Source organism: Streptomyces sp. TAA040 (genome assembly GCF_000424845.1).
In genome coordinates this window covers 70,986-125,327 of record NZ_KE384255.1, presented here as the reverse complement: position 1 = coordinate 125,327, position 54,342 = coordinate 70,986, and the positions used below count along the sequence as shown (strand labels likewise).

Here is a 54,342-nt window from a genome sequence, read left to right as displayed (position 1 = left end):
TGAAGACGACCGCACCGATCCAGAGCAAGCTCGCCGGGCACGGGGTGAAGCCCGCCGAGCACTACCCCGACTCCGGCCACCCCTCGGCCGACCTGATCACCACGGCCCTGGAACAGGGCATCCGTATGGTCACCCCGGTCCTCCTGGACCACTCCGCGCAGGCCAGGGCCGCCGAAGGCTTCGACAAGAACGCCTTCACCATCAACTGGAAGACCCGCCAGGTCCGCTGCCCCGCCGGGAGGACCAGCTCCCACTGGAACCCCGTCAAACAGCACGGCACCGACGCCATTGTGATCACTTTCAGCGTCCTGACCTGCCGCGACTGCCCCTTCCGGCAGCAGTGCACCACCTCGAAGAACCAGCGCCGCATACTCACCCTGCGACCGAAGGAACTCCACGAGAACCTCGCCCGGGCCCGCACCGAGCAGAAGACGGAGACCTGGAAGAACAAGTACGCCCTCCGGGCCGGTGTCGAGGGCACCATCAACCAGACCCTCGACATCACCGGCATCCGCCGGGCCCGCTACCGCGGCCTACCGAAAGTCCGCCTCCACCACGCTTTCTCCGCCACCGCACTCAACGTGATCCGGCTCGACGCCCACTGGACCACCGGCCCCCACGACCGCACACGCACCAGCAGACTCGAACGGCTCAGCTACCGACTCTCCGCCTGAACGAATTGCGCAGCAGAGTCGCTCAGCCCAGCAAAGATCGCCCGATCGAAGCGCCGCCGACGCATGCAGTGACGCAAAAGCCCAGGTCAGACACCGTCTGACCTGGACTTGTCGCTGAGCCTCCTGTCGGATTCGAACCGACGACCTACGCATTACAAGTGCGTTGCTCTGGCCAGCTGAGCTAAGGAGGCGTACCTGCCCCGCGCGAGGGCCTGACCACTGTACACAGCACGCCGCGCGCCGGGCCACGCACTCCCGGGGCCGGGCCACGCGGGCGAGGCGGTGTGCCGCGGCCGGCGTCAGCCCGAGGCGGTCCGCAGTGGTCACCCGCGTCGGTACCTCTGGGTGCCCGCCGCATGACCAGTGGTTCTTCCTCGACGTGAACTACTGACAAACCACAGGCTGGCGGGTTAGCGTCACCGCAATGCCCGCGGCCGCGGGCATCAGCAGGGCGTCACTTCCCTTTACTCGGATCGTCCGGCACGTTCCTGCCGGTGAAGGAGTCAAAAGAACATGGCTACGGTCACGTACGACAAGGCCAGCCGGGTCTACCCGGGCAGCACGACCCCCGCCGTCGACCAGCTCGACATCGACATCGAGGACGGCGAGTTCCTCGTGCTCGTCGGGCCCTCCGGCTGCGGCAAGTCCACCTCCCTGCGCATGCTCGCAGGCCTGGAGGACGTCAGCGGCGGCGCGATCCGGATCGGCGACCGGGACGTCACCCACCTCCCGCCGAAGGACCGGGACATCGCCATGGTGTTCCAGAACTACGCGCTCTACCCGCACATGTCGGTGGCCCAGAACATGGGCTTCGCCCTGAAGATCGCGGGTGTGCCGAAGGACCAGATCCGGTCGAAGGTGGAGGACGCGGCGAAGATCCTCGACCTCACCGACTACCTGGACCGCAAGCCGAAGGCGCTCTCCGGCGGTCAGCGCCAGCGTGTCGCGATGGGCCGGGCGATCGTCCGGGAGCCGCAGGTCTTCCTCATGGACGAGCCGCTGTCGAACCTCGACGCCAAGCTCCGCGTGCAGACCCGTACCCAGATCGCCTCGCTCCAGCGGCGCCTGGGCATCACCACCGTCTACGTCACCCACGACCAGGTCGAGGCCATGACGATGGGCGACCGGGTCGCGGTGCTCAAGGACGGCCTGCTCCAGCAGATCGACTCCCCGCGGCACATGTACGACCACCCGAAGAACCTCTTCGTGGCGGGCTTCATCGGCTCCCCCGCGATGAACCTGGTCGAGGTGCCGATCACCGACGGCGGTGTGAAGTTCGGCAACAGCGTCGTGCCGGTGGCACGGGAGGCGGTCGCCCAGGCCGCGGACGCGGGCGAGAAGTCGGTGACCGTGGGCATCCGCCCCGAGCACTTCGAGCTGGTCAACGGTGACGCCTCCGGCGCGCTCACGAAGGACCAGCCGGCGGGTCTGGCCGTCCAGGTGAACGTCGTGGAGGAGCTGGGCGCCGACGCCTTCGTCTACGGCACGGCCGACATCGGCGGGAACTCCAAGGAGCTCGTGGTGCGGGTCAACGGCCGCGCGGTGCCGGAGAAGGGCTCGCAGATCCACGTGCTGCCGCGCGGCGGCGAGGCGCACGTCTTCTCCACCGCGACCGGCCAGCGCCTGACCGACTGACGACGGGTCGGGCCGCCCGGGCGAACGGGCCGAAGGCACTCGGGCCGTGCATCCGCAGCAGCGGGTGCACGGCCCCTTCTGCGTGCTGCCCGTCTTCCACGTGCTCCCTGTCAATGCACTGATAGCCAAACCTGCCGATTAATCCCTCATCAGAGTGACTTGAGGTCGTTGGTCGGCTACTCCTCGCTACCATCGCGGGTGACCCCTTTGCGGGCCCCATCCGCCTCGGCTCTGTGGCCCCCATCCGCCTCGGCCGAGCCGGGGAAACCCTTCGCGAGGAAGACACAGTGAATCAGGCAGCGCGCCGCATCGGCAGAACACTCGCTCTCGTCCTTCCGGTTGTCCTGGTCCTGTCCGGGACACTGGCAGTCGCACGCGTCCCCTGGGCGGTCTCGCCGTCCGAGTCCCAGGTACTGGCCTCGAACGCCGAGAAGGCCGCCGAGAAGTCCGCGACCGTCGAGCCCCACGACGTGCTGCGTGACGAACTCGTGGCCGAGCTGGCCACCGAGGACCCGGGGGTGGCGCTGACGAGCCTCCAGCGCGCGGTGGAGCGCAAGCCGTCGCTGGCGTCGCACTGCACGGACATCGCCAGGGCACTCGGCAAGGCCGCGGTGCAGAAGTACGGCAGCCTCCAGGGGGCGCAGAAGTTCTCCCGTCCGGTCTGTGACACCTCGTTCGCCACCGGGGTGGCCGCGTCCCGCTGAGCACCCGGGCGCGCCGGCCCGACGGACGGCGTGCCGGGCGGCGGGGGACTCCGCGGGCGCAGCTCGCCCGCGCTCCGCACATGCGGGGCCGGCCCCGGTAGCGTTCGAGCATGACCGCTGATCCGAACGCCCTGCCCACGCAGGCGGTGATTCTGGCCGGCGGCCAGGGTTCCCGTCTGCGCCCTTACACCGACGACAAGCCGAAGCCGATGGTCGAGATCCCCGGAACGGGGACACCGATCATCGGCCATCAGCTCTCCTGGCTGGCCGAGGAGGGCGTCACGGACGTGGTGGTCTCCTGCGGACATCTGGCGCCCGTGCTCCAGGAGTGGCTCGCCGCCTCCGACCTGCCGCTGCGCATCACCACCGTGGTGGAGGACGAGCCGCTGGGGCGCGGTGGCGGCCTCCGGCACGCCGCAGCCTCCCTGCCGCGCCCCGACGAGCCCTGGTACGCCACCAACGGCGACATCTGGACGCGCTTCCCCCTGCGCGAGATGGCCGCGTTCCACACCGAGCGGGACGCGCTCGCCACCCTCGCTCTGGCCCGCCCCCGGCTGCCCTGGGGTGCGGTGCGCACCGACAACTTCGGTCACGTGGTGGATTTCATCGAGTCCCCGCCGATCTCCTACGAGATCAACGCGGGCGTGTACGTCTTCGCCGCCGCCTTCGCGGCGCTGCTCCCCCACCGCGGCGACCATGAACGGACCACCTTCCCCCGGCTCGCCCGGGAGAACCGGCTGGCCGGCTACCCGCTGCCGCAGGGCTCGTACTGGCGGGCCATCGACACCGCGAAGGACCTCACCGAGGCGGCGAAGGAGCTCGGCACCGAACCCGGCTGAGGTCTCCGCTCTCTCGTCCTCCGCGGCCCCGCGGCGCTCGGGTTTCCGGACGTCCGGGCGGCGGTGTCCCCGAACGCCGTACCCGCTTCACCCGGGGGCCGGCCCCCCGTCCGGGGTGGGGGAAGGAACCGGCCGGGGCGCAGCCGGCGCTTCCGGCACCTGCGGTCGCCGTGCCCCGGGTGCGGCGGTTGGCGGCGGAGCTGAGCGGCGCAGCCACAGCAGGGCACCTGTGAGCAGAGCGACGGCGCCGAGCAGCCACGGCAGCGGTCCGCCGGCCAGTGCGCCCACCGTGAGCCCTGCCGCGGCGCCCACCAGTTGCAGCGACAACGACTGGACGGAGAGCGCGGTGGTGCGGCCGGAGGTGGCGACCCGCCGGTGCAGCAGTTCGTTCTCGCTCGGACCGCTCGCCCCGAGCCCGAGGTACACCAGTACGTAGCCCAGCGCAGCGAGCACCAGCGGCAGCGGGCCGGTGAACGGCACAGTGGCGGCGAGGAGCAGCATCCCGCAGGCGCCGACGGCGAGGCTCAGCAGGACCGCGCGCTCGCCGGTGCCCGCCAGCCGTGCGACCAGGGGCGCGAGATGGCTGCCGAGGGCCGCGGAGGCGAAACCGGCGCAGGCGAGCGAGGCGAAGAGCACCGCGCCCGATTCCGGCGCTCCGGTGAGCAGTGCGGCGCGGCCGGGGGTGAGCAGTTCGAGTGTCGCCAGGGCCACCCCCGCAGCGCCCGCGGTGAGCAGCACTCGGCGGACGAGGACGTCGCTTCCCCCGAGCCGCAGCCCGTCCAGGACGGTGGCGGGGACCCCGCTCAGCACGACGCGCAGACCGACCGCGGGTCGTGGCGGCTCGGGAAGCGCGGTCAGCGCGTACAGCACGAACAGTGCCTCCACGGCCGCTCCCAGCAGCAGCGGGACGGAGAGTGGCAGAACCAGGCCCGAGGTGGCCCCGGTCAGCCGGGCGGCGAGGTCCGGGCCGAGACCGAGCAGCCAGGGGAGGCCGCCGCCGAGCAGGGTGCCCGCGGCGAGCGCGGCCGAGGTGGCCGTACCGCCGCGAGCAAGGCCGGTGCGCAGGTCCGCTTCCGGCCCGGAATGTGCCTGGACGGCGTCCACGTACCAGGCCTCGGCGGGGCCGCTGGACAGTGCGCGGCCCGCGCCCATGAGCGCCATTCCGAGGGTGAGCGCCCACGCGGTGGTGCCGAGCGCCTGGAAGGTGAGGGCGACGAGGTTCAGCAACCCGGCCGCGGCCAGCACGGTGCGGCGGCCGATCACGTCCGACAGCCCACCGGTGGGGAGTTCGAGCGCGGCGGCGGTGAGGGAGTGCGCGGCGAAGAACCCGGCGATGGTGACGAGGGACATGCCGCGCTCGGTGAACAGCAGCAGGCCCGGCGCGAGGGCGAGCCCGATCGGCAGCCAGAAGAGGACGCAGACGACGACGTAGCGGCGTCGGGCGGTTTCGGGGGTGAGGGGGGACGGAATAATCACGGCCGCTCCACTGCGCCGGGCCCGGGCGCAGGGCTCGCCTGCGCGCCATGCTCCGGGGCGTCGGGGGTCGGGGGCGGGACCAGCGGCAGCAGGGCAGTGAGGACGACGACCCGGGCCGCCCGGGGGTCGTGGGCGTCGCGCTCGCCCAGTTCTTCGAGCTTGTTCTCCACTGTGCGGTTCAGCTCGACGAGGGAGTCGGGGGTGAGGGACGGGAGGACGTCGTTGATGCCGGCGGTCTCCCGCCACTCCGGGCCGAGGCGCCCGTCGGCGGCCGCGTTCTCGTACGCGTCGAGCGAGGAGGCAAGGTGCTCGATCTGGCGCCGGCGCATCAGGCCCAGCAGCTCACCTCCGCCGGGTACGGCTTCCAGCGCCTCGTTGCTGAACGAGGTCACGGCGTGCACCGCGGCCCAGCGCCGCTCCCGGCCGTCGCGACCTTCGGCCTCGACGATGAAGGCGTGCTTCGCCAGGACCCGCAGGTGGTAGCTCGTGGAGGCCGAGGACTCCTCGGTACGGAGCGCCAGTTCGGTGGCGGTGGCGGGGCCGTCCACGCGGAGCAGGCCGAGCAGCCGGATCCGCAGGGGGTGGGTCAACGCCTTGATCGCGGCGAGGTCGCGATCCGGGTCGAGTACGCGGCGGCTGGATGTCATGGCGGGAGCCTAGGACCGCGCACCCGTTCTACAAAATAGTTTTTGCAAAAAAGATTTGATGAATCGCAGCGACCACGGCAACGGGTGCCGGTACCACCGAGGTGGCACCGGCACCCGAGTGGTGCGCGTGCGGCGGAGGACGTCCGCGTCGGAGGAGACGCGGCCCGGTGGCAGGAACGCCTGGACCCGGGAGGTCCTGGTCCCTGCTCAGCCGAGCAGGCCGCCGAGCGCGCCGCGGTCGCCGGAGCTGCCGCCGTCGTCGTCGGAGTTGCTGCCGCCGTCGTCGGCGCTGTTGCCGTCCGGGCCGCCGGTCGCTGCCGGGGCGCCGCCCGAGCCGCCCGTCGTGGGCGCCGCGGGAGCCTCCGGCTGCGGGGGCGGCGGAGCGGCGGGTTCCTGCGGGGGTGCCTGGACGGTCTGGTCCTGGCTCGGACCACCGGTGGCGCTGGAGCCCACGTCGGCACCGCTGTTGTCCTGGGGCGGGGCCGAGGAGGGCGCACTCGTCGGCGGGGCGGAGGACTGGCCTGCGGTCGGCCCGGCGGTCGGTCCCTGGCTCGCCCGGCCGGTCCGCTCCCCGGGCGGGGTGGGCAGTGGGGAGCCCGGCAGATGGTTGCGGGGCGGCTCGCCGGGCTCCGGCACGGTGGCGATCTCCGCCGAGCGCACCGCGCTGCCCATCATCGAGCCGATCAGCAGCGCCAGTCCGGCGATCAGGGTCACCATCACGGCGCCCCTGCGCAGCACCCGGCGCCGCAGGTCCCACAGCCCGGCGCGGGGGCCGAGCGTGCGCCAGGCCTCACCCGCGAGGCGGGAGTCCAGCGAGTACACCGGGGCTCCCGCGATGATCAGCGGGGACCACGCGGCCAGGTAGATGATGTCGGGGGTGTCGTAGGCGGCCACCATGCGCCAGCTGACCGTCAGGAGCAGGGCCGCGGAGAGCAGCGCCCCGAAGGAGGCGGCGAGCCGCTGCCAGAGGCCGAAGACCGTCAGCACGCCGACGAGGACCTGGAGGAAGGCGACGGTGAGGCCCGCGCCGACCGGGTGGGAGACGGCGAAGGCGTGCAACGGGGAGGCGATGCCCCAGGGCTCCAGGGAGGTCAGCCAGTTGACCATGGAGCCGCGTTCGCCGCCGTCGAAGTAGACCGGGTCGGTGAGCTTGCCCATCCCGGCGTAGATCGAGATGAAGCCGAGGAAGATCCGCAGCGGCAGCAGCACGACGCCGAGGTTCATCCGGCGGCCTGGGTAGTACGCCTGCCGGACGGCCTCGGGGGGACGCGGCCTCGGGTCCTGCCGCTCCAACCGGTCGATTCGTACAGTGTCCTGGCCCGCGTCGGCCGCGGACGTCCCGCCGTACGGGACGGGGCCGTCGTACGTGCTCCCGGTGGGGCGCACGCCGCTGGGGCGGGAGCGCCCCGGCTCCGCCTCGCGCGGGGCGACGACCGTCGGCGGCCCGGTGCGGACCGGCGCGGCCCTGGGCAGGACCTGGGTGGTCACTCCGGCGACCCCGGCCGAGGGCTCCGCGACGGCGCTGCCCGGCGGACCGGCGGCACCCGCGCTCAACGCCTGGAGCAGCCTGCCCGCACCCGTGTCACCGGGGCCGGATCTGCCGGCGTAGACCAGCGGGGTGCGGCGCTTGACGGCGCCGGTGCCCGCTGCGGGCATCGGGGCGGTGTCGGCGAACGCACGGCCGGCGGGCGACGGCGTGGCGAGCTTTACCCGGAAGCTGGCGTTGCTGACAATGACCTGAGCAGGGTCGCTCGGCACCTTGACCGAGCTCAGCACCGGCTCATCGTCGAAGAAACCGCCCGGGCTTCCCCCGGTGGGTGTGCGGGGTGTTCTGGTGTCCACACTCATCTAACCGAGTGACGGACCTTAAGGACACTGCCTTGACCACGTGGATGTGTCCGCGACCCGTCAAACCCCGGTAAACGCCCCGCGGGCGGCGGTCCGGCGGCTCCCGGCGTCCCCGTCCGCACGGCAGGGGCGGGCCCGGTCTCAGGCGCGGCGGCGGGCGGCCTCGTAGAGCACCACTCCGGCTGCCACGCCCGCGTTCAGCGACTCCGCTCCACCGGGCATCGGAATGCGCACCCGCGCGTCGCAGGTCTCGCTCACCAGCCGGGAGAGGCCCTTGCCCTCGCTGCCGACGACCAGCGCGACGGGGCCGTCGAGTGCCTGGAGGTCGCCGAGTTCCAGTTCGCCGTCCGCCGCGAGTCCGACGACCGTCAGTCCGGCCTTCTGGTAGCTCTCCAGCGTGCGGGTGAGGTTGGTTGCCCGGGCGACGGGGATACGCGCGGCCGCGCCGGCCGAGGTCTTCCAGGCGCCTGCGGTCATCCCGGCCGCCCGGCGCTCCGGCACGACGACGCCGTGCCCGCCGAAGGCGGCGACCGAACGCACCACCGCGCCGAGGTTGCGCGGGTCGGTGACGCCGTCGAGGGCCACCACGAGCGTGTCCTCGCCTGCGTCCTGCGCCCGGGTGACCAGGTCGTCGGGGTGCGCGTAGGCGTAGGGCGGGACCTGGAGGACGAGGCCCTGGTGGTTGAGCCCGTTGGTCATCCGGTCCAGCTCGGGCCGGGGCGCCTCCATGAGGTTGATGCCGCCGCGGTCGGCGGTGTACCGCAGCGCCTCGCGGACCCGCTCGTCACTGTCGATGAACTGCTGGACGTAGAGCGTGGTGGCGGGCACGCCCTCGCGCAGCGCCTCCACCACCGGGTTACGGCCGACGACCAGCTCGGCCGTGCCCTTGGGTCCGCCGCGGCGCGGGGCCGGACGGCCGGTCGCGCGGCGGGCCTTGGCCTGGGCGATCCGCTGCTTGGGGTGGCCCTTGCGCGCTTCGGCGGGGGGCGTCGGACCCTTGCCCTCCAGCGCCCGGCGTCGCACGCCGCCGCTGCCGACCTGCGCGCCCTTCTTGTTGGACGTGCGACGGTTGCGCCGCTGGCTGTTGCCGGCCATGGGGGATTCCTATCTCTGACTGCTGCGGAGTACTGCTTGAAGTGTGCCGGTTGTGCTGCTGCTGTGCGCCGCCGGTGCCACCCCCGGTCCGTCCGTCCCCGGTGCACGGCGGGGGACGGCGACGGCTGCGGACCGCGGCGCCTCGCCGGGGCTCCGGCCGGGGCCGGTCCCGCGCGCGGACCCGCTGCGCGCGGGACCGGGCGGCGGCGGGGCGCCGTTGCGCCGGATGCCGGGGCCCGGGCCGTGCCGTCAGCCGTCGAGTTCCCAGCGCGGGCCGTCGGGGGTGTCCTCGATGGCCAGCCCGGCGTGCTTGAGTTCGTCGCGGAGGGCGTCCGCGGTCGCGTAGTCCTTGCGTCCGCGGGCCGCCTGGCGCTGCTCCAGCACCAGCCGGACCAGCGAGTCCACCACCTCGTGCAGGTCACCGCCGCGGTCCGCCGTGTTCACGGCCCAGTGCTCGTCCAGCGGGTCGAGGCCCAGCACCCGAAGCATGGCACGGACCTCGCCGAGCGCGGTCGCGACCGCGTCCTTGTCGTCCCCGCCGAGTGCGGCGTTGCCCTGCCGGACGGTGGTGTGCACGACGGCCAGGGCCTGCGGGACGGCGAAGTCCTCGTCCATCGCGGCGGCGAAGTCCGCGGGGACCTCCTCGGCGGGCTCGACGGTGCCGGCCTTCTCGACCGCGCGGTGCAGGAAGCCCTCGATCCGGCCGAAGGCGGTCTCGGCCTCCCGGAGCGCCTCCTCGCTGTACTCGATCATCGAGCGGTAGTGCGGGGTGCCGAGGTAGTAGCGCAGCACGATGGGCCGCCAGCGGCGGACCATCTCGGAGACGAGCACCGAGTTGCCGAGCGACTTGGACATCTTCTCGCCACTCATGGTGACCCAGGCGTTGTGCAGCCAGTACGTGGCGAAGTCGTCGCCGTAGGCACGGGACTGGGCGATCTCGTTCTCGTGGTGCGGGAAGACGAGGTCGACGCCGCCGCCGTGGATGTCGAAGGCGCTGCCGAGGTACTTGTGCGCCATCGCCGAGCACTCCAGGTGCCACCCGGGACGGCCGCGGCCCCAGGGCGTGTCCCACGCGGGTTCGCCGGGCTTGGCCGCCTTCCACATGGCGAAGTCACGCGGGTCCCGCTTGCCCGTCTCGCCCTCGCCGGCCGGCTGGAGCAGGTGGTCCAGTTCCTGGTTGGACAGGCCCAGATAGCCGTCCCAGGAGCGGACGTCGAAGTACACGTTGCCGTCGGCGGCGTAGGCGTGGCCGCGGTCGATGAGGGCGGCCATCATCGCGACCATCTCGGGGACGTGTCCGGTGGCGCGGGGCTCGCCGGTCGGCGGCAGGCAGCCGAGGGCCCGGTAGCCGTCGTTGAAGGCCCGCTCGTTCTCGTAGCCGACGGCCCACCAGGGGCGGCCCTGCTCGGCGGCCTTTGTGATGATCTTGTCGTCGATGTCGGTGACGTTGCGGACGAAGGTCACGTCGTAGCCCCGGTGCCTGAACCAGCGGCGCATGATGTCGAAGTTGAGCCCGGAGCGGATGTGCCCGATGTGCGGCGCGGCCTGCACGGTGGCACCGCAGAGGTAGATCGAGACGGCTCCCGGGACGATCGGGGCGAACTCGCGGATCTGCCGGGCGTTGGTGTCGTACAGGCGAATGGTCACCCGTCAAGGGTAGTAGAAGCACGGGCCGCCCCGTGCCGCTGCTCCCGGAGCGGTCCCCGGGTCCCGCCCGCCCAGGACGGTCCCGTGCCGGGCGGCGGACCGGCGACCGGGCGCCGGTGGTCGGGCGGGCTCAGTCGATGCCCTGCCCCACGACCTTGCGCGCGGAGACCCGGACGACCACCCGCGGACCGTCCTGGCCGGAGGCGGGGTTGAACTCGGCGTAGCTCTTGCCCGTGTACTTCCGGGACAGTTCGTCGATGAGTTCCTGGCCTCCCTCCCCGGTCAGGGAGGCGGTGCCGCGGATCTCCGCGTAGGCGTAGGGCCGGTCGGCCGGCTGCACCACCACCGTCACCCGCGGGTCGCGCCGCAGGTTCCGCTCCTTGCGGCGGCCCTCGGTGGTGGAGATCAGGAGATCGTCGCCGTCCCGCGCGACCCACACCGGGGAGACCTGCGGGCTGCCGTCCGGCTGGACGGTGGCGACCATGACGAAGACCTTGGTGTCGAGAAGCTGCTTGAGCTTGTCGGACAGAGCGACTGCCACGATGTGCCCCTTCGGCTCAGGGAGGTCGGTCGGGGACCGGCACGGACCCCGGAACGAACCTACCGAATGCTCCCCGATCCTGCGCCTTCCGGACAGCACCGGCACGTCGCGGCCCGGTGAGGAACCGCCGATCGGTGACGCGCCCCGGGGCGCGGGGGCGGTCAGCCGGCGGGGACGACGAGTGCGGTGGCGAGCGCGGCCAGACCCTCCCCGCGCCCGGTGAGGCCGAGTCCGTCGGTCGTGGTGCCCGACACCGCGACGGGCGCGCCGACGGCCGAGGAGAGCGCACGCTGGGCCTCGGCCCGTCGCTTGCCGATCTTGGGGCGGACCCCGATGACCTGGATCGAGACGTTGCCGATCAGGAAGCCAGTCTTCCGGACGATCCGGGCCGCCTCGGCCAGGAGAGCCACCCCGGACGCCCCGTCCCACTCCGGCCTGCCGGTTCCGAAGTGCGCGCCGAGGTCACCCACGCCCGCGGCCGAGAACAGCGCGTCGCAGGCGGCGTGGGCGGCCACGTCGCCGTCCGAGTGCCCGGCGAGGCCGAAACCCCCGCTCTCGGCTTCGGACCACAGCAGACCCGCGCACCACAGGGGCCGGTCCGAGGCGAAGGCGTGCACGTCCGTGCCGATCCCCACGAGCGGCAGGACGACCGGCGCACCACCCCGCGTGGCGGCGGGCTCCGGTGCCGCAGCGGAGCGGTCGGCCGGGGCGGCCGTAGGGCCGCTCGGGCCGGCGGCGACCGGACGGTCTGCGGGATCAGAAGCCATCCTGGGCCCTCCTGCGGGCGAGCAGTGCCTCGGCGAGGACGAGGTCCAGAGGGCGGGTGACCTTGAATGCCTCCTCGTGGCCGGGGACGAGCACCACCGGGCGGCCGAGTCGCTCGACGAGTCCGGCGTCGTCGGTGGCGCCCTCCTCCTCGGAGGTGAACCGCTCGTGGGCCTCGGCGAGTACCGCGCGGTCGAAGCCCTGCGGGGTCTGCACGGCGCGCAGCCGCGCCCGCTCCGGCGTGCCGAGCACCTGCTCGGGCCCGCCGTCCTGGCGGGGCTCGACCTCCTTGACCGTGTCCGGGACCGGGAGGGCGGGCACCACGGCGGGAGAGCCTGCCCGCAGTGCCCCGACGACGGCGTCCACCACGTCCACGGGCACCAGCGGCCGGGCGGCGTCGTGCACCAGCACGGTGCGGACGTCCTCGGGCAGGGCCGCCAGACCCTGCCGCACTGACTGCTGGCGCGTCTCACCGCCGGTGACGAGCAGGACCTCGGCGGCGTCCGCGGCGGGCAGCGGGTGCTCGTCGAGCAGCCGCCGGACCTCCGCGGCGCCGTCCGGCGGAGCGACGACCACGACCAGCGTGACGGCACGGGCGCGGGCCATCGCCCGCACTGCGTGCACCAGCATCGGGAGCCCGCCGAGCGCCCGCAATGCCTTGGGCGTACCGGGGCCCAGGCGCACGCCCTTGCCGGCGGCGGGGATGACGGCGGCCGTCCGGCACCCCGAGGGCACGACCGGGTCCGGCTCGGCGGACGTGGGCACGTCGGCCGGGGCGGCGGGGTCGTCGGACATCGGTTGAGCGTTCAGGTTTGTGTCCTTGGCTGAGATGGGTATGGCCACAGCGAGCCGGACAGCGCAACCAGGCGACCCCTTCCGTGACAGTCGCCCAGCGCGCTCTCCCGGGTCGGAACCGTAGTCTGCCTGATCTTCGCACCCGGGCACGACCCCGGCACGAGGCCGAATCGGCTCGGACTGCGGGAGCGGTTCCGCGTGGCAGGAGCGTGTTCCGTTCTTGACACACGAGAGCGCCCGGAGTGAAACCTCCGGTCGGCTTTCTCACCGGTGCGACCCACTCGGGGGCGTCTCGTGACCGTTCTCGCATGGACCGTTCTTCGAACGGTCCTTCGAAACCTTCCCCGGCACCCGGCGACGCCAGTCCGCACGGACCCGGACGGAGATCCGGTACGGCGGGACGGACCACCGGCGCGGTGGACGCCTCAGAGGGTCGGATAGGGCCGCGGGCCGTCGGGTTGCCGTGCTCCGGTCGAGCACGAACGGGGCTCCGACCGCCGCATCCGGATCGGCCGACTGCTGCCGACCCCGGATCACGGACGGGTCGTTCAGGAGGCGAGGACCTCGTCGAGCAGAGCTTCGGCCTTGTCCTCGTTGGTGTTCTCGGCGAGCGCGAGTTCACTCACCAGGATTTGGCGCGCCTTGGCGAGCATCCGCTTCTCACCTGCGGAGAGGCCGCGCTCACGCTCACGTCGCCACAGGTCGCGCACGACCTCGGCGACCTTGATGACATCCCCGGAAGCGAGCTTCTCCAGGTTTGCCTTGTACCGGCGGGACCAGTTGGTGGGCTCCTCGGCGTACGGTGCGCGGAGCACCTCGAAGACCCGCTCCAGCCCGTCCTGGCCTACCACGTCGCGGACGCCGACGAGCTCGGCGTTTTCCGCCGGCACACGAACCTCCAGGTCGCCCTGGGCGACCTTCAGAACCAAGTAGGTCTTGTCCACGCCTTTGATCTGACGAGTTTCGATAGCCTCGATCAGCGCGGCCCCGTGATGGGGATAGACCACGGTGTCGCCAACCTTGAACGTCATGTGACAGGTACCCCTTCCGTGGCTATCCAGGATAGCACGGGAATGACATCTCCTGAATGGTGTTTCCGCAGGTCAGGGCATATCTCGGGGCTTGACAACAGTGACAGTGTCGTGCTGCGGGCGATGAGCGCGGAACGGAACGCGCAGGTCGGAGAGGGTGCCGCGACATCCGGAAACACGGCCGCCACCTCGCGGATTCGAGTCATCCGGTGCGACGCCGAGTCCGTTTTGCCCGTTATTTGCGGAGTCGCGCCGACACTCCGCGGACAATTGATCAACAGCGGGCCGAACACCCCGCCACGGCAATGGTGATCAATTATTCGGGACCCCGCATTACCGCGTCAGGACCGACGGGGAATCCGCCGTTCGGACGCACCCGGAGATTTTCGGCCCCGCTGCGGACGGGGGTCCGCAACGGCCGGGAGCGGTCTCCCCTGCACCCCGGCGCCGCCATCCCGCGGTTGCAACTGCATCGGCTCCCCTTTCGCTCCGCCGGGCCGTCGCGGGGACCGCGTGCCGAGCGGCGCGACCGGCCGTCCGCAGGTGTGCGCGGGTGTGCGCGGGTCGCGTGCAGGGTGGCACGGCCGGGTCGGTACCCTGGGCGTTTGACAGCCCCTTTACTCAGCCACTCAGCGCTTAGGAGATGCCGCCGCCGTGCGCAGCAGCCTTCGTCGCGGCGTCGTCGCCGCCACCGCCATCGCGCTCTCGACCGTGTCACTGACCGCGTGCGGAGCCGGTTTCAACGCCCAGACCAGCGGCGTGAACCCCGACAACGCCTCGACCCGCGTCGGTGACCTCAAGATCCAGAACGTCAACATCGTCACCGGCGAGGACGGTGAGGGCCCGGCAGCCGTGTCGGCCCGCATCTTCAACGACGGTGACACCCAGGAGACGCTGCGCGGTCTGACCGTCAGCGGCGCCGGCGGGTCCGTGGAGCTGGCTCCGGCCGAGGGCGAGGACCTCAAGGTCCCGGCGGGCGGCTCACTGATGCTGGGCGGCGAGGACAACGCCTCGGCGACGCTCACCGACCTGGGCGAGGTGCAGGCCGGGAACGCCCAGCCGATCACCTTCGACTTCAGCTCGACCGGCAAGGTCGAGCTGCGGGCGACCGTGGTGCCCGCGCGCGGCGCCTACGCGGAGTACGCCGCCACCGAGGAGCCCGCCGGGGGCGGGGACGACGCCGCGAACCCGGACGAGGACGGCAGCGCCGAGGGCGAGGGCGGCACCGGGGAGATCGGCGCGGACCAGGGCGGCACCGCCGGAGAGGGCACCGCCGAGGAGGACGGGGCGGGCGCTGCCGGCGCCGAGCCCGGCACCGAGACGCCAGAGTCCGGCGACGCCGGGACCGCCGGCTGACACACGCACATCGCCGACGGGCGGTGGTCCGCGACCGGTACCCGGTCGCGGACCACCGCCCGCGGTGCGTTCTCCGCCCTACCGGTCAGAGGGCGGGAGGACCGCTCAGGGCTCGAACTTGTAGCCGAGTCCTCGGACCGTCACCAGGTACCGCGGTGCTCCGGGGTCGGGCTCGATCTTGGCCCGCAGCCGCTTCACATGAACGTCCAGCGTCTTGGTGTCACCGACGTAGTCGGCGCCCCAGACCCGGTCGATGAGCTGCATCCGGGTCAGCACCCGCCCCGCGTTGCGCAGCAGCATCTCCAGCAGGTCGAACTCCTTGAGCGGCAGGTCGACCTTGCCGCCGGAGACCGTCACCACGTGCCGGTCCACGTCCATCCGGACCGGTCCGGCCTCCAGCGCTGCCAGCGCGACCTCCTCCGGCTCCCCGCGTCGGCGCAGCACCGCCCGGATGCGGGCGACCAGCTCCCGCGAGGAGAACGGCTTCGTCACGTAGTCGTCGGCTCCTATTTCCAGGCCGACCACCTTGTCGATCTCGCTGTCCTTGGCGGTGACCATGATCACCGGGACGTTGCTCTGATTGCGGAGCTGCCGGCAGACCTCGGTACCGGGCAGTCCCGGCAGCATCAGGTCGAGCAGCACCAGATCGGCACCGTTGCGCTCGAACTCGTCCAGCCCCTCGGGACCGGTCGGTGCGACCGCGACCTCGAAGCCTTCCTTGCGGAGCATGTACGACAGGGCGTCGCTGAACGATTCCTCGTCCTCGACGACAAGTACTCGGGTCACGGAAGGACCTCCGGGGCAGAAAGTGGTTCACGGGTGAAGGTCTCGTAGGAAGGGCCCCGGGCACTGCTTCCGGGGCGGTGCCACCCGTCGGTGGCACTGCCGTCGGTGGCACCTGGGGGGACGCCGGCGGCACGGCCGGAGTAGGGGGTGATGCCCGGGAAGCCGGGGAAGCCGGGGTAACCGGCCATGCGGTTCGGACCGGAGGCCGCGGCCCGGCCTGAGAGACCCGGCCGGAGCGGGCCGGAGGCGGACGCGGTCCGCGGGACGGGCCCGCCGCGCGCCTCCGTGCGGAGGCCGTGCGGGGAGCCGCCGGACAGCGCCGCCGTCCGTTCGGCACGGCCTGCCGGGTTCGCGGGGCGGTCGGGGCCGGACCGGCCGGGCCCGTCGGCGTCGCCGACGTCACCGACGTCTCCGGCTTCGCCGATCCCGCCGAACGGAGGGCCGTCCTCGGCGTGCGCCGCGTCGTAGTCGGCCGGTTCCTGGAGGGCGCCGCTGAGCTGCTCGCGCTTGCGCCGGCCCTCCTCGGCCCGCCGCTTCGCACTGCCGGCCTCGGGCAGCCGCAGGGTGAAGGTGGAGCCCTGGCCCTCCGCGCTCCACACCGTGACCTCCCCACCGTGCGAGGCCGCCACGTGCTTCACGATGGCCAGGCCCAGGCCCGTCCCCCCGGTCTGCCGGGAGCGGGCCTGGTCGACCCGGTAGAAGCGCTCGAAGATGCGGTCCTTGTCCCGGTCGGAGATGCCGATGCCCTGGTCGGTGACGGCTATCTCGATCAGGTCCCCGCCCTGCGCCGGGATACGGCGGGTGGCGATGCCCACCCGAGTGCGCGGCGGGGAGTAGTTCACGGCGTTCTCGACGAGGTTGCCCAGCGCCGCCGCGAGCTGGCCCCGATTGCCCCATACCCGCAGTTCGGGGTCGCCCCCGGTGCCCATCGTGATCTGCTTGGCGTCGGCGGCCTGACCGCAGCGGTCGATGGCCTCGTCGACAAGGGTGTCGACCTTCACCGGCTCCGAGTCCTCCAGCAGGTTGTCGTTCTGCACCCGGGAGAGGTCGATCAGCTCCTGCACCAGGTTGGTCAGCCGGGTCGCCTCGTGCTGCATCCGGCCGGCGAACCGCTCTACCGCCTCGGGGTCGTCCGCGGCGTCCAGCACCGCTTCGGAGAGCAGCGACAGCGCACCGACGGGCGTCTTCAGCTCGTGGCTGACGTTCGCCACGAAGTCCCGGCGCACTGCTTCGATCCGGCGGGCCTCCGTGAGGTCCTCGACGAGCAGCAGCACCAGGCGGGAGCCGAGCGGGGCGACCCGGGCGGACACGGCGAGGGCGTCGCCCCGTCCGGTGCCGCGGCGCGGCAGGTCGAGTTCGACCTGCCGTATCTCGCCGTCCCTGCGGGTGTCCCTGGCCATGGCGAGCATCGGTTCGACGGCGAGCCGGCCGCCGCGGACGAGCCCCAGCGCGTACGCTGCGGAACTCGCCTTGACGACCGCGTCCTCCTCGTCGAGCACCACCGCGGAGGAGCGCAGCACGGAGAGCACGGTGTCGACTCCCGGCGGGAGGCCGACGTCGGTGTGCAGGGAGCTCCGGCTGGGGCGGGCCTGTTCCCGCTCGCTCCAGCGGAACGCCAGTACAGCGAAGGCGCCGGTGCACACACCGGCTATCGCTGCCACTGCGGCGAGCGCCGCGTTCACGTCCATGTCCTCAGATTAAGCGGCTCGGTGGACCGCACCCCAGACCGATCGGGTCGGACGCCCGCAGTCGTCCCCCAGAGTTCACCGCCAGGTCGGCAGTGGTTCACTACGAAGGTCGCACATCGCCCAGTAGATTGCATGACAGACATTTCAGCCAGCGGTTCGGCCGAACGGCTGGCGTCGCCCAGAGTTCACCCGGGGGTCGGGGGTGATTCACTTGACATGTCGGCGCCGGACGCATTGCGGCCCGAACGTGGCAGCCCGGGGACACCGGCCCCACACTGGCCGCGCAGATGCCATGCGAGGGAAGGAAACTCATGCGGGACGCGTACCACGAGGAGCTCGACTCGATCAGCGAAAGCCTGGTCGAGATGGCTCGGCTCGTCGGCTCGGCCATCGGCCGCGCCACCACCTCGATGCTGGACGCGGACCTCAATCTCGCCGAGAGCGTCATCGCCAGCGACGAGAAGGTGGACGACCTCCAGCGCGACCTGGAGACCAGGGCGATCCAGTTGCTGGCCCGCCAGCAGCCGGTCGCGACGGACCTGCGGATCGTGGTGACCTCGTTGCGGATGAGCGCCGACCTGGAGCGCTCCGGCGACCTGGCCCAGCACGTGGCCAAGGTGGCCCGGCTGCGGTTCCCGCAGTCCGCGGTGCCGCGGGACCTCCAGGCCACCATTCTGGAGATGGGCCAGCTCGCCCAGCGGCTGATGGCGAAGGCCGCCGAGGTGATCATCACGAAGGACGTCGACCTGGCGCTCCAGCTGGAGCAGGACGACGACAAGATGGACGACCTGCACCGCACGCTCTTCCAGCACCTGATGGACGACCGCTGGAAGCACGGCATCGAGACCGCGGTGGACGTGACCCTGCTGGGCCGCTACTACGAGCGGTTCGCCGACCACGCCGTGTCGGTCGCCCGCCGCGTCGTCTACCTCGTCACCGGCGACTACGCCGACGAGCTCGACCCGGCCGCGGCCGCCCAGGCGCCGACCGAGGCCTGAGCCCCCGGCCCCTGCCGGGGCGGCCCCGAGCGGGCCGCGCCGGCCGGGGCCGCGTGCTCCTCGGCCGGGGCCGCGTGCTCCTCAGGGGGAGGCCCCGCCGCCCAGCCCGGCGTCCCGGGCAACCAGGGCGGCCTGCACCCGGTTGGTGCACTCCAGTTTCGTCAGCAACCGGCTGACGTACGTCTTCACGTCGCCTCGCTCATGTGGAGCCGGCGCCCCGCATCCGCGTTGGAGAGCCCCTCGCCGAGCAGGGCGAGCACCTCCACCTCCCGGGCACTGAGCCGGGCCAGCAGCTCCCTGGCCCGGACGCCGCGTGCGTCGGGACGGTCGGCGAGCGAGGCGACCGCGTGACGGGTGGCGCCCGGCGAGAGGTAGGCGTCGCCGGCGGCCGTGGCACGGACGGCCCTGATCAGCTCGCCGGGCGCCGATTCCTTGAGCAGGAACCCGGCGCCGCCGCTGCGGAACGCGGATGCACCGGCCGGGCTGCGTACGGCAATCGGCTCCGCGTCGTCCCACGCCGGCGGCTCCGCCTGCCGCGCGGGAGGCACCGGGGAGGCGCCGAGGGCCCCTGCCACTGTCTCCGCCGCCGGTACCGCCGCGCGGGGCGCCCCGGGAGACCCGGATGCGGAGGCCCTCACCCCCGGGACGCCCTCCGACGGGGCGGCTGCCCCCTCCGCCGGAGGGGCGTCCCCCGGACTCCCCACCCGTGCGGCAGGAGTCTCCGGTGCCCCCCTCAGCAGGCCCGCCACCTCGCGCAACTCGCGCACGGCCGTGACGGAGGCGTCCCGGAGCACCCCGACCGCCTACCGGTGGCGGCCGGTCAGCTCGGGGTCCACCTGGAGCGCTCCGGTGTGCACCGCGATCGGGGTGAGCTGGTGCCCCAGGCTGTCGTGCACGTCCTGCGCGGTCCGCTGGCGCTCCCGGAGCTGGATCTCCCGGGCGATGATCGTGTTCTCCCTGAGCAGTTGGCGGTGCTGGTTCCTGAGCGCGGCCGGCAGGGTCCTGCGCTGCGAGAGGTAACGGGCCACGAGCCCCGGGACGATCACCAGCGCGCTGAACCACAGCCCGTTCAGGAAGGTCATGGAGACCCACCGGTTCGACCCCGCGGTGGTGCGGACGGTGACCAGCCCGGCCAGCAGGTCCAGTACCAGGGCGACCACGAAGACCCCGGCCGCCCGCCACGCCTGGGGGATGCGGCGGCCGGCCGGCCAGCTCGCGAGCGGCAGCAGTGCGGACACCCCGCCGAGGGCCGGGCCCTGCCGGCCAGCAGCAGCACGGTGGCCGGCAGGGCCCGGCGCAGGCAGGCCCTCACCAGGCAGAGCAGCGCGACCAGGCCGGCGGCGCGCCCTCCTCCCGGCCCGGTGGACAGCCGGTGCACGCCGAAGGCGATCAGGGTGATCGTCGAGAGGAGCAGCACCTCATCGACGATCCGCCGGACCGGCCAGGGAGCGGGTCCGATGAGCCGCTTGCAGGCGGGCCGGACCCTTGCGGTGAGGTTCACGACACCACGGTGGAGAACAGCCGGTACGGCGGCACCCTCCGTTGGTAGTTCCCGCCCGCCACTTTGGTCGCCGCCGGTGGGCCCGGGCCGGACGGCCGTCCACCGAGCGCGGCGGGACCGGCGCACCAGGCGGCGCGGTGCGCGCCCCACCGCGCCGCGGTGGCGTCCCGGAGCCGGCCGGACACGGCCGTGTGCTTCCGTGCGCCGTTGATGCGGGTGGCCCACCGGGGTCGAATGGAGGCGCAATGCACCGATCCGCCTGCCCCGAGGAGCGATGCCATGGCTGACACCCGGAGCTCCACCCCCGCCCCGCGACCCGTCACGGACCGCCCGCCGCTGCCGCTGCTCGGCGCGTGCGGCTGCGGATCCGGTTGTTCCTGCGGCTGCCAGTCCGGCGGGGCCTGCCAGTGCGGCGGCGCCTGCGGCTGACCGCCGCCCCCGACTTCCCGCGGGAGGACGAGCCGGCCTGCGCTCCGGCACCCCCTCCCGCGGGAGGCCGACGCACGGAGGACGGCGCCCCACCCCGACGCGAGGAGGGACAGCGTCGCCTCCCCGAGCGCGCGGGGTCCGGACGTGCGGAGGGCCCGCACCCGGCGGCACAGTCGCAGGCACGGACCCCTCCGAGAGATCGCTACTACTTCTTGCCCTGGTTCTTGACCGCTTCGACGGCGGCCTTGGCCGCCTCGGGATCAAGGTAGGTGCCGCCGGGGTTGAGCGGGCGGAAGGCGCCGTCCAGCTCGTAGGAGAGCGGGATGCCGGTCGGGATGTTCAGCCCGGCGATGTCGGCGTCCGAGACGCCGTCGAGGTGCTTGACCAGCGCGCGGAGGCTGTTGCCGTGCGCGGCGACCAGGACGGTGCGGCCGGTCAGCAGGTCCGGGACGATGCCGTCGTACCAGTACGGCAGCATCCGGGTCACCACGTCCTTGAGGCACTCTGTGCGCGGGCGCAGCTCGGGCGGGATGGTGGCGTAGCGGGCGTCCTCGCTCTGCGACCACTCGGCGCCGTCGGCCAGTTCCGGCGGCGGGGTGTCGAAGGAGCGGCGCCAGAGCATGAACTGCTCCTCGCCGAACTCGGCGAGCGTCTGCGCCTTGTCCTTGCCCTGGAGGGCGCCGTAGTGCCGCTCGTTCAGCCGCCAGGAGCGGTGGACGGGAATCCAGTGCCGGTCGGCGGACTCCAGCGCGAGGTTCGCGGTGCGGATGGCCCGCTTCTGGAACGAGGTGTGCACGACGTCGGGCAGGAGACCGGCGTCCTTGAGCAGCTCCCCGCCGCGGACCGCCTCCTTCTCGCCCTTGTCGGTCAGGTCCACGTCCACCCAACCGGTGAACAGGTTTTTGGCGTTCCACTCGCTCTCGCCGTGGCGGAGGAGGATCAGCTTGTACGGTGCGTCGGCCATGGGAGCCAGCCTAATGGGTGCCCCGCGACCGGGTGGGGACGAGCCCGGGAGCGGGCGGTGACGGGCGGGTGCGGCCGGACGGGACGGGCCGGAGCACCGCCGTTCCCGGAGCGGGAGCGCCTGCTCCGGGAACGGCGGCCGGACCGCGTGCGTCGGCTACGGGGCCAGCTGGCACGGGAGCGAGCAGCGCCGGAGCGTCGGGGCCCCGGTTCGGACGGCTGCGGGGACGGCCGCATCGGGCGGCGCGGGGAAGTCGGTCAGCGGCAGGGCGAGACCGGCAGTGCAGGTACGGCGGCCGCATTCGCAGGCGAGCGTGAGCACGGAGCGTCGGGGGCGCCCGTCGACCAGGGGCGGGCGTGGAAGGCGCGGCGACAGCGCGGTTGGCCTCCCGCAGCAGTGCCGCACGCTCCCCGGGAGAGCGGCGCGAGGGCCCGCGGCCAGTTCCGGGCGAACATCCGCTCCACGGCAGCCAGGACCTCCGCCGGCACGGTGCTCCCGTCGACGCGCAGGGTGCGGGCGCCCGTCTCGGTCATCTCGGCGGTGATCTCGCGGAGCAGCAGGCGGTAGAGCCGGGCCACTCCGGGGGCACAGCCCCCGACCCTCCAGGCCGGTCTCCTGGAAGTCGGCGGAGGGCAGTAGCCACACCGCGTGCCGTGCCCGGTCGCCGAGTGCCTTCGGGGTAACGGGCGCCCCCTCCGCCACGACCAGCGGCGCGGGCGGGAGGGCGCGGATGTCGTCAACGACCATCGGGCCGCGCTCGGTGTGCAGCGACATCGCCAGCAGGTCCGGGCCGGGGGCGGACCAGCGGGCGTCCGGCGGCAGGTCCTCCCAGCGGTGCGCGGCCGGGTTCCCCGAGGCGAGGGCCGGGTCGCGGTGGGCCCGGGTACCGGTGTCGCTGCTGCAGCGGCGCAGTCCGTGCCGGTGGGCGAGCAGCGCGGCCACGGTGGTCTTGCCGGCGCCGGGCGGGCCACCGATCCACACCACAGGGGCGCTCACGCGTGTCCCTCCCCCGCACCGGCACCACCGGATGCGCGGCAGCGCGGACCGCGGGCAGGGGGCGCGGGGCGGCCGGGCATCGGGGCCTCTCGCCGGGAAAAGTTCTCGGCTCTGTTGAACGCCTCTGCACCGTACGGCGTATGGGAGGGCACACGGAGTCGCGTCTCCCCTGCACGGAAGGCTCTGCGCCCGCCGGCGCGTGGGCCTTCTCCCGGACCGATCCAGAGGGAATCCATGAAACAGAAGACTCACAGGCGTGTCGGTCTGTTCAACAGAACCACCGCCGCAGCGGCAGCACTGCTCCTGGCGGGCGGTGGCCTCGTCGCCGTCAACGTCTACGCGAGCGCCGGCACGTCCTCGGACCGCGGCGGTTCACAGGAGCCCCAGGTCGAGCAGCCGACGGTGTCGACGATCGCCTGCCCCGAAGTGTCGGACGGACTCCCGGAGGTGCCGGACGACGCCCGCGGCGAGGTGGACCGCAACCTCGCGGCGCTCGACGACCAGGTGGCCGAGGCCTACAAGCGGTTGCGGGCCTCCGGCCAAGCCACCGCGGGCGACCGGAATTTCGTGGACAACGCGATCCTCGGGCCGCTGCGGGACAAGCGCAACGCGACCATCGAGCGGATTGCGATCGCCATCGGCCGTTCGGCGGAGAAGCCGCAGAACCTCGGCGGCATGGCGGATTGCTCGGTGAAGGACGACGTTCCGCCGCCGGGGGACGACGGCAGCGGCCAGGACGATCCGGGCCAGGACCCCGGGGAGGACCAGGGCGCGGACCAGGGCCAGGGAGACGGTGCCGATCAGGGCCAGGGCGAAGGCGGCGGTGACGGTGACGGTGACAACGATGGTGATGGCGCGGGTCAGCCTGCTGGTCCGGCGCCTGAGGACTTCGTCGACATCACGACCGTCGAGCCCAACGTGTCAGAGCCGCGGAACCGGAGCGGCGCGTCCACCGGCACGTTCACGACCGAGTGCGGCAAGAACGAGAACGGCAACTTCAACTCGGACAACGTGATCGTCGCGCCGGGCGTGAGCAACGGCGCCCACCACGTGCACGACTACGTGGGCAACCAGAACAACACCGGCTTCTCCAGCGACGAGGACCTGGCCGCCGCCGAGACCTCCTGCGAGAACCCCGAGGACCAGTCCTCCTACTTCTGGCCCGTGCTGCGGCTCCAGAACGGTCAGGACGGCCAGGACGCGAACGAGCCCGGCGGCGGCCTCGACGGGAACATCGGCCAGATCCAGCAGCCCGCGACGGTGACGCTCTCTTTCGAGGGCAATCCGCGCGGCAAGGTGACCGCGATGCCGCGGCTGCTGCGCATCATCACCGGGGACGCCAAGGCGTTCACCAACGGCACCGACAACGCCAACGCCTCGTGGAGCTGCACCGGCTTCGAGGACCGGCAGTTGACGGACAAGTACCCGCTCTGCCCGGAGGGCAGCCAGGTGGTCCGCACCTTCAACTTCCAGAGCTGCTGGGACGGCCGGAACACCGACAGCGCCAACCACCGGACACACGTCGCCTTCGCCGACGAGGACGGTTCCTGCGGCAACGGCTTCCGCGCCATCCCCCAGATGGTGCAGCGGGTCACGTACGACCTGCCGCAGGGTGAGGTGTTCGCCGTCGACTCCTTCCCGGAGCAGTTGCACAAGCCGGTCACCGACCACGGCGACTTCATCAACGTCATGTCGGAGAGCCTGATGGACCAGGCCGTCAAGTGCATCAACCGCGGCAAGGACTGCCGGGCCTGACCCCTGACCCGCTCCGACCGGGAGGTCGATCCATGCGTCCCCTCCGCCGTCCGCCACGCCCCGTGCCCGACTCCACGCTGCCCGCCCTGGCACTGCCGGCCGCCGCGCTGCTGGTCGCCGCGCTGCTGACGGCGGGGTGCGTCACGGTGGAGCGCAGCGACTCCGCCGCCGAGCGGAAGCCGTCGGCGGGCAGCGGCGGCCCGCCGACCGCCACCGGCAGTCTGGAGCAGCTCGCTGACAGGTCCGACTGCGACCTGCACGTGGAGATCGAGGCCGACGAGCTGCGGCGCGGCATCTGCGGCACGGGCGGAGAGCGCTACGTGCTGGCCACCTTCTCCACCAGTGAGGGCCAGCGGCTGTGGCTGGAGGAGGCGAAACCCTACGGCGGCACCTATCTCGTCGGCACGCGGTGGGTCGCCGTGGGCGAGCCGGAGGTACTCGGCTCGCTGCGAGGACAGCTCGGAGGGGAGGTGGAAGAGGGCGACTCGCACACCGGCGGCGCCGGGTCCCACTCGGAGTCCCACGCCGACGGCGGCTCCGGCGGTGGTCCGGACGACGGCGCCGATGGCGAGGAGCACCACGATCACGGGAACTGATCGCACGCGGGGCCCGGACCGCCTTCGAAGTTGACCAACAGCGTCCGCCTTCCTCGGGGCCCCGCGTCCCCGGGACGCGGGGCCCCGACCGGGCGGTCTCCCCGCCGTCCGGAGGGCCCGTCCCCTCGGGCACCCGGTCACCGCCGCACGGTGACCGGCACGCACTCGCTGTACCCCGCTCACATCGGCAGGCGGGGTGCAGCGGCATGTTCGGACGTGCGCACCCCCGGGCCGGCGGCGGGGGACTACCTCTCGAACGAGATCGCCTACCGGGCCACCTGCTGCAGGACCGGACCGGGCTGGACGCTCCCGGCGGCCACCTGCACACGCCGGTGCGGCCGTTCGCGGCGGACAACGCCGAACCGGCCACCGGCGCACTGACCGACCCGGTGCTCCTCCGTGCCCGCGCCGACATCACCCCGCAGGTCCGCCGGGTGCTCGCCCCGGTGGTCGGCACCCTCGGACGCTGAGCCCGCAGCCCGCCCGGTCGCGTCCGGGGAGGGCACGGCGGGCTGACGCCGGGCGGTACCGCCCGGCGTCAGCCCGAGGCGGCGGTGATCAGCGCGTGCAGCCGGTCGGCGGCCGTCCGGCCGAACGCCGGGTCGTTGAGGTCGGTGTCCAGTTCCACGATCTCGACCTGACTGCCGTCGAGGCCCTCCCGCAGGGCGGTGACGAGCACCGCGTCGAGCTCCGGGTCGTGGTACGGGCCGCCAGGGGCTCCCAGAGTGGACAGGCCGCGCAGCGGCACCAGCACACTGGTGGGCCCGGTCGCGGCCCACAGTTTGGCGGCGACCCGGCGGCCCAGTTCGGCACTCTCGGCGGCGGTGGTGCGGATGACGGTGATCGAGGGGTTGTGCACCCGGACGTGGCGGTCGGCGAACCGTGCGGGCAGGGTGCCGGACGGGCCGAACTTGACCATGTCGAGCGCGCCGAGCCCGACCACCTGCGGTATCCCGGCGGCGCCCGCCGCGGTGAGCCGGTCGGGGCCCGCGGTGAGGATGCCGCCGACCAGGTCGTCGGCCAGTTCGCTGAGGGTCAGGTCGAGCACTCCGGCGAACGCCCCCTCCCCGGCGAGTGCCTCCAGGGAGCGTCCGCCCGGGCCGGAGGCGTGGAAGACCAGTACCTCGTAGCCGAGTTCGGTCAGACGTCCGCGGGCGGCGTCCACGCCAGGGGTGGTGACCCCGGCCATCGAGGCAGCCACCAGCGGACGCTCCGGCCCCGCGCCGCGACCGGTGCCGGTCGGACTGCTGCCGTGCGCGCTGGCGGTCTCGTGGTGCGCGGCCATCGCGGCGATCGCCTCGACGGCGTTCGCGAGGATCGGGGCGGAGATCCGGTTGATCCCGGCGATGTCGACCACGCTGTACATCAGCGTCAGGTCGCTCGACCCGACGTACGGCGAGACGTCGCCGGCCGCCATCGAGGAGACCATCAGCTTGGGCACCCCCAGCGGGAGCTCCCGCATCGCGCGGGTGGCGATCGAGGTCCCGCCGCTTCCGCCGAGGGCGAGCACCCCGTGCAGCCGTCCGTCCCGGTGCAGGTCGCGCACCACGGCGGCAGCACCGGCGGCCATCGCGGTGACCGCCGTGCCGCGGTCGCCCGCAGCCCGGAGCGCGGCGAGGTCCTCGCCCGCCGCCCGCGCCACCGCCTCCCGCGGCACCTCGGCCGGGAGCCGCGGTGCACCCGCGACCCCGGCGTCGACCACCAGGACCTCGGCGCCGCGCGCCTCCAACCGCTCGCGCAGCCAGCCGTACTCCTCGCCCTTGGTATCGAGCGTCCCCACCAACACGATCGTCGCCATGCCACGAATCTGGCCGCGGACGCGTCTGGCGGCAAGACCGCCTCGCGGACGCACGGAAGAGAGCGGTCCTCCCGGTCAGCCGCCGGTGAGGTGGGTGAAGGCCGCCAGGTTCCGGGTGGACTCGCCGCGGGAGGTGCGCCAGGCGTGCTCGCGGCGGATGGCGGTCGCGAAGCCCATCTCCAGCAGCGTGTTGAACGAGCCGTCGGCCTGTTCCAGCACCGAGCCCAGCAGCCGGTCCACCTCGGCCTCGGTGACCGCCGCGAGCGGCAGCCGGCCGACGAGGTAGATGTCCCCGAGCCGGTCGATCGCGTAACCCACTCCGTAGAGGCGGGTGTTGTGCTCCAGCAGCCAGCGGTGCACGGCAGCGTGGTTCTCGTCCGGGCAGCGGACCACGAAGGCGTTGATGGACAGCGAGTGGTTGCCGACGACCAGGGAGCAGGTCGTGGACAGCTTCTTCGTCCCCGGCAGGGTCACCACGAAGGTGCCCTCGGCCGGCGACTCCCACTCCAGCTCGGCGTCAACGAGCGTCCGCTCGATGACGGTCGCCGGGGCGGACCGGTCGTCCTGCACGTCAGACATGCACCGATCGTAGGCGCCCGGGCATCGCGGCGAGCGCCTCGCCGTAGACCCGGGTCGTACTGCGGGCGGCGGCGTCCCAGCCGAAGCTCTGGGCGTGCCGGGCGGCGGCCGCCCCCATCCGGGTGCCGAGGTCCGGGTTCGCGGCGAACCGGCCGAGCACCTCGGCGTACGCCGCGGGCTCGTGGCCGGGGACGAGGAAGCCGCTGCTCCCGTCCCGCACCGCAACCGGCAGCCCGCCGACGGAGGCGGCTACCACTGGTGTGCCGCAGGCCTGTGCCTCGATGGCGACCAGGCCGAACGACTCGCTGTAGGAGGGCATCACCAGCACGCTGGCGGCCCGGTACCAGTCGGCGAGGGCCTGCTGGTCGACGGGCGGCCGGAAGCACACCACGTCCGCGATGCCCAGTTTGGCAGCGAGCTTCTGGAGGCCCTCCGGCCTGGCCATGCCGGAGCCGCTGGGGCCGCCGACCACCGGGACGACGAGCCGTTCCCGCAACCGGGGCTGCGCGTCGAGCAGCAGCCGCACGGCGTGCAGCAGGATGTCGGGGGCCTTGAGCGGCTGTATACGGCCGGCGAAGAGGGGTATCAGCGCGTCGGCGGGCAGCCCGAGCCGGGCCCGCGCCGCGGCACGGCCGTCCGCCGGGCGGAAGGTGTCCAGGTTGACGCCGGGGTGGACGACCGCGGTGCGCTGCGGGTCCGCGTCGTAGTGCCGGACCAGCTGGTCCGCCTCCTCGGCGGTGTTGGCCACCAGCCGGTCGGCGGCCCGGACGATCTGCGTCTCGCCGATCACCCGCGCGGGCGGTTCGGGCGTGTCGCCCGTGGCGAGTGCGGCGTTCTTGACCTTCGCCATGGTGTGCATGGCGTGCACCAGCGGGACGCCCCAGCGCTGGGCCGCGAGCCAGCCGACGTGGCCGGAGAGCCAGTAGTGCGAGTGGACCAGGTCGTAGTACCCAGGCCGATGGCCGGCCCAGGCCTGCATCACCCCGTGAGTGAAGGCGCACAGCTGGGCGGGCAGGTCCTCCTTGGCGAGACCCTCGTACGGGCCCGCGTCCACGTGCCGCACCAGCACGCCGGGGGCCAGTTCGGCCCGCGGGGCGAGGGCACCGGTGGTCGCGCGGGTGAAGATCTCCACCTCGGTGCCCAGCTCGGCGAGCTGCCTGGCCAGCTCCACGATGTAGACGTTCATCCCGCCCGCGTCCCCGGTGCCGGGTTGGTGGAGCGGCGAGGTGTGCACGCTGAGCATCGCCACGCGGCGCGGTGCACGCGCAGGAAGACCGAGCCGGCGGCCCAGCCGCGTCGCATACGAGCCCACCGGGCTGCCTCCTTCACCGTGGTCCGCTCTCCACCACGGTCGTTGGTCGCGGTGCCTTCTCGGTGCGGGTAACAACGATCTGGTTGCTCCCTCTTCCCACTTTGCCGAACTGTTATCCGATCGGCGTCCCGGGCCCCGGGAGGACCGCGACCGTACGCCCCGAACGTTCCCGGGCACCTGGCGTACCCTGCCGTGCATGCCCGTCCGTCCCCGCCCCCGTCCCGAAGGCGCAGCCACCCGCGGCACCACCCACCCCAACCGGTTGCGCCGGATGGACCGGTGGATCGCGGCGGCCCACGCAGTCGCCCTGCGCCGGGCGGACGCCCCGCCGGTCGCGGTGGACCTCGGCTACGGCGCCGCGCCCTGGACGGCGGTGGAGCTGCTGGGTCAGCTGCGCCGGGTGCGGTCGGACGCCGAGGTGGTGGGGGTGGAGATCGACGCGGAGCGGGTGGCAGCCGCGCTGGGCCAGGTCCGTCCCGGACTGACCTTCGTCCGGGGCGGTTTCGAGGTGCCGCTGCCGGGCGAGATGCTGCTGATCCGGGCGGCGAACGTACTGCGGCAGTACCCGGAGGACGAGGTTCCGACTGTCTGGGCCCGGCTGTGCGGCCGACTGGCCCCGGAGGGCCTCCTGGTGGAGGGCACCTGCGACGAGATCGGCCGTCGGCACGTCTGGGTGGCCCTGGGCCCCGAGGGGCCGCGCACCGTCACCTTCGCCACCCGGATCGGCTCGCTGGGCCGCCCCTCCGACCTGGCCGAGCGCCTGCCCAAGGCGCTCATCCACCGCAACGTGCCCGGCGAGCCGGTGCACGCCTTCCTACGGGACTTCGACCGCGCCTGGGCGGCGGCGGCCCCCTACGCCGGGCTCGGGGCCCGGCAGCGCTGGCTGCGCACGGTGCACGACCTGCGTGCGGACTGGCCGGTGACCGGGGGGCCCGGCCACTGGCGCCAGGGCGAGGTGACGGTGCGCTGGCCCGCCCTGGCCCCGCGCGGCTGAGTGCTCCGCCCGGACGGACGGAAGAGGCCCCGGACCCGTCCCGCCCCCGGACCCGGAGTCCGGGGGCGGGACGGGTCCGGGGCCGGCCGGGGGACGCTCAGGCCGTGAGTCGGCGCTGCTCGCCGCTGCTGCTGATCTGGATGCGTCGCGGCTTGGCCGTCTCCGCGACCGGGACGCGCAGGGTCAGCACACCCGAGTCGTACTCGGCGGCGATCCGGTCGACGTCCAGGGTGTCGCCGAGGAAGAGCTGACGGCTGAACCGGCCGGTCGGCCGTTCCGCGGCGATCCGCTCGGCATTCTCGGGGCCGGAGCGCACCCGCTCGGCCTGGATGGTCAGGACGTTGCGCTCGACGTCGAGGTCGATGGAGTCGGGATCGATGCCCGGCAGGTCGAGGTGGACCACGAAGGTGTCGCCGGCGCGGTACGCGTCCATCGGCATGGCCACCGGGCGGGACGCGGTGCCGAGCATCTGCTGGGCGAGCCGGTCGAAGTCACGGAACGGGTCGGTGCGCATGAGCATCACGGGTCATCTCCTTCACTCGAAACCGGGGCTGTGACGCCTCACAGCTCTTGTATACACCGAAGCCAGGAAAGTTGACAAGCCTCCACTCAACCCAGGGAACGAAGCAGCTCAGCGCCCTCGCGGCAGCATGACGGCAGCCGGAACCGCGGCCCGGCGAGCGGTCAGCGGCGAGCGGTCAGCGGGCAGCGGTCAGCGGTCAGCGGGCAGCGGGCAGCGGGCAGCGGGCAGCGGGCAGCGGTCAGCGGGCAGCGGTCAGCGGTCAGCGGGCAGCGAGAGTGGCCAGGGCGGCGTCGACGAGCGGGCGGTCCCGGACCTGGGTGAGACGTCGGCGCGCCTCCCCGGGGGCCAGCCAGAGCAAGCGGTCCACCTCGTCGTTGGCCAGGAACGCGCCGCCGAGTACCTCCGCAGCCCAGTAGTGGACCCGCTTGGGACGGCCGTGGGCCAGGTAGTCCGCGGTCGGCAGCGCGGCACCGAGCGCGCACCGGAAGCCGGTCTCCTCCGCCACCTCGCGCAGCGCGGCCGCCTCCGGGGTCTCGCCGGACTTGAGCTTGCCCTTCGGGTGCGACCAGTCGTCGTACCTGGGCCGGTGCACCAGGGCGAACTCGACACCGCCGGAGGCGTGCCGGCGCCACAGCACGCAGCCCGCCGCACGGACCGGAGGCGCCTGCGCGCCGGCCCCCTCCGCCGTCCGCCGTCCGCCGTTCCTCTCGCTCAACCGCGTGACCTCTCCTCCGGTACCGCCAGGTGCCAGCTCCGGCAGAACGCGAGCCGGGCCGACTGCACCGCGTGCCGCTGGTCGGCGTGCAGCACCCCGAGTGCGTAGGCGGTGGCCGGTGCGATGCGCGGGGTGGTCCCGGCGGTGGCCGCCGCTTCCGCAGCGTCCGCAGCGTCACGGTACCGGGTGAGGTGGCGGCCCGCCGTGGCGAGGGCGGCCTGCGGCTCGCCCAGCACCTCGTGGGCGTAGCGGACCAGCCGCAACAGCCCGCGCAGTTCACGCCAGGCCGCGTCCTGGCGGTCGTCGGCGCCGGTCAGCGCCTGGTCGAGCGCGCCACGCCCGAGCGGCATCTCGTCCACGGCCTCGTCGAGCCGACGGCGCGCCTCCTCCAGCGGCGGGAGCAGCAGGGTCCGGGCGGGACGGTCGGCCGCAGCCGGGTCGATCGGCGCCTCGGAGGCGAGGACAGCCACACCGTCGGCGACGGCATGGAACCGGGCGGAGCCGAGCGCCTGGAGTGCGGCGGAGTGGGCCCGGGTACGGGAGAGGGTGAGCCGGCGCTCCAGCAGCGCCCCGGCGCGGGCGGCGCCGACGCCCGGGCTGCCGGCCGGGCTGCCGCCGCGGCTTCCGGACGTCCCCCCGCAGGAGGTGCCCGCCTCCGGCGCGGCGAGCGGTCCGGAGGCGGGGACGGCAAGGCGGTGCAGCGCGCCCAGCAGCCGGTCGAGCCGTGCGGCGCAGGCGTACTCCCGGGCGAGGACGCCGGAAAGCCAGCCGAGTTCGGTGCCGAGGTGGTCCGCCCAGTCGCCGTCCAGCAGCGACCGGTAGGTGTGCAGGGCGCCGCTGATCCGGCGGGCGGCGCGGCGGAGCCGGCGTACCGCCTCCGCGGCCTCGGCCGCCGTCTCGGCGCTGCCGGAGGTCTCGGCGTGCACCCGCAGGCTGCGCAGCAGTTCGGCGGCCTGCTGGTGCAGGTGGTCGCCGAGCACCGCCCCGGCCGAGCGGCCGGCCGGCGGGGGCCGGTCGTCTCCCCGTGCGGAGGGCACCGGGCCGCCTGGGGCGGTGGCGCCGCGGGCCGGGCCGCCGCGGACGGGCGCGCCCGGGGCCGACGGCGTGCCAGGCGGGGGGTGCGGGGGCCGGGAGCGGCCCGCGGGGAGTTCGGCGGAGGTCGCCGTCAGATCAGGTTTGGGGACCACGTCGGCGTCTCCGGGCGTCGATCTGCATTTCCTGGACGTTCCGCAGCGGGCGGCCCTCCGCGTCGTGGGCGTGCCGGGTCCAGTCCCCGTCGGGGCCGAGGTGCCAGGACGCCGTGGTGTCGGACACGCCGGTCTCCAGCAGCCGGCTGAGGGAGGTGCGGTGGGACGGGTCGACGACGCGGACGAGCGCCTCGATCCGGCGGTCGAGGTTGCGGTGCATGAGGTCGGCGCTGCCGATCCACACCTCCGGATCGCCGCCGCCCCCGAAGGCGAAGACCCGCGAGTGCTCCAGAAACCTCCCCAGGACGCTGCGGACCCGGACGTTGTCGCTGAGCCCCGGCACCTGCGGGCGCACCGCGCAGATGCCGCGCACCCACACGTCGACCGGCACGCCGGCCTGCGACGCCCGGTAGAGGGCGTCGACGACGGCCTCGTCGACGATCGAGTTCACCTTGATCCGGACGTACGCCGGGTGCCCGGCCCGCAGGTGGGTGGCCTCCTTGTTGATCCGGGTCACCAGCCCGTCCCGCAGTGAGCGCGGCGCGACGAGCAGCCGGCGGTAGGACTCCCGCCGGGAGTAGCCGGACAGCCGGTTGAACAGGTCCGACAGGTCGGCCCCGACCTGAGGGTCCGCGGTGAGCAGGCCGAAGTCCTCGTACAGCCGGGCCGTCTTCGGGTGGTAGTTGCCGGTGCCGACGTGGGCGTACCGGCGCAGTTGCTCGCCCTCCTGGCGCACCACCAGCGAAAGCTTGCAGTGGGTCTTGAGCCCGACCAGGCCGTAGACGACGTGGCAGCCGGACTCCTCCAGCTTCCGGGCCCACTTGATGTTGGCCTGCTCGTCGAACCTGGCCTTGATCTCGACCAGGACGAGCACCTGCTTGCCGGACTCGGCGGCGTCTATGAGCGCGTCCACGATCGGCGAGTCGCCGGAGGTCCGGTAGAGAGTCTGTTTGATCGCCAGCACCTCGGGGTCGGCGGCAGCCTGCTCCAGGAACGCCTGCACGGAGGTGGAGAACGAGTCGTAGGGGTGGTGCAGCAGGACGTCGCGCTCCCGCAGCGCGGCGAAGATGTCCGGCGCGGAGGCGGACTCGACCTCGGCGAGGTCGCGGTGGGTGCCGGCGATGAACTTCGGGTACTTCAGCTCGGGCCGGTCCATCGTCGCGACGATCCCGGAGAGCCCGCTGAGGTCGAGCGGCCCGGGCAGTGGGTAGACCTCCGCGTCGGAGACCTTCAGCTCGCGGACGAGCAGGTCGAGCACGTACGGGTCGATGCTCTCCTCGACCTCCAGCCGCACCGGCGGGCCGAAGCGGCGCCGCATGAGCTCCTTCTCCAGCGCCTGGAGAAGGTTCTCCGCGTCGTCCTCCTCCACTTCCAGGTCCTCGTTGCGGGTGACCCGGAACATGTGGTGGCCCAGCACCTCCATGCCGGGGAACAGCTCCTCCAGGTGGGCCGCGATCACGTCCTCCAGCGGGACGTACCGCTGCGGCGAGGCCTCCAGGAAGCGGGAGAGCAGCGGCGGCACCTTCACCCGGGCGAAGTGGTGGTGGCCGCTCACCGGGTTCCGCACGACCACCGCGAGGTTCAGCGACAGCCCGGAGATGTACGGGAAGGGGTGGGCCGGGTCCACGGCCAGCGGGGTCAGCACCGGGTAGATCTGGTGCCGGAACAGGGTGAAGAGCCGGGCCTGCTCCTTGTCCGTGAGGTCGATCCAGCGGATCAGGTGGATGCCCTCGTCACCGAGCGTGGGCGAGACGTCCTGCTGGTAGCAGGCGGCGTGCCGGGCCATCAGCTCCCGGGAGCGGTTCCAGATCAGGTCCAGCACCTCGCGGGGCTGGAGGCCCGAGGCCGAGCGGGTGGCCACTCCGGTGGCTATCCGGCGCTTGAGCCCGGCGACCCTGACCATGAAGAACTCGTCCAGGTTGCTGGCGAAGATCGCCAGGAAGTTGGCGCGCTCCAGCAGTGGGGTGGCCGGGTCCTCGGCCAGCTCCAGCACCCGCTCGTTGAAGGCGAGCCAACTGCGCTCGCGGTCCAGGAAGCGCCCCTGGGGGAGGTCGTCGGCCTCGCCCTCGTAGGAGTCCGGGTCGGCGTCCAGGTCCGGGTCCAGGCCGTCCACCGGGACGGTGACCGAGTACGGCCGGGACGCGGCGATCGAGCCCACCGACGGCTGCTCGGCCTGGGAGGGCTCGGTGGGCACGGCGGACGGCGGGGGATGCGCTGACTGGCTCATCCCCCCATTCTTCCGCGACGGGCGCGGGCGGGGCCTGCCGGCGGCCGCCCCCGCCGGGCCGGTGCGCCGGTCCCCGGTGGGCGCTGCGGCGTCCGCCGGGGCGCCCGCGGGCCCGGTGGACGCGGACGTCCCGGAGCCGGGCGGGAGGCCACCGGAGGCCAGGTGGAGCCTGCGGTTCGGGCCGACTGGCTGCATTCCGTGATGTTCGCAACCGAGTCTGAATCAACGGTTACACCGACATGGCCGGGAGGGTATCCGCCGCCCTCACCCGTATGGACGGGCCGGCCAGGCCGCCGCGCCATCCGCCGCGTTCAGCCCTCGGTGCGGTACATCAGGTCGACCTCGTGGACGCGGAATCCGAGCCGCTCGTAGACGGAGACGGCCGGGCCGTTGTCGGCGTCGACGTAGAGCATCCCGGTCGAGAGCCCGCGGTCCTCGGCGAGGTGGCGCAGTCCGGCCACGGTCAGCGCCTTGCCCAGGCCGCCGCCCTGCGCGCCCGGCACCACCCCGACGACGTAGACCTCGCCGAGCCCCTCGGCGCTGTGCACCTTCGTCCAGTGGAAGCCCAGGATCGGGCCGCCCGGGGCCCCGGCGGCAGCATCGCCCCCCGGCCCGTCGCCAGCGCCGGGCGCCTCCCCCGCGCCGGGCTCTCCGGCGGGGACGGCCAGCAGGAAGCCCCGGGGGTCGAACCAGGGCTCCGCCATCCGGGCGTCCAGGTCGCGACGGGTGAGCGCGCCCTGCTCGGGGTGGTGGGCGAAAGCGGCGGCGTTGGCGGCCAGCCAGTGCTCCTCGTCCCGCCCCGGCCGGAACGCCCGCAGCTCCACACCCGGCGGCAGTACCGGCTGCGGCAGCGCGTCGGCGTCCAGCGGCGCCCGCATCTGGCGCAGTTCTCGGAAGAGGGTCATGCCCAGGGTCTGCGCGAGGTGCCGGGCGGCGGCGTGGCCGCCGTGCGCCCAGACGCGCATCCGGCGGCCCGAGGCATCGAGCAGGGCCCGGCCGAGTGCCCGGCCGTAGCCGTTGCCGCGGTGACCGGGGTGCACGACGAACTCGGCGGCGGGAGCCTCCACGGGGTCGGCGTCCTCCAGCTGGCCGTACCCGACCAGAGCACCGCCGGACCGCACGAGGAAGTGGGTCACGCCGGCGCGCCGACCACCGCGCAGGTGCAGCCTGCCCTGCTCGGACACCGCCGCCTGGCCGTCCTGGCCTGCCGCATGCTCGATGAGCGCGGAGACCTCCCCGGCCACCGGCTCGGACACCTGCTCCACCATCGCCACGTCGCTCATGGCCCCGAGCCTACGTTCAACCTGCCGGAAACCCTTTGGTTACCCGCGGAGTCCTGACACGCTACGCGCGTTGACCCTAGGCTGCCTTCTGCTCCACCACACGCCTGAACACTGGCAACTCACGGCTCCCATAAGGGGACAGACATGCCCACTCCTCCGGCTCGTCCAGGTCGACGACGGAACGGCAGGCTGCTGACCGCCGCCACCGCCGGCCTGGTGGCGGCGGCCGCTCTCAGCGTCGCCGCCGTACCGAGCGCCCAGGCCGCACCCGAGCAGTCGCCCGCGGCGGCGCGGGGCGGCGACGACGGCAAGCACGGCGGACCCGACGACCGTGACGAGCACGGCCCGACCACGGACCTGCAGGTCCTGGCCGTCAACGACTTCCACGGCGCGCTGGAGCCGCCGTCGGGTTCGGGCGGCCGGGTGACGCACGAGCACCACGACGGCAGCACCCAGGAGATCGACGCCGGCGGGGTGGAGTACCTGGCCACCGCGCTGCGGCAGGCCCGCCGGGGCGAGTCGCGGTCCGTCACCGTCGCCGCGGGCGACATGGTCGGCGCGAGCCCGATGCTCTCCGGACTCTTCCGCGACGAGCCGGCCATTGAGGCCCTGAACAAGCTGAAGATGGACGTGGTGGGCGTCGGCAATCACGAGTTCGACCTGGGCGCCGAGGAGTTGCTGCGCAAGCAGAACGGCGGCTGCCACCCGGTCGACGGCTGCTACGACGAATCGCGCACCTTCGAGGGCGCCGACTTCCCCTTCCTGGCCGCCAACGTGGTGGACGAGGACACCCGCGAGCCGCTGCTCGACCCCTACACGATCAAGAAGATCAAGGACGTCGAGGTCGGCTTCATCGGCGTGACGCTCCAGGGCACCAAGGACGTCGTCACCCCGGCGGGCATCGAGGGCCTGGAGTTCCTGGACGAGGCGGAGACCCTCGACAAGTACACCGCGCAGCTGAAGCGCAAGGGCGTCAACGCGGTGGTGGCCCTGATCCACGAGGGCGGCTACCCGTCCTCACCGGCGTACAACCACGCCTGCGAGTCCGGCAGCGACGGGCTCTCCGGCCCGGTGGTGGACATCGCCGAGCGGACTGATGCGGGCGTGGACGCCCTGGTGACCGGGCACACCCACGAGGCGTACGTGTGCAGCATCCCGGACCCGGAGGGCAACGAGCGGCTGGTCACCTCGGCGGCCTCCAACGGCCGGCTGTTCACCGAGCTGAACATGTCCTACGACCGGCGCACCAAGGACATCGTCCGCACCTCGGTCGAGGGCACCAACCAGGTGGTCCACCGCGAGCACCCCAAGGCCCGCGACCTCTCCCGGCTGCTGGGCTTCTGGAACACGCTGGCCGGTCCGGTCGCACAGCAGCCGATCGGCTGGATCAGCGAGGACATCACCGCGGACCGCAACATCCCCGAGTCCCCGCTCGGCGACCTGATCGCGGATGCCCAACTCGCCCACGGCAGGAGCCTGGACGAGTCGGTGGAGCTGGCGATGATGAACCCGGGCGGCATCCGCACCGACCTGACGTACGCGGCCTCGGGCAGCGAGGGTGACGGCGTGGTGACCTACGAGGAGGGCTACTCCGTGCAGCCTTTCTCCAACACCGTCAACCTCGCGGACCTCACGGGCGCCCAACTGCTGGAAATCCTGCGGCAGCAGGTCAGCGGAGTGAACGAGGAGACCCCGCGCGTCCTCCAGGTCTCGGAGGGCTTCACCTACATCCTGGACCGGACCCGCAGCGGCGCGGACCGTGTCGTGGCGGACTCGGTCCGGCTCAACGGTGAGTCGCTGGAGGCCGACCGGACCTACCGGGTCGCGATGAACTCCTTCCTGGCCTCCGGCGGGGACGGCTTCACCACCTTCGCCGAGGGCACCGACCCCTACGTCGGCGGCGTCGACCGCGACGCCCTGGAGGAGTACCTCACGTCCACCACCTCGGCGGACGACCCGCTGAGCGCCCCGGCCGCGGACCGCATCACCGTGCTCGGCTGAACAGCCGCCCCGCACCGCCCGGTCCGGGCGGTGCGGGGCCCGGCGGCCCGCCCGGTGTCGCCCGCGGGCCCGGGCGCGGCGGGTGTCAGGCATAGGCGCGGCCGACCCGCAGCGTCTCCGCCCACCAGGCGAGCTGCCCGAGCATCGCCCCGACCGCCACCACCCCGCGGCCGGGTCCCTGGGCCGCCCCTCCGCGTCGAAGGCGTCACCCGCACCGGCCAAGCCCAGGGCGTCGCGCACCGTCACCGCGTGCAGTTCGGGGAAGACCTGCCGCAGCTGCTCGGCGGCCCGGATGCCGCCGCTCCTGCCACCGTAGGAGACCAGCGCGACGGCCTTGGTCGCCCACTCCTCGCGGAACCGGTCGATCGCGTTCTTCAGCGCGGCGGGGAAGCTGTGGTTGTACTCCGGGGTGACGACCACCACCGCGTCCGCCGCGTCCAGCCGCCGCGCGACCTCCTTCTCGTTGCGCACGGTCTCCGCGTCCCCGGTGGCGCCCCAGCCGGGCATCACCAGCGGCAGCGGGAACTCGGCGAGGTCGATCCGGTCGACCTCGAATCGGCCGGCCACCTCCGCCCGACGGCTGCTCCAGTGGGCCACGGTCGGGCCGACCCGGACCTCGCGGACGCTGCCGGTCAGGACGACGAGACGCAAGGAGGCTTCGGACATGGCTGACTCCTGTGTGATCGTGGCCCCGCAACCGGGCCGGTCGCCCCAAGCGCCATAAGTGAACCTTTATTCAAGTCAAGCGGTGTCCCTCCGCGCGTCTCGTCCTCCACGGCGCGCCGGGGGGCCTCCGCCGGACCGGGACCGAGCCCGACTTCGACCATGGGTGAACGACGGCCGGGACATCCCCTACCGTGACGGGCATGACGCCTCGCACCACGCCGGTCTCCTGGAAGACCGCGGAGCTCACCGTCGGGCAACTCGCCGAACGCAGTGGGGTGAGCACCTCGGCGCTGCGCTTCTACGAGCGGCACGGCCTGATCCACAGCCGCCGCACCACCGGCAACCAGCGCCGCTACACCCGCGACATGCTGCGACGGGTCGCGTTCATCCGCGCCTCGCAGCGGGTCGGCATCTCGCTGGAACAGATCCACGCGGTGATGGAGCTGCTCCCGGACAACCGCACCCCCAACCGGGAGGACTGGGCCCGGGTGTCGGAGTGCTGGCGTTCCGAACTCAACGCGCGCATCACCCAGTTGCAGGAGCTGCGGGACGACCTGAGCGACTGCATCGGCTGCGGCTGCCTCTCCCTCGACCGCTGCGGGCTGGCCAACCCCAAGGACGCCGCCGCCGCCCAGGGCCCGGGACCACGCAGGCTGAGCAACCTCTGATCGTCGGGCGCTGGCAGCGCGGCGGGGTCCTCAGGACGGACCGCGCGGCGCTACGGCGGCAGATCCGGCGGCGGCCCGGCGGCACCCGGCAGCCGCAGCGCCGCCTCGGTGCCGCCGCCCTCGGCGGCCCGCAGCTCCACCCGGCCCCCGGCACGGGCGACCGTGCGTGCCACGATGGACAGCCCCAGGCCGGAGCCGGGCAGGCCGCGTGCGGAAGGAGCGCGCCAGAAGCGGTCGAACACCTTGGGCAGCTCCTCCGCCGCGATGCCGGGCCCGTGGTCGCGCACCCGGAGCACGCCGCCGACCAGCTCCACCTCGACCCTGCCTCCCGGCCGGCTGAACTTCACCGCGTTGTCGAGCAGGTTCACCACCGCCCTCTCCAGCGCGGCGGGTTCGGAACGGACGAACCAGGGCGCCAGCTCCGCCGCCACCTCGATCCCGGACGCCCGCAGCCGGACGCGCTGCACCGCCCGGTCGGCGGCCTCGTGCAGTCCGACGACCTCCAGCGGTCCGCCGCCGGGGGCCGACTCGGGCCGCGACAGCTCCTGGAGGTCGCCGATCAGCGCGGCCAGTTCGGCCATCTGGGAGCGTACCGAGGCGAGCAGCGAGGCCCGGTCCTCCTCCGGCAGCGCCCGCCCGCTCTGCTCGCTGCGGACCAGCAGGTCGATGTTTGTCCGCAGCGAGGTCAGCGGGGTGCGCAGCTCGTGCCCGGCGTCCGCGATGAGCTGCTGCTGGAGGTCGCGGGAGGCGGCCAGCGCCCGGGTCATGGCGTTGAACGAGCGGGACAGCCGGGCGATCTCGTCGTCCCCGTCGGCGGGGATGCGGACGGTGAGGTCCTCCGTCCTGGCGATGTGTTCCACCGCTTCGGCCAACCGGTCCACGGGGCGCAGCCCGGCCCGGGCCAGCGCCACTCCGGCCGCCGACGCGCCGAACACCCCGGCAGTCGCGACCAGGCCCAGCACCAGGGCGAGGGAGTCCAGCGAGTCGTCGACCTCGGCCATCGGCCGGGCGACGGTCACCGCCACCCCGTTGGGCCGCAGCGGCTCCGTCAGCACCCGGTACATGCTGCCGTCGGCCGCGCGGACGTTGTGCAGGGCCTCCTCGGACGTCCCCTCGGCGACGGCGGTGTCCTCCGGCTGCACGTCGAGCGGCTGCTGGCCGAAGATGATGCAGCTGCTGCCGTTGCGGTCGACGATCTGGACGGTGGAGTCGAACGGGTTGGCGACCGCCTCCCGCTCCTCCGGCGACACGGCGACGCAGCGGCCGGCGCTGATCTGCTCCAGCACGAGGCCGGGCTGCACCCTGCTGCGGCGCAGCGCGTCGTCCAGCGAGTCGATCAACTGGCCTCGGACCACCAGCCAGGCCACGACGGCGCAGACGGCCACCGCGACGGCGACAGCGGTGGCCGTCAGCAGCGCGAGCCGGGACCGCAGCGGGAGCCGCGCCGACCGCGCCGCGACCCGGGCCCGCAGGCTCCGGGCGGCTTCCGTCACGGCTCCTCCCGCAGTACGTAGCCGACGCCCCGCACCGTCCGGACGAGCCTCGGCTCCCCGCCCGCCTCGGTCTTCCGGCGCAGGTACATCACGTAGACGTCCAGGGAGTTGGACGACGGCTCGAAGTCGAACCCCCAGACCGCGAGCAGGATCTGCTCCCGGGTGAGCACCTGGCGGGGGTGGGCCAGCAGCAGCTCCAGCAGGGTGAACTCGGTGCGCGTCAGGTCCACCCGCCGGCCTCCTCGCGTCACCTCGCGGGTGACCGGGTCCATCCGCAGATCGGCGAAGGCCAGCACCCGGGCCTCCTCGTCGTCCTCCGCGTCCTCGTGACGCGCGTAGGAGCTGCGGCGCAGCAGGGCCCGGACCCGGGCCAGCAGCTCGTCCAGGTCGAAGGGCTTGACGAGGTAGTCGTCGGCCCCCGCGTCCAGCCCGGTGACGCGGTCGCCGACGGTGTCCCGGGCGGTGAGCATGAGGATCGGGAGGGTGACGCCCTGCGCGCGCAGCCGCCGGGCGACCGTCAGCCCGTCCATCCGCGGCATCTGGATGTCGAGCACGATCAGCTCCGGCGGCCGCGCGGCGGCCCGGGCCAGCGCGTCCACTCCGTCGACGGCCTCCTCGGTCTCGTACCCCTCGAACCGGAGGCTGCGGCTCAGCGCGTCGCGCACCGCGGGTTCGTCGTCGACGATCAGCACACTCATGGGGGCGAGTGTGCCACCGGTGTCCGGGGCCGGCTCAGTTTCCGGTGCGCAGGTCATCCAGGAGCTGCTTCACGTCGTCGATCGGGATGGCGAACCCGAGTCCGATGCTGCCCGCCTCCGTCTGGCTCTGGCCCGCGCTGTACATCGCGGAGTTGATACCGACCACCTCGCCGTCCATGTTCAGCAGCGCGCCACCGGAGTTGCCGGGGTTGAGCGAGGCGTCGGTCTGGAGCGCCCGGTAGGTGGTGGTCTCCGAGCCGACCTCGCCGTTGTACTGACCGCCGCCGAACTCGAACGGCCAGTCCCCGCCCTGGCTCCGCTGCCCTTTCTGCCCCTGGTCCTGCTCCTCGCGGACCGTCACGTCGCGGTCCTTGGCGGAGACGATGCCGCTGGTGACGGATCCGGTGAGGCCCTCGGGTGAGCCGATGGCAACCACTCCGTCGCCGACCCGGACGGCGTCGGAGTCGCCCAGGGCCGCCGGTTCGAGGCCGTCGACCCCGTCCACGTCGAGCAGGGCGATGTCCAGGTCCGCCTCGGTGCCGACGACCTCCGCGGTCGCCGTGGTGCCGTCGCTGAAGACGACCTCCACTCGGTCGGCGCCGGAGACCACGTGGTTGTTGGTGAGGATCTCGCCGTCGTCCGAGATCACCACGCCGGATCCGGTGGAGTTGCCGGTGCTGATCTCCACCACGCTCGGCCCGACGGTCTCGGCCACCGCGGCGACGGTGCCGCCGGTGCTGATATTGGTGCCGTTCGCCGCCACGGCGGAGCCGCCCGTGTCCTCACCACCGAAAGTCGAGCCGACCAGCGCACCGGCCCCGCCGCCCACCGCGCCGGCCGCGAGGGCCACCGCCGCCAGCAGGGCCACCGGGCCCCCCGCCCGGCGCCGCCGCCCGTGCCCGGGGGGCTCCGGGCCGGCGTACGGACCTGCGGGGGCGGCCGACGTGCCGGCACCGGACGGGTCGGTCGGCCGGCCGTCGTGCGGGCCGGGCGCAGGAGGGAAGGCGGGCGGTGGGGTGGAGCCGGTGCCGGGGAGGGGCTGCCGGCCGTCCGGGCCGGGCCGGTGGCCGGGCCGCCGGCCGGGCCGGGGTGGGTGTCCGTTGCCGTCGCTGTAGTCGCTCATGCCACGACTGTCGGACGGGCGGATGAGAGGAAGCTGAGCGGCGGCTGAAAGGCACGCCCCAATTCCGCCGCCTCCGCGCATCCGGACGTGCGGACGCCCGGCCGGGGCGGCGGCGGGAGGGGTCAGGCGCAGCCGCAGGAGCGCCGGACCACCAGCGCGGAGGGGAACTGCCGCACCCGTTCGCGCCGGGAGCCGACCTGGCGCAGCGTGTCGTCGAGCACCAGGTCCACGGCAGCCCGGGCCATCGCGGGCCGGTCGGAGGCGACGGTGGTGAGCGGCGGGTCGGTGAGCGCCGCCTCCTTGACGTCGTCGAAGCCCGCCACCGCGAGCTCCCCCGGCACGTCCACGCGCAGCTCGCGGGCGGCGCGCAGGACGCCGATCGCCTGGTCGTCGGTGGCGCAGATGATGGCCGGCGGCCGGTCCGGGCCGGCCAGCAGGTCGAGCGCGACCCGGTAGGCGTCGTAGCGGTTGTAGGGCGCCTGGAAGAGCCTGCCCTCGGTCGGGCGTCCGGCCTCCCGCATCGCACGCTGCCAGCCGCGCACGTGGTCGGTCACCGGGTCGCCGACGACCGGGGTGGACTCCACTCCGCCCAGGCAGGCGACGTAGGGGTGCCCGTGCTCCAGCAGGTGGCGGGTGGCGAGCTGGGCGCCCCCGACGTCGTCGATGACCACGGCGACGTCGTCGATGGCGTCGGGGCGGCGGTGCAGCAGGACCACCCGCGCGTCCCAGGCGTCGATCTCGGCGGCGGCGTGCTCGCTCGGTCCCTGGCTGACCAGGATCAGCCCGGAGACCCGCATGCCGAGGAACGCGCGCAGGTAGTGCACCTCGCGCTCGTCGAGGTAGTCGGAGTTGCCGACCAGGACCATCTTCCCGCGGGCCGCCGCGGCCTGCTCCACGGCGTGCGCCATCTCCCCGAAGAAGGGCTGCCGGGCGTCGGGGACGATCATGCCTATCAGGTCGGTGCGCCGGGAGGCCATCGCCTGGGCGACCCGGTCCGGGCGGTAGCCCAGCTCCCTGATCGCGGCGAGCACCCGCTCCCGGGTGGCGGGCGCCACCGGGCGGGGACCGTTGTTGATCACATAGCTGACCACCGCGGTCGACGTACCCGCCACTCTTGCCACATCGTCCCGCGTCACCTTGGCCACGGCGGGCAGTCTACGCGGGGTGACCGGGGACCCGCCGGGCCGCACTCGCTGATCCGGTCCGCGACCGGACCGGCGACTGCGCCCCGGCGGGGACGCGCGGTGCCGCCGGGATCACCCCAGCCGCTCCCGCTCCTCGGCCGCCTCCCGGGCGACCCGCGCCGCCGCGTCGGTCACGGCCCTGGCCTCGTCACCACTCTTCTTCTCCGCGGCCGACTTCTCCGGCTTCTCCGGGGAGACGAAGCGGTACCCGACGTTCCGGACGGTGCCGATCAGCGACTCGTACTCGGGCCCGAGCTTCGCCCGCAGCCGGCGGACGTGCACGTCGACGGTACGGGTGCCGCCGAAGTAGTCGTAGCCCCAGACCTCCTGGAGAAGCTGGGCGCGGGTGAACACCCGGCCGGGGTGCTGCGCCAGGTACTTGAGCAGCTCGAACTCCTTGAAGGTCAGGTCGAGCACCCGGCCCTTGAGCTTGGCGCTGTACGTCGCCTCGTCGACCGAGAGGTCGCCGTTGCGGATCTCCATCGGGCTGTCGTCCACCGAGAGCTGCTGCCGGCCGGAGGCGAGCCGCAACCTGGCCTCGACCTCGGCGGGCCCGGCGGTGTCGAGCAGCACGTCGTCGACGCCCCACTCGGCGGTGACCGCGGCCAGGCCGCCCTCGGTCACGATGAGCATCAGCGGGCAGCCGGGCCCGGTGGAGCGCAGCAGTTGGCACAGCGACCGGACCTGCGGCAGGTCGCGGCGGCCGTCGATCATGATGACGTCGGCCCCCGGAGTGTTGACGAGGGCGGGGCCTTCCGCGGGTGCGACCCTGACGTTGTGGAGCAGGAGTCCGAGAGCGGGCAGCACTTCGGTGGAGGGCTGGAGGGCGTTGGTCAGGAGGAGTAGCGAGCTCATGACGGCGATTTCCTTCCTCGGTCCCATCGAGGACGAATAGCGGCACTGCTTCTGACGCACTTGCGGCTGCGGTCATCGGCCGGAGCCCACGGGCGGACTGCACCCCGGTTCACGGCCGATTCGCGGTACGCCTTCGTACTGCGGCCTCCAAGCACAAAAGGACCCGGGGGCGACGCTGCCCGGATCCTCGTTCGGAAGAGAATAGCCCACCAGCGCGTGCACGTCAGGGTGCCTTCGGTCACCGAGGGCCACCGGCGCGGTGGTTTCCCCTTGCCGCACCCCCGCTGACCTGCTGCTCCCGCAGCAGGGGCGCACAGGCGCACATCTCGGCATACAGACGGGCCATGATGGGGGCGGCACACCACACGGCTGGGAGACATCAATGCCCGTACACGGGACCATCCGCTACTGGGCCGCGGCGAAAGCCGCCGCGGGCATGGCGGAGGAGACCTACGAAGCCGACACCCTCGCCGAGGCGCTGGCGGGTGCGCGGACCCGGCACGCCGGGCGCCCGGAGTTCCCCCGGGTGCTGGGGCGCTGCTCTTTCCTGGTGGACAGCGCTCCGGTGGGCACGCGACCCCACGACGCGGTGGCGCTCACCCAGGGCGGCACGGTCGAGGTGCTCCCGCCGTTCGCCGGAGGTGCCCGATGAGCCCCTCCACCGGCGACTACGACCCGTACAGCTCGGGCGGTCCGCAACGCGCGTACGGCCCGCCGCCCACCGGGGCCCCCGGAGCGCACCCGCAGGCCGGTACGGGAGCGGGCACGTACCCGCCCGGGCCCTACCCGCAGCACGACCCGTACGGCCGCCGGATGCCGCAGCCGCAGCACGGGGGCCCTGCGGGCCCCGTGCCGCAGAAGGGCCCGTCGGTTCCCGCACAGGACGCGCCCGATCCGGGGGCCGGCACCGGCAGGCGCCGCAGGCCCCCGGCCGGCGGCCTCCCCACCGGGGCGCCCCCCGGCGCGGCTCCGGACGCCGGCCCGGGCCCCACGACGCGGGGAGACGACGCACCCCCGGCCCGCCGCACCGGGAACCCGATCATCGCCCCGGGTCTCCAGCCGGCCGCCGTCACGGCGGTGCTGGCCCTGCTGCTCGCCGCCGCGGCGCCGCTGGGCCGCCCGGCCCTCGCCATCGCCGTCGTGCTGCTCCAGGCGGTCACCGCCGCCGGCTGGTACCGGCTGAACGGGATGTGGCCCGCCCGGCAGGGCATCCTGCTGGCCTTCGCCGCGGGCGTCACCGCGGACCTCGCGTTGCTCGCGGCCCCGCAGGAGCACGCCGCGACCGCCGTCGTCGGTGCGCTGGGCAGCTGGATCGTGCTGCTCCTCGTCCTCCACCTGCGCAACCGCAGCTCGCCGGACGAACGGCTCTACGCGCTCACAGCCGGCGCCGGGGCGACCGTACTGGCCGTACTGGCCGCCGGGCACCTGGCCGCGGGGGGCCGCGCCCACGAGGTGGTGACGGCCGGGACGGTCACCGTGGGCGTCGCCGTCCTCGCCCGGGCGCTGCCGCTGCCCGCGCTGCTCTCGCCGGCGGTCGCGCTGGCCGCGGCGGCCGGCGCCGGGGTCGCGCTGGGTCAGGTCGTCGACCTGGGTTCGGCCGACGCGCTGATCGGCCTGGTCGCCGGCGGGTGCGCGCTGATCGGCCTGCGGGTGGCGAGCTACGACTTCCCGTCCCGGTTCGTCCACATGACCGCGGGAGTGGCGCTGCCGCTGACCGTCGCCGCACCCGCCCTCTACCTGCTCGCCCGCGTGGTGGGCTGATCCCGGGCCGCCGAGCCCCGGAAGGCCCGGGGCTCGGCGGCAGGGTACGGGCCGACGGTCCGGCGCCCGGGGAAGGCGGGCCGAGAGGGTCACGTACGATCACAACCGTTCGAGACCGGGGGGCACCGGGGGGATTGGGAGACCATGCGCAGACTGCGGACCGTACTCATCGTCGTGCTCGTCCTGGGCGGACTGCTGGTCGGCGCGGACCGGCTGGCCCTCAAGCTTGTCGAGGACCGGATGACCGAGGAGCTGGCCTCGGCCCAGAACGCCGGCAGCGCCGAGGTGCACATCAACGGCTTCCCCTTCCTCACCCAGATCGCTTCCAAGGAGCTGGAGTCGGTCGACGCCCGGCTGACCGGGGTCACCCGGGAGACCGGTGAGGGCACCCTGCGGGTGAGCGAGTTCACCCTCTCGGCCCGGAACATCACGCTGCTCGACAACTTCTCCCGGGCGATCGCCGGGAACGCGAGCGGGACGGCCCACGTGACCTACGAGGACCTCACCGAGGTCGCGGAAGAGGGCGTCCGCGTCGAGTACGGCGGGGAGACGGACAGCGGCGAGGCCAAAGTGAAGGTCAGCGCCGGAGTGGAGCTCCTCGGGCAGCCCGTCGAACGGTCCACCGTCAGCACGGTCAGCGTGGAGGACGGCGACACGATCCGGCTCCGGGCCGACTCGGTCCCGGGCGAGGACGTCCCCGGCCTGGAGAACCTGATCCGGCAGAGGATCGATTACACCCGGCGGATCGACGGCCTGCCGCAGGGCGTTCAGCTGGAGGGGCTGGAGTCCACCCGCACCGGCCTGGACGTCGAGTTCTCCGGCACCGACGTCGACTTCTCCGGCTGAGCCGATCCGGCAGCACCTCCCCGCCCCCGTACGGCTCGTACGTCCCCGCCCCCGTACGGCTCGTACGTCCCCGCCCGGCGCCCCGCCCACGGCCCCGCTCCCCGCTTCCACCTCCCCTGTCCGCGCTTTTGCGCGGGTCCGCTATCCGAGACGGGCGCGTCCGCCCCGCGACCCCGGCCGCCCCGCGCCACGGTCGACGACGTACCCCGCCACCCCGTGAACCAGGAGTGAGTACCAATGGTCGGACGCTCTCGTCTCGCCATTCGGAACGCCGGTGACACAGCACGCGCCCGTCCTTACGATCGGACCCATGAAGCGACAGGCGGACCTCACGAAGCGACGGGCAGTCGATCTGTGCCGCGTCGCCGCCATGCTCTGTCGCCCCACCGTCTGACGGCCGTTCGCCGTCGGCGGGCCCCGGCCCGCAGCCGCGCGTCCGGCGCACCGGACAGCGAGCGGCACGCCCGCACCGGCCCGTACCGGCCCGCCCCGCCCGTCTCCCCCGCCTCCCGCCTGCCCTCTGCAGGCGCGGCGGACCGTGCGCGCACCGCCCGACCGCATCCTCGCTGAAGGAGAACCCATGAGCCGCCAAGACGTCCTGGTGGACGCCGACTGGGTCCAGGCCCACCTCGACGACCCGAAGGTGGTGCTCGTCGAGGTCGACGAGGACACCTCGGCCTACGACAAGAACCACATCCGGAACGCCGTGCGGATCGACTGGAAGAGCGACCTCCAGGACCCGGTGCGCCGCGACTTCGTCGACCAGGCCGGATTCGAGAAGCTGCTCTCCGCCAAGGGCGTCGGCAACGACCACACGGTCGTGCTGTACGGCGGCAACAACAACTGGTTCGCGTCCTACGCCTACTGGTACTTCAAGCTCTACGGCCACGAGGACGTCAAGCTGCTCGACGGCGGCCGCAAGAAGTGGGAGCTGGACTCCCGCGACCTCGTCGCCGAGGTCCCGGAGCGCCCGGCGACGGACTACCGCGCCAAGCCGCAGAACACCGCGATCCGCGCCTTCCGGGACGACGTGGTGCAGGCCATCGGCAATCAGAACCTCGTCGACGTACGCTCCCCCGACGAGTTCAGCGGCAAGCTGCTGGCCCCCGCCCACCTGCCGCAGGAGCAGTCGCAGCGCCCCGGCCACGTGCCGACCGCGCGCAACATCCCCTGGTCCAAGTCGGCCAACGACGACGGCACCTTCAAGTCCGACGAGGAGCTCAAGGAGCTCTACGAGCAGGAGGGCGTGGACCTGGGCAAGGACACCATCGCCTACTGCCGCATCGGCGAGCGCTCCGCGCACAGCTGGTTCGTGCTGCACGAGCTGCTGGGCCAGGAGAACGTCAAGAACTACGACGGCTCCTGGACGGAGTACGGCTCGCTCATCGGCGTGCCGATCGAGCTCGGCTCCGACTGACCCGCTCGGCGTGGTCGGGGCGTCCGGTGCCGGACGCCCCGACCACGCCGACACATGCGTGACCCGAGAAGCGTCCGACGCGAAGCGTCTGACCCGAAGAAGAGGGAAGAACCATGTGCGGAGCACAGGCAGGCGGCCCGGACGCCTCCACCGCCAAGCCCGGCGAGACCACCATCCAAGGCAACGTGACGCGGGACGGCGAGCCCGTCACCGGCTACGTCCGGCTCCTGGACTCCACCGGTGAGTTCACCGCGGAGGTGCCCACCTCGGCCACCGGCCAGTTCCGGTTCTACGCCGCCGAGGGCACCTGGACCGTGCGCGCCCTGGTGCCGGGCGGCACCGCGGACCGCACCGTCGTCGCCCGGAAGGGCGGGCTGGCGGAGGTCGCCATCGCCGTCTGACGCCCGTCCGCGCCCGCTCTCGGAGCACACGCGGCCCGTCCACCGGGGGCCGCACCCACCGGCTGCCCGCCGCGGGGTGCGGCCCCCGGTCGTGCGCGGGCCGGACCCCAGCCGTCCGCAGGCTCTCCGGCTCCGGCTCAGTACACCAGCGCCCGGACGCCGTCCGCCATCACCTCGCTGACGAACAGTTGCGCGCCGGCGATCCGCACGCCCTCCCGCACGTCCCGCTCCGCGATGTCCCGGCGGGCGGCGCACTGGGTGCAGAGGGTGATCCGCCCGCCGGCGAGGATCCCCTCGATGAGGTCCGGCAGCGGCGCGGCGTGCGGGAGCTCGAACTCCGCGGCCCGCCCGGGCAGCGCGAACCACGCCGACTCCCCGGTGAGCCAGAGCGAGACCTCCACACCGCTGGCGGCGGCCACCGCCGCCACTGTGAACGCCTGCGAACAGCGCTCCGGGGCGTCCGCCCCCGCCGTCACCTTGATCACGAGCTTCTTCGCCTCGGCTGCCATGCGTCCCAGCCTAACCAGTCAGGGCGACCGGCCCGGACAGCTCCGGTGGCGGACCTCGCAGCGCCGCACCCCGCCGGGCCGACTAGACTCGGCGACGGTCCGTTGCGTCCCCAGATCCGCTCAAGGAGCGACTCGTGCTTGAGGCATTCTTCATCACCCTGATGGTCCTGGTCTGCGTCGGCACCGCGGCGTTCGCGGGGCTGACCGTGAAGAAGCTCTTCCAGGGCCAGCGCTGACCGCCGCGGGCCGTCGGCACCGCGCCGGCCGGGCCCGCGAGAACCGACCGACGAAACCCACCGGCCACCCGCTACAGATCGCCTGAGCCATCATGATCGAGATCCCGTCCGACCTGCACCCCGACCTGGTCCCGCTGGCTTTCCTGCTCGGCGACTGGGCCGGTGCCGGTGTCGCCGAATTCCCCGGTTCCGAGAAGTGCAACGTCGGTCAGGAGGTCACGTTCAGCCACGACGGCCGCGACTTCCTGGAGTACGTCTCGCACAGCTGGCGGCTCGACGACGAGGGCAAGAAGGTCGCCCCGCTGGAGTCGGAGTCCGGTTACTGGCGCATCGGCAAGGACCGCAAGGTCGAGACCGTGATGGTCCGGGACCAGGGCATCGTGGAGATCTGGTACGGCGAACTGGCCGAGTCCAAGCCGCAGATCGACCTCGTCACCGACGCCATCGCCCGGCTCGCGGGCGCCGGTGAGTACAGCGGCGGCAAGCGCCTCTACGGCTACGTCAAGGGCGACCTGATGTGGGTGGGCGAGAAGTCCACCCCGGAGGTGCCGCTGCGGCCGTACATGTCGGCGCATCTCAAGAAGGTCGTCGACCCCAGCGAGTGGGCCAAGGACCTCGGCGACCTGCCCGACGACGGGATCGCCTTCTTCAAGTGAGCCCCGCTCCGCGTGAGCGGGGGCCGGCCGGGTGCGCCCGCCCGGTGGCGGAACCGGCGACGGCCGCCGCGGGACTCCCGCGGCGGCCGTCGCCGGTTCCGCGCCCGCTCCGCGCGGGGGCGGTGGGGAACGGGCCGCCCGACGCCCCGCGGAGGGCGGCGGGCGCTCCCGGTCGCCTACCGGCGTGCGCCCTCAGCCGCCGACCAGGCCCACGTCCCGCACCGCGCCCTTGTCGGCGGAGGTGGCCATCGCCGCGTAGGCGCGCAGCGCGGCGGAGACCTTGCGCTCGCGGGACTTCGGCGCGTAGTGGCCGCCCAGCGCCTCCCGGCGGACGGCGAGCACCTCGTCGTCGACCTTCAGCTCGATGGAGCGGCTGGGGATGTCGATGGCGATCCGGTCGCCGTCCTCCACCAGCGCGATGGCGCCGCCGGCCGCGGCCTCCGGGGAGGCGTGCCCGATGGAGAGCCCGGAGGTGCCGCCGGAGAACCGGCCGTCGGTGATCAGCGCGCACTTGGCTCCCATCCCGCGGCCCTTGAGGAAGGACGTCGGATAGAGCATCTCCTGCATGCCGGGGCCGCCCTTGGGGCCCTCGTACCGGATGACGACGACGTCGCCCTCCTTGACGCGCTTGGTGAGGATCGCGTCGACGGCCTCCTCCTGGGACTCGCAGACCACCGCGGGGCCCTCGAAGACCCAGATGGACTCGTCCACCCCGGCGGTCTTCACCACGCAGCCGTCGGCGGCCAGGTTGCCGTAGAGGACGGAGAGGCCGCCCTCGGTGCTGTAGGCGTGCTCGACGTCCCGGATGCAGCCGCCCGCGGCGTCGGTGTCGAGGCCGTCCCAGCGCTCGGACTGGGAGAACGCCGTCGCCGAGCGGGCGCAGCCGGGGGCCGCGTGGAACATCTCCACGGCCTCCGCGGACGGCGAGCCGCCGCGGATGTCCCACTGCTTGAGCCAGTCGGCGAGCGAGGGGCTGTGCACGGAGTGCACGTCCTCGTTGAGCAGCCCGGCGCGGTACAGCTCGCCGAGGATGGCGGGGATGCCGCCGGCCCGGTGGACGTCCTCCATGTAGTACGCGCCGTTGGGCGCGACCTTGGACAGGCAGGGCAGCCGCCGGGACAGCTCGTCGATGTCCTTCATCGCGAAGTCCAGCTCGGCCTCCTGCGCGGCGGCCAGCAGGTGCAGGATCGTGTTGGTGGAGCCGCCCATCGCGATGTCCAGTGCGACGGCGTTCTCGAAGGCCTGCCGGGAGGCGACGTTCCGCGGCAGCACGGTGGCGTCGTCCTGCCCGTAGTAGCGGTGGGTGATGTCCACCACCGCCCGGCCCGCGGCCTGGTACAGCTCCTTGCGGGCCGTGTGGGTGGCGAGCACCGAGCCGTTGCCGGGCAGCGCCAGTCCGACGGCCTCGGCGAGGCAGTTCATCGAGTTGGCCGTGAACATGCCGGAGCAGGAGCCGCAGGTCGGACAGGCGTTCTCCTCGATCAGCGCCATGTCCTGGTCGGAGACGGCCTCGTTGGCGGAGTCCGCGATCGCCGAGATCAGGTCGAGCTTGCGGACCGTGCCGTCGACCAGGGTCGCGGTGCCGGACTCCATCGGCCCGCCGGAGACGAAGACGGTGGGGATGTTCAGCCGCATGGCCGCCATCAGCATGCCCGGTGTGATCTTGTCGCAGTTGGAGATGCAGATCAGCGCGTCCGCGCAGTGCGCCTCCGTCATGTACTCGACGGAGTCCGCGATCAGGTCGCGGGAGGGCAGCGAGTACAGCATCCCGCTGTGGCCCATGGCGATGCCGTCGTCCACCGCGATCGTGTTGAACTCGCGCGGGACGCCGCCTGCGGCGGAGATCGCCTCGGAGACGATCCGGCCGACCGGCTGGAGGTGGGTGTGCCCGGGGACGAACTCGGTGAAGCTGTTCGCCACGGCCACGATCGGCTTGCCGAAGTCCTCCCGCGCTACTCCGGCGGCGCGGAGGAGGGCTCGGGCACCCGCCATGTTGCGGCCGTGGGTGACGGTGCGGGACCTCAGCTCGGGCATGGTGCTCCACTCCCTGGAAACATACCGGTACGGATGCCACGAGCGTACGCCTGCCGATCCATGATCCGGACACACCCGCCGCATTCTGAGACCCCCGGCGGCGCGCCTGCGCGTCCGCACGCCCTCTGCGGACCTCAGTAGTCCTGGGAGCTCTCGGTCGGCGCGGAGCGGGGCTCGGGCCCGCGGGCCCGGACGCTCTGCAGGTGCAGATGGCGCGTGAGCCGGATCGCGGGCCGGACGAGCAGCTCGACGCTGCCGACGAGGAAGCACCAGGTACCCGCCGTGGTCCACTCCTCGGAGAAGAACATGATGCTGCCGGCGATGAACCAGAGGGCGATGAGGACGTCGTTGGAGATGCTGGCCACCTCGTACCGGCGCCGGACGACGAGTTCCTCCCGGCCCATGTGGATGACGAGTGGCCCGCCTCCCGTTGCCTTACCCATGTCCACACCCTACGATCCACCGCCCACCGGACCAAGGCCCGCCCGGGGGCTCAGCCCCCGGTCAGGTGGCGCTGGACCACAGGGGCGAGCCGCCGGATCAGCTCTTCGGGGTCCCGGGAGGCCAGTGGCTCCACCTTGATGATGTGCCGCATCAGCGCGGTGCCGATCAACTGCGCGACGGCCAGTTCGGTGCGCAGCTCCCGGTCCGGGGCCGGCACCGAGCGGGACACCCGCGGCAGTACCTCCCGGGTCACCATCTCCCGGAAGAGACCCGCCGCCGTCTCGTTGCTGACCGCCGACCGCACCAGGGCCAGGACGGGCTCCCGGGTGGCCGCGTCCTCCCAGACGCCGAGGACGAAGCGGGTGATCTGCTCGCCCAGCTCCTCCTCCGGCACTGGCGGCAGCGAGGCCAGGCCCTGCCTCGCGGGAGCGAAGGCCGTCTCCAGCGCCGCCCCGAAGACCTGCTCCTTGCTGCCGAAGTAGTGGTGCACCAGCGCCGCGTCGACGTCCGCGCCGCGTGCGATCGCCCGGACGGACGCCCGGTCGTAGCCGTGCTCGGCGAACTGGGTACGGGCCGAGGCGAGGATGCGGGCCCGTGCGTCCGGGCCCCCGTGCTGCGGGCGGGCGCGGGGCCGGCCCCTGCGGCGGGGGGCGGCGGGCTCGCTCACGGCCCGGCCGACCGGGGGGCACGGGCCAGGTGCGACCGGGTGAACGCGAGCGCCTCTGCGAGGTCGGCCTCGCGTTCGGGTGCGGACATCGCGCGCCGGGTGTTCACCTCGATCACCACGTGGCCGTCGAACCCTCCCCGCACCAGGTGCTCCAGCACCTCCGCGCAGGGCTGTCCGCCGCGCCCGGGCACCAGGTGCTCGTCCTTGCCGGACCCACTGCCGTCCGCGAGGTGGACGTGGCCGAGCCGGTCGCCCATCCGGTCCAGCATCGCCAGGGTGTCGGTGCGGGAGGTCGCGGTGTGCGAAAGGTCGATGGTGAAGTGCCGGTAGTCCTCCTCGGTGGGGTCCCAGCCAGGGGCGTACGCCTGCATCTCGCGGTCCCGGTAGCGCCACGGGTACATGTTCTCCACGGCGAAGCGCACGTCCGTCTCATCGGCCATCCGCCAGATCCCGCGCACGAAGTCGCGCGCGTAGGAGCGCTGCCACCGGAACGGCGGGTGCACCACCACGGTGGCCGCCCCCAGCCGCTCGGCGGCGCTGCGGGCGCGCTGGAGCTTCGTCCACGGGTCCGTCGACCACACCCGCTGGGTGATCAGCAGGCAGGGGGCGTGCACCGCCAGCACCGGGACCCCGTGCTGGTCGGACAACCGTCGCAGCGCCTCGACGTCCTGGCTGACGGGATCGGTCCAGACCATGACCTCGACGCCGTCGTAGCCGAGCCGGCCCGCGATGTCGAAGGCCGTCGCCGTGGACTCCGGGTACACCGAGGCCGTGGACAGCGCGACCTGTACGTCCGGGGCGCGGTCCCTGTCCGGGCCGCGCAGCGAGTCGTGAGCCACGGACCCAACCCTACGGGCAGCCGCTATCCGGCCCTGAGCCGGTCCAGCCGGCGCAGGATGACCCCCTCGCGCAGTGCCCAGGGGCAGATCTCCAGGGTCTGCACCCCGAACAGGTCCATCGCCGCCTCGGCCACGAGAGCACCGGCGGGCAACTGCGGCGCGCGGCCCTCCGACACCCCGGGGAGCGCCGCGCGCTGCTCCGAGGACATGGTGACGAGCCTGGGCACCCACTCCTCCAGCGCCTTCCGGCCGAGCTGGCGCTGGATGTACAGCCCGTCGCCGGACCGGGCGGCGCCGGTCAGCCGCGCGAGCTGCTTGAAGGTCTTGGAGGTGGCGACCACGTGGTCCGGCGCGCCGAGCCTGCTGAACTCGCCGACGACCTTGGCGATCTCAGCCCGGACGTACCGGCGCAGGGACCGTACGCCGTCCGGGGCGGGCGGGTCGCCGGGCAGCCGGGCAG

Annotated in this window: 51 protein-coding genes, 1 tRNA gene and 3 pseudogenes (1 of these 55 cut by a window edge); 19 read left to right on the top strand and 36 right to left on the bottom strand. The window is 73.2% G+C overall.

Annotation, left to right across the window (positions count from 1 at the left end):
* A partial coding sequence (locus H300_RS0124180) for a transposase (protein ID WP_028429452.1) occupies positions 1–674 on the top strand: 674 nt, incomplete at its 5' end.
* A 117-nt stretch (positions 675–791) separates the two neighbouring features.
* Here the strand turns inward: H300_RS0124180 and H300_RS0124175 are convergent.
* A tRNA-Thr gene (locus tag H300_RS0124175) sits at positions 792–865 on the bottom strand.
* A gap of 322 nt (positions 866–1,187) precedes the next feature.
* On the opposite strand from H300_RS0124175, the gene H300_RS0124170 reads away from it, so the two are divergent.
* The 3 genes from H300_RS0124170 to H300_RS0124160 all read left to right on the top strand — a co-directional run bounded on the left by H300_RS0124170 (position 1,188) and on the right by H300_RS0124160 (position 3,852).
* Positions 1,188–2,309, top strand: coding sequence for a sn-glycerol-3-phosphate ABC transporter ATP-binding protein UgpC (locus H300_RS0124170; RefSeq protein ID WP_028429451.1), 1,122 nt, complete (start codon positions 1,188–1,190; stop codon positions 2,307–2,309).
* A 287-nt stretch (positions 2,310–2,596) separates the two neighbouring features.
* Positions 2,597–3,013: a hypothetical protein gene (locus tag H300_RS0124165; RefSeq protein WP_028429450.1), complete on the top strand. Its 417-nt coding sequence runs from the start codon at positions 2,597–2,599 to the stop codon at positions 3,011–3,013.
* 110 nt (positions 3,014–3,123) lie between these two features.
* The gene (locus H300_RS0124160; RefSeq protein ID WP_028429449.1) at positions 3,124–3,852 is read left to right on the top strand and encodes a nucleotidyltransferase family protein; all 729 of its coding nucleotides are present in this window, start codon (positions 3,124–3,126) and stop codon (positions 3,850–3,852) included.
* 87 nt (positions 3,853–3,939) lie between these two features.
* Here the strand turns inward: H300_RS0124160 and H300_RS29035 are convergent, their stop codons facing one another.
* The 9 genes from H300_RS29035 to H300_RS0124115 form a co-directional block, all read right to left on the bottom strand.
* The gene (locus H300_RS29035; RefSeq protein WP_199779254.1) at positions 3,940–5,328 is read right to left on the bottom strand and encodes an MFS transporter; all 1,389 of its coding nucleotides are present in this window, start codon (positions 5,326–5,328) and stop codon (positions 3,940–3,942) included.
* Positions 5,325–5,975, bottom strand: a complete 651-nt coding sequence (locus tag H300_RS29030; RefSeq protein ID WP_051270401.1) for a helix-turn-helix domain-containing protein — start codon at positions 5,973–5,975, stop codon at positions 5,325–5,327. Before H300_RS29030 ends, H300_RS29035 begins: the two co-directional genes overlap by 4 nt.
* A 207-nt stretch (positions 5,976–6,182) precedes the next feature.
* Positions 6,183–7,823 carry a DoxX family membrane protein gene (locus tag H300_RS0124145; protein WP_028429448.1) on the bottom strand — a complete coding sequence of 547 codons (1,641 nt, stop codon included), beginning with the start codon at positions 7,821–7,823 and terminating at the stop codon, positions 6,183–6,185.
* Positions 7,824–7,964: 141 nt separating this feature from the next.
* Entirely contained in the window at positions 7,965–8,918 is a 954-nt protein-coding gene (rlmB, locus tag H300_RS0124140; RefSeq protein WP_028429447.1) for a 23S rRNA (guanosine(2251)-2'-O)-methyltransferase RlmB, read from the bottom strand.
* A gap of 249 nt (positions 8,919–9,167) precedes the next feature.
* Positions 9,168–10,565 (bottom strand): cysteine--tRNA ligase, encoded by a 1,398-nt coding sequence (gene cysS, locus H300_RS0124135; protein ID WP_028429446.1) that lies wholly within the window; start codon positions 10,563–10,565, stop codon positions 9,168–9,170.
* 130 nt (positions 10,566–10,695) lie between these two features.
* Positions 10,696–11,106, bottom strand: a complete 411-nt coding sequence (locus tag H300_RS0124130; RefSeq protein ID WP_028429445.1) for a PPOX class F420-dependent oxidoreductase — start codon at positions 11,104–11,106, stop codon at positions 10,696–10,698.
* A 161-nt stretch (positions 11,107–11,267) separates the two neighbouring features.
* Positions 11,268–11,873, bottom strand: a complete 606-nt coding sequence (gene ispF, locus H300_RS0124125) for a 2-C-methyl-D-erythritol 2,4-cyclodiphosphate synthase (RefSeq protein ID WP_078516263.1) — start codon at positions 11,871–11,873, stop codon at positions 11,268–11,270.
* Positions 11,863–12,666, bottom strand: a complete 804-nt coding sequence (gene ispD, locus H300_RS0124120; RefSeq protein WP_078516262.1) for a 2-C-methyl-D-erythritol 4-phosphate cytidylyltransferase — start codon at positions 12,664–12,666, stop codon at positions 11,863–11,865. The genes ispF and ispD overlap by 11 nt, the downstream gene beginning before the upstream one ends.
* A 548-nt stretch (positions 12,667–13,214) precedes the next feature.
* Entirely contained in the window at positions 13,215–13,697 is a 483-nt protein-coding gene (locus tag H300_RS0124115) for a CarD family transcriptional regulator (protein ID WP_028429442.1), read from the bottom strand.
* A gap of 654 nt (positions 13,698–14,351) precedes the next feature.
* Here H300_RS0124115 and H300_RS0124110 point away from each other — a divergent pair.
* A complete protein-coding gene (locus tag H300_RS0124110; protein ID WP_028429441.1) occupies positions 14,352–15,053 on the top strand; it encodes a copper chaperone PCu(A)C domain-containing protein in 702 nt (233 codons plus the stop codon).
* 105 nt (positions 15,054–15,158) lie between these two features.
* Here H300_RS0124110 and phoP read toward each other — a convergent pair whose 3' ends face one another.
* Complete coding sequence (phoP, locus tag H300_RS0124105; protein ID WP_028429440.1) at positions 15,159–15,839, bottom strand: two-component system response regulator PhoP; 681 nt, start codon at positions 15,837–15,839, stop codon at positions 15,159–15,161.
* A 491-nt stretch (positions 15,840–16,330) separates the two neighbouring features.
* Positions 16,331–17,527, bottom strand: a pseudogene (gene phoR / locus H300_RS29025) (two-component system sensor histidine kinase PhoR); the annotation flags it as partial.
* A gap of 311 nt (positions 17,528–17,838) precedes the next feature.
* Here phoR and phoU point away from each other — a divergent pair.
* On the top strand, positions 17,839–18,525 hold the full coding sequence (gene phoU / locus H300_RS0124095; RefSeq protein WP_028429439.1) for a phosphate signaling complex protein PhoU: 687 nt from the start codon (positions 17,839–17,841) through the stop codon (positions 18,523–18,525).
* An 81-nt stretch (positions 18,526–18,606) separates the two neighbouring features.
* Here the strand turns inward: phoU and H300_RS29020 are convergent.
* The 4 genes and pseudogenes from H300_RS29020 to H300_RS31700 all read right to left on the bottom strand — a co-directional run.
* A pseudogene (locus H300_RS29020) lies at positions 18,607–18,992 on the bottom strand (response regulator transcription factor); the annotation flags it as partial.
* A gap of 336 nt (positions 18,993–19,328) precedes the next feature.
* Complete coding sequence (locus H300_RS29015; protein ID WP_028429438.1) at positions 19,329–19,763, bottom strand: histidine kinase; 435 nt, start codon at positions 19,761–19,763, stop codon at positions 19,329–19,331.
* A gap of 897 nt (positions 19,764–20,660) precedes the next feature.
* Complete coding sequence (locus H300_RS0124075) at positions 20,661–21,419, bottom strand: phosphoglyceromutase (RefSeq protein ID WP_028429436.1); 759 nt, start codon at positions 21,417–21,419, stop codon at positions 20,661–20,663.
* 156 nt (positions 21,420–21,575) lie between these two features.
* A complete protein-coding gene (locus H300_RS31700) occupies positions 21,576–22,415 on the bottom strand; it encodes a hypothetical protein (protein ID WP_158678441.1) in 840 nt (279 codons plus the stop codon).
* A gap of 234 nt (positions 22,416–22,649) precedes the next feature.
* On the opposite strand from H300_RS31700, the gene H300_RS0124065 reads away from it, so the two are divergent.
* The 3 genes from H300_RS0124065 (at position 22,650) to H300_RS32010 (ending at position 25,236) form a co-directional block, all read left to right on the top strand.
* Positions 22,650–24,170: a DUF1996 domain-containing protein gene (locus tag H300_RS0124065; protein ID WP_051270397.1), complete on the top strand. Its 1,521-nt coding sequence runs from the start codon at positions 22,650–22,652 to the stop codon at positions 24,168–24,170.
* A 62-nt stretch (positions 24,171–24,232) separates the two neighbouring features.
* Entirely contained in the window at positions 24,233–24,766 is a 534-nt protein-coding gene (locus H300_RS0124060; RefSeq protein ID WP_078516266.1) for a hypothetical protein, read from the top strand.
* 206 nt (positions 24,767–24,972) lie between these two features.
* Positions 24,973–25,236, top strand: coding sequence for a hypothetical protein (locus H300_RS32010; RefSeq protein WP_028429432.1), 264 nt, complete (start codon positions 24,973–24,975; stop codon positions 25,234–25,236).
* Positions 25,237–25,304: 68 nt separating this feature from the next.
* On the opposite strand, the gene H300_RS0124050 is transcribed toward H300_RS32010, so the two are convergent.
* The 3 genes from H300_RS0124050 to mshA form a co-directional block, all read right to left on the bottom strand.
* Positions 25,305–26,564, bottom strand: coding sequence for a Tm-1-like ATP-binding domain-containing protein (locus H300_RS0124050; protein ID WP_028429431.1), 1,260 nt, complete (start codon positions 26,562–26,564; stop codon positions 25,305–25,307).
* 75 nt (positions 26,565–26,639) lie between these two features.
* The gene (locus H300_RS0124045; RefSeq protein WP_028429430.1) at positions 26,640–27,143 is read right to left on the bottom strand and encodes a type III secretion system chaperone family protein; all 504 of its coding nucleotides are present in this window, start codon (positions 27,141–27,143) and stop codon (positions 26,640–26,642) included.
* Complete coding sequence (gene mshA / locus H300_RS0124040) at positions 27,136–28,455, bottom strand: D-inositol-3-phosphate glycosyltransferase (protein ID WP_028429429.1); 1,320 nt, start codon at positions 28,453–28,455, stop codon at positions 27,136–27,138. The genes H300_RS0124045 and mshA overlap by 8 nt, the downstream gene beginning before the upstream one ends.
* A gap of 196 nt (positions 28,456–28,651) precedes the next feature.
* On the opposite strand from mshA, the gene H300_RS0124035 reads away from it, so the two are divergent.
* Positions 28,652–29,449, top strand: a complete 798-nt coding sequence (locus H300_RS0124035; protein WP_028429428.1) for a methylase — start codon at positions 28,652–28,654, stop codon at positions 29,447–29,449.
* A 97-nt stretch (positions 29,450–29,546) separates the two neighbouring features.
* Here H300_RS0124035 and H300_RS0124030 read toward each other — a convergent pair whose 3' ends face one another.
* The 5 genes from H300_RS0124030 to mshD form a co-directional block, all read right to left on the bottom strand.
* Positions 29,547–29,969, bottom strand: coding sequence for an Hsp20/alpha crystallin family protein (locus H300_RS0124030; RefSeq protein ID WP_028429427.1), 423 nt, complete (start codon positions 29,967–29,969; stop codon positions 29,547–29,549).
* Positions 29,970–30,231: 262 nt separating this feature from the next.
* Complete coding sequence (locus H300_RS0124025) at positions 30,232–30,687, bottom strand: NUDIX hydrolase (RefSeq protein ID WP_051270394.1); 456 nt, start codon at positions 30,685–30,687, stop codon at positions 30,232–30,234.
* Entirely contained in the window at positions 30,684–31,724 is a 1,041-nt protein-coding gene (locus tag H300_RS29010; protein WP_486584027.1) for a CHAD domain-containing protein, read from the bottom strand. Before H300_RS29010 ends, H300_RS0124025 begins: the two co-directional genes overlap by 4 nt.
* A gap of 133 nt (positions 31,725–31,857) precedes the next feature.
* Positions 31,858–34,101 carry an RNA degradosome polyphosphate kinase gene (locus tag H300_RS0124015; protein ID WP_051270390.1) on the bottom strand — a complete coding sequence of 748 codons (2,244 nt, stop codon included), beginning with the start codon at positions 34,099–34,101 and terminating at the stop codon, positions 31,858–31,860.
* Positions 34,102–34,412: 311 nt separating this feature from the next.
* Positions 34,413–35,384 carry a mycothiol synthase gene (gene mshD / locus H300_RS0124010; RefSeq protein WP_028429424.1) on the bottom strand — a complete coding sequence of 324 codons (972 nt, stop codon included), beginning with the start codon at positions 35,382–35,384 and terminating at the stop codon, positions 34,413–34,415.
* Between the two features lie 144 nt (positions 35,385–35,528).
* Here mshD and H300_RS0124005 point away from each other — a divergent pair, with 144 nt between their 5' ends.
* The gene (locus tag H300_RS0124005; protein ID WP_028429423.1) at positions 35,529–37,385 is read left to right on the top strand and encodes a bifunctional metallophosphatase/5'-nucleotidase; all 1,857 of its coding nucleotides are present in this window, start codon (positions 35,529–35,531) and stop codon (positions 37,383–37,385) included.
* Between the two features lie 279 nt (positions 37,386–37,664).
* On the opposite strand, the pseudogene H300_RS30805 reads toward H300_RS0124005, so the two are convergent.
* Positions 37,665–38,051 (bottom strand): annotated as a pseudogene (locus tag H300_RS30805) (NADPH-dependent FMN reductase); the annotation flags it as partial.
* 200 nt (positions 38,052–38,251) lie between these two features.
* On the opposite strand from H300_RS30805, the gene soxR reads away from it, so the two are divergent.
* Complete coding sequence (soxR, locus tag H300_RS0123995; protein WP_037981769.1) at positions 38,252–38,719, top strand: redox-sensitive transcriptional activator SoxR; 468 nt, start codon at positions 38,252–38,254, stop codon at positions 38,717–38,719.
* A gap of 50 nt (positions 38,720–38,769) precedes the next feature.
* Here soxR and H300_RS0123990 read toward each other — a convergent pair whose 3' ends face one another.
* From H300_RS0123990 to H300_RS0123970, 5 genes are all read right to left on the bottom strand, one after another.
* A complete protein-coding gene (locus tag H300_RS0123990; protein ID WP_486584026.1) occupies positions 38,770–40,212 on the bottom strand; it encodes a sensor histidine kinase in 1,443 nt (480 codons plus the stop codon).
* Positions 40,209–40,910 carry a response regulator transcription factor gene (locus tag H300_RS0123985; RefSeq protein ID WP_028429419.1) on the bottom strand — a complete coding sequence of 234 codons (702 nt, stop codon included), beginning with the start codon at positions 40,908–40,910 and terminating at the stop codon, positions 40,209–40,211. The genes H300_RS0123990 and H300_RS0123985 overlap by 4 nt, the downstream gene beginning before the upstream one ends.
* A 34-nt stretch (positions 40,911–40,944) precedes the next feature.
* Positions 40,945–42,033 carry a trypsin-like peptidase domain-containing protein gene (locus tag H300_RS0123980; RefSeq protein WP_028429418.1) on the bottom strand — a complete coding sequence of 363 codons (1,089 nt, stop codon included), beginning with the start codon at positions 42,031–42,033 and terminating at the stop codon, positions 40,945–40,947.
* A gap of 122 nt (positions 42,034–42,155) precedes the next feature.
* A complete protein-coding gene (locus tag H300_RS0123975) occupies positions 42,156–43,178 on the bottom strand; it encodes a LacI family DNA-binding transcriptional regulator (RefSeq protein ID WP_028429417.1) in 1,023 nt (340 codons plus the stop codon).
* A 111-nt stretch (positions 43,179–43,289) separates the two neighbouring features.
* Positions 43,290–44,072 carry a response regulator transcription factor gene (locus H300_RS0123970; RefSeq protein ID WP_028429416.1) on the bottom strand — a complete coding sequence of 261 codons (783 nt, stop codon included), beginning with the start codon at positions 44,070–44,072 and terminating at the stop codon, positions 43,290–43,292.
* Between the two features lie 382 nt (positions 44,073–44,454).
* Here H300_RS0123970 and H300_RS0123965 point away from each other — a divergent pair, with 382 nt between their 5' ends.
* The 6 genes from H300_RS0123965 to H300_RS0123945 all read left to right on the top strand — a co-directional run bounded on the left by H300_RS0123965 (position 44,455) and on the right by H300_RS0123945 (position 48,497).
* Entirely contained in the window at positions 44,455–44,724 is a 270-nt protein-coding gene (locus tag H300_RS0123965) for a MoaD/ThiS family protein (protein ID WP_028429415.1), read from the top strand.
* Positions 44,721–45,833 carry a hypothetical protein gene (locus H300_RS29005; RefSeq protein ID WP_051270386.1) on the top strand — a complete coding sequence of 371 codons (1,113 nt, stop codon included), beginning with the start codon at positions 44,721–44,723 and terminating at the stop codon, positions 45,831–45,833. Before H300_RS0123965 ends, H300_RS29005 begins: the two co-directional genes overlap by 4 nt.
* 144 nt (positions 45,834–45,977) lie before the next feature.
* Positions 45,978–46,679 (top strand): LmeA family phospholipid-binding protein, encoded by a 702-nt coding sequence (locus tag H300_RS0123955; RefSeq protein ID WP_028429414.1) that lies wholly within the window; start codon positions 45,978–45,980, stop codon positions 46,677–46,679.
* Positions 46,680–46,989: 310 nt separating this feature from the next.
* The gene (locus tag H300_RS32810) at positions 46,990–47,073 is read left to right on the top strand and encodes an Ms5788A family Cys-rich leader peptide (RefSeq protein ID WP_486584028.1); all 84 of its coding nucleotides are present in this window, start codon (positions 46,990–46,992) and stop codon (positions 47,071–47,073) included.
* Positions 47,074–47,259: 186 nt separating this feature from the next.
* Complete coding sequence (locus tag H300_RS0123950; RefSeq protein WP_028429413.1) at positions 47,260–48,096, top strand: sulfurtransferase; 837 nt, start codon at positions 47,260–47,262, stop codon at positions 48,094–48,096.
* Between the two features lie 113 nt (positions 48,097–48,209).
* A complete protein-coding gene (locus H300_RS0123945; protein ID WP_028429412.1) occupies positions 48,210–48,497 on the top strand; it encodes a DUF1416 domain-containing protein in 288 nt (95 codons plus the stop codon).
* Positions 48,498–48,634: 137 nt separating this feature from the next.
* Here H300_RS0123945 and H300_RS0123940 read toward each other — a convergent pair whose 3' ends face one another.
* Complete coding sequence (locus tag H300_RS0123940; protein WP_037981768.1) at positions 48,635–49,006, bottom strand: DsrE family protein; 372 nt, start codon at positions 49,004–49,006, stop codon at positions 48,635–48,637.
* 328 nt (positions 49,007–49,334) lie between these two features.
* Here H300_RS0123940 and H300_RS0123930 point away from each other — a divergent pair, with 328 nt between their 5' ends.
* The gene (locus H300_RS0123930; RefSeq protein ID WP_028429409.1) at positions 49,335–49,898 is read left to right on the top strand and encodes a heme-binding beta-barrel domain-containing protein; all 564 of its coding nucleotides are present in this window, start codon (positions 49,335–49,337) and stop codon (positions 49,896–49,898) included.
* A 192-nt stretch (positions 49,899–50,090) separates the two neighbouring features.
* Here the strand turns inward: H300_RS0123930 and ilvD are convergent, their stop codons facing one another.
* The 5 genes from ilvD to H300_RS0123905 all read right to left on the bottom strand — a co-directional run.
* Positions 50,091–51,932 (bottom strand): dihydroxy-acid dehydratase, encoded by a 1,842-nt coding sequence (gene ilvD, locus H300_RS0123925; protein WP_028429408.1) that lies wholly within the window; start codon positions 51,930–51,932, stop codon positions 50,091–50,093.
* Positions 51,933–52,066: 134 nt separating this feature from the next.
* Entirely contained in the window at positions 52,067–52,375 is a 309-nt protein-coding gene (locus H300_RS0123920) for a YrhK family protein (RefSeq protein ID WP_028429407.1), read from the bottom strand.
* A 50-nt stretch (positions 52,376–52,425) separates the two neighbouring features.
* Positions 52,426–53,043 carry a TetR/AcrR family transcriptional regulator gene (locus H300_RS0123915; RefSeq protein WP_028429406.1) on the bottom strand — a complete coding sequence of 206 codons (618 nt, stop codon included), beginning with the start codon at positions 53,041–53,043 and terminating at the stop codon, positions 52,426–52,428.
* Entirely contained in the window at positions 53,040–53,882 is an 843-nt protein-coding gene (locus H300_RS0123910) for a sugar phosphate isomerase/epimerase family protein (RefSeq protein ID WP_486584025.1), read from the bottom strand. The genes H300_RS0123915 and H300_RS0123910 overlap by 4 nt, the downstream gene beginning before the upstream one ends.
* Positions 53,883–53,905: 23 nt before the next feature.
* A protein-coding gene (locus H300_RS0123905) for a Ppx/GppA phosphatase family protein (protein WP_028429404.1) crosses the window boundary here: on the bottom strand, positions 53,906–54,342 show its 3' portion. The gene runs 496 nt beyond the window's last position; the window shows 437 of its 933 coding nt (coding positions 497–933); the start codon falls outside the window, past its right edge; it ends in the stop codon at positions 53,906–53,908.

What these genes read in the sequence shown, in the direction of transcription:
- H300_RS0124170 (WP_028429451.1), top strand. Translation starts at nt 1,188, where the DNA reads ATGGCTACGGTCACGTACGACAAGGCCAGCCGGGTCTACCCGGGCAGC.
- H300_RS0124160 (WP_028429449.1), top strand. Translation starts at nt 3,124, where the DNA reads ATGACCGCTGATCCGAACGCCCTGCCCACGCAGGCGGTGATTCTGGCC.
- H300_RS29030 (WP_051270401.1), bottom strand. Translation starts at nt 5,975, where the DNA reads ATGACATCCAGCCGCCGCGTACTCGACCCGGATCGCGACCTCGCCGCG.
- H300_RS0124145 (WP_028429448.1), bottom strand. Translation starts at nt 7,823, where the DNA reads ATGAGTGTGGACACCAGAACACCCCGCACACCCACCGGGGGAAGCCCG.
- rlmB (WP_028429447.1), bottom strand. Translation starts at nt 8,918, where the DNA reads ATGGCCGGCAACAGCCAGCGGCGCAACCGTCGCACGTCCAACAAGAAG.
- ispF (WP_078516263.1), bottom strand. Translation starts at nt 11,873, where the DNA reads ATGGCTTCTGATCCCGCAGACCGTCCGGTCGCCGCCGGCCCGAGCGGC.
- ispD (WP_078516262.1), bottom strand. Translation starts at nt 12,666, where the DNA reads ATGTCCGACGACCCCGCCGCCCCGGCCGACGTGCCCACGTCCGCCGAG.
- H300_RS0124115 (WP_028429442.1), bottom strand. Translation starts at nt 13,697, where the DNA reads ATGACGTTCAAGGTTGGCGACACCGTGGTCTATCCCCATCACGGGGCC.
- phoU (WP_028429439.1), top strand. Translation starts at nt 17,839, where the DNA reads ATGCGGGACGCGTACCACGAGGAGCTCGACTCGATCAGCGAAAGCCTG.
- H300_RS0124075 (WP_028429436.1), bottom strand. Translation starts at nt 21,419, where the DNA reads ATGGCCGACGCACCGTACAAGCTGATCCTCCTCCGCCACGGCGAGAGC.
- H300_RS0124065 (WP_051270397.1), top strand. Translation starts at nt 22,650, where the DNA reads ATGAAACAGAAGACTCACAGGCGTGTCGGTCTGTTCAACAGAACCACC.
- H300_RS32010 (WP_028429432.1), top strand. Translation starts at nt 24,973, where the DNA reads ATGTTCGGACGTGCGCACCCCCGGGCCGGCGGCGGGGGACTACCTCTC.
- H300_RS0124050 (WP_028429431.1), bottom strand. Translation starts at nt 26,564, where the DNA reads ATGGCGACGATCGTGTTGGTGGGGACGCTCGATACCAAGGGCGAGGAG.
- H300_RS0124045 (WP_028429430.1), bottom strand. Translation starts at nt 27,143, where the DNA reads ATGTCTGACGTGCAGGACGACCGGTCCGCCCCGGCGACCGTCATCGAG.
- H300_RS0124035 (WP_028429428.1), top strand. Translation starts at nt 28,652, where the DNA reads ATGCCCGTCCGTCCCCGCCCCCGTCCCGAAGGCGCAGCCACCCGCGGC.
- H300_RS0124030 (WP_028429427.1), bottom strand. Translation starts at nt 29,969, where the DNA reads ATGCTCATGCGCACCGACCCGTTCCGTGACTTCGACCGGCTCGCCCAG.
- H300_RS0124015 (WP_051270390.1), bottom strand. Translation starts at nt 34,101, where the DNA reads ATGAGCCAGTCAGCGCATCCCCCGCCGTCCGCCGTGCCCACCGAGCCC.
- mshD (WP_028429424.1), bottom strand. Translation starts at nt 35,384, where the DNA reads ATGAGCGACGTGGCGATGGTGGAGCAGGTGTCCGAGCCGGTGGCCGGG.
- H300_RS0124005 (WP_028429423.1), top strand. Translation starts at nt 35,529, where the DNA reads ATGCCCACTCCTCCGGCTCGTCCAGGTCGACGACGGAACGGCAGGCTG.
- soxR (WP_037981769.1), top strand. Translation starts at nt 38,252, where the DNA reads ATGACGCCTCGCACCACGCCGGTCTCCTGGAAGACCGCGGAGCTCACC.
- H300_RS0123985 (WP_028429419.1), bottom strand. Translation starts at nt 40,910, where the DNA reads ATGAGTGTGCTGATCGTCGACGACGAACCCGCGGTGCGCGACGCGCTG.
- H300_RS0123980 (WP_028429418.1), bottom strand. Translation starts at nt 42,033, where the DNA reads ATGAGCGACTACAGCGACGGCAACGGACACCCACCCCGGCCCGGCCGG.
- H300_RS0123970 (WP_028429416.1), bottom strand. Translation starts at nt 44,072, where the DNA reads ATGAGCTCGCTACTCCTCCTGACCAACGCCCTCCAGCCCTCCACCGAA.
- H300_RS0123965 (WP_028429415.1), top strand. Translation starts at nt 44,455, where the DNA reads ATGCCCGTACACGGGACCATCCGCTACTGGGCCGCGGCGAAAGCCGCC.
- H300_RS29005 (WP_051270386.1), top strand. Translation starts at nt 44,721, where the DNA reads ATGAGCCCCTCCACCGGCGACTACGACCCGTACAGCTCGGGCGGTCCG.
- H300_RS0123955 (WP_028429414.1), top strand. Translation starts at nt 45,978, where the DNA reads ATGCGCAGACTGCGGACCGTACTCATCGTCGTGCTCGTCCTGGGCGGA.
- H300_RS32810 (WP_486584028.1), top strand. Translation starts at nt 46,990, where the DNA reads ATGAAGCGACAGGCGGACCTCACGAAGCGACGGGCAGTCGATCTGTGC.
- H300_RS0123950 (WP_028429413.1), top strand. Translation starts at nt 47,260, where the DNA reads ATGAGCCGCCAAGACGTCCTGGTGGACGCCGACTGGGTCCAGGCCCAC.
- H300_RS0123945 (WP_028429412.1), top strand. Translation starts at nt 48,210, where the DNA reads ATGTGCGGAGCACAGGCAGGCGGCCCGGACGCCTCCACCGCCAAGCCC.
- H300_RS0123940 (WP_037981768.1), bottom strand. Translation starts at nt 49,006, where the DNA reads ATGGCAGCCGAGGCGAAGAAGCTCGTGATCAAGGTGACGGCGGGGGCG.
- H300_RS0123930 (WP_028429409.1), top strand. Translation starts at nt 49,335, where the DNA reads ATGATCGAGATCCCGTCCGACCTGCACCCCGACCTGGTCCCGCTGGCT.
- ilvD (WP_028429408.1), bottom strand. Translation starts at nt 51,932, where the DNA reads ATGCCCGAGCTGAGGTCCCGCACCGTCACCCACGGCCGCAACATGGCG.
- H300_RS0123920 (WP_028429407.1), bottom strand. Translation starts at nt 52,375, where the DNA reads ATGGGTAAGGCAACGGGAGGCGGGCCACTCGTCATCCACATGGGCCGG.